The organism is Streptomyces sp. NPDC048659 (genome assembly GCF_040650575.1).
Taxonomy (GTDB): Bacteria; Actinomycetota; Actinomycetes; order Streptomycetales; family Streptomycetaceae; genus Streptomyces.
The window spans coordinates 1-57,671 of the sequence record NZ_JBEZHM010000043.1; the positions used below are offsets into that span (position 1 = coordinate 1).

Sequence of the window (57,671 nt, forward strand, 5' to 3'; positions counted from 1 at the left end):
CGCCTGCGCATCGCCCGCGTGATCAACGAGTACGGCGGCGAGACCGCCGTCACGTACAAGCCGATCACCGGCAAGTGCCTCACCGGCACCGGCCTTCCCACGAAGACCGACACCGCCGGGCTGAAGGCGAACAACGAGTTCTGCTACCCGTCGTTCTGGAACCCGGACCCCGAGTTCGAGGACATCGACTGGTTCCACAAGTACGTCGTGGAATCCATCGAGGAGCTCCCGAACGTCCCCGGCGCCTACGCGACGAAGACGGCGTACCAGTACAAGAACCCGGCCTGGAAGCTGGCCGAGTCCGAGTTCACGAAGAAGTCGACGCGCACGTACTCGCAGTTCGCGGGCGCGGAGCAGACGACCGTCATCACGGGCGCCGAAGACCCCGCCATCGGCAGCAAGCAGTCCAAGGCCGTCACCCGCTACTTCCGCGGCATGGGCGACACCGTCCCGGTCAAGGACATCCACGGCAACGCCATCAAGGCGTCGGACGGCACCGCCGTCTACGACCGCGAGGCGTTCGCGGGCCGCGTCTCCGAGGAACTCAGCTACACCAACCCGACCGACGCGGACACCGACTGGCTGTCCCGCAGCGTCACCATCCCCGAGGCCACCGAGCTCGCCAAGCGCAACCGCGACGACGGCCTCGACCCGCTGAAGGCATGGCGCGTCACGGAGCCCGAGGAGGTCGCGTACACCAAGTCCTCCGGCACCAACGAGGACGACCCGCGCACCCTGCGCACGGTGAAGACCCTCACCACCTACGAGCCGACCTACGGTCTGCCCATCCAGGTGGAGTCGCTCGGCGACACCGGCCAGCCCGGCGACGAGTCCTGCACCAAGTCCGAGTACCTGCACCAGACCGGTCTGAACATCATCGGGCTGTCCAAGCAGGTCCTGGTCTCCCCGACCACCTGCGCCGCCGCCAACTTCGCGGACCTCTCCACGCTGAGCGGCGCCAACCGGACGGCGTACGACGCCACCGCCTACGGCGCGGCCCTCGCGGGCACGTCGCGTGGCCTGGCGACCGAGTCCTGGTCGCTGAAGGGCGACGGCTCCGGCTTCCAGAGCAACGGCACGACCGGTTTCGACGCGATCGGCCGTGTCGTCAGGCAGACCAACCCGGAGCAGAAGAGCGCCACGGTCACCTTCGAGCCGGCCACCGGCCAGGTCTTCAAGGTCACCCAGAAGAACTCGCTCGGTCACACGCAGGTCCAGGAGCTGGAGCCGGGTCGCGCGACCACGCTGAAGACCACGGACACCAACGGCAACACGAGCGAGTCGAAGTTCGACCCGCTGGGCCGGCTCGCCGAGGCATGGGCGCCCGGCCGGACGCCGTCGGCGTCGTCGGTGCCGGACTTCCGCGCCGAGTACACCATCCCGAAGCCGCAGCCCGACCCGGAGGACGCGACTCGCGAGATCCGCAAGCCTCCGTTCGTCACGACGTACGCGCGCGGCTACGAGGACCGGATCGAGACCTCGGTGACGCTGTACGACGGCCTCGGCCGCGAGCGGCAGTCGCTGGAGGAGGCCGACAACGACGCCGGCTACCTGGTCACCGACACGCTGTACAACAGCTCCGGTGAGGTCTGGCAGACCAACAACGCCTACCTGACCCGGGACGCCAAGCCCGGCGAGCTCTTCACCCCGCTCGCCGACACCGCCATCCCGAACATCACGCGCTACACGTACGACGGCCTGGGCCGAGTGCTCCAGGAGACCCCGTACATGAAGTACGTGGACCCGGTCACCAAGGAGACCTCCTCCAAGGCGTACCCGGAGCGGGCCGTCCGCTACGAGTACGGCCAGGACTGGTCGAAGGTCATCCAGCCGCAGGGCACCTCGGCCTACCAGGTCTTCACCGACGCCACCGGCCGTACCGTCCGTACGGACACGATCAACCCGGACGCGCCCGGTGGCCGCACCTCCACCCGCTACGAGTACAACCCGCGCGGCCAGCTGGTGAAGGCGACCTCGTCGACCGACGAGGCCCACCCGTGGTCGTGGACGTACGACAACCGCGGCCGGATGGCGACCGCGACCGACCCGGACACCGGCACCACGATCACGAAGTACGACGACCGTGACCGTCCGCTGACCGTCACGAACGCCCGCGGCATCACGATCTGGAACGGCTACGACGAGCTGTCCCGGCCCACCTCGCAGAAGCTGGGAAGCGCCTCCGGCACGCCGCTCGCGGAGTTCACGTACGACACCGTCCCCGGCGCCAAGGGCATGCCGGCCACGGCCGTCCGCTACACGGACGGTCTGGCGTACACCCAGAAGGTCAACGGCTACACGGCGGACTACCAGCCGACCTCGACCACGCTGAGCCTCCCGCAGGCGCTCGTGGACACCTGGGGGCTCAAGAAGGACTACACCTACAGCTACTCCTACTCCGACACCGGTGCCATCGACGAGGCGACGCTTCCCGCCGTCGGCAAGTTCGACGCCGAGAAGCTGGTCGTCCGGTACAACAAGGACGGCAAGCCGGTCACCATCTCCGGCAAGGACTGGTACGGGGCCGAGACGGTGTACTCGCCGTACGGCCAGGTCCTGCGCTCCACGCTGGGCGCGCAGCCGTACCGGGTGTGGGCGCAGAACACCTACGACGAGTCCACGGGAGAGCTGCAGAGCCAGCAGGTCTACCGGGAGAAGTCCGATCCGTCGGTCGTCACCGGCAACCTCGTGTCGAACCGCTCGTACTCCTACGACCCCTCCGGCAACGTCACGGACATCCGTGAGGAAGCCACCGGGATCGAGGAGCGCCAGTGCTTCTCCTACGACCCGCTGGGCCAGCTGAAGGAGGCGTGGACCTCCAAGGACCAGACCGCCTGCGGCGCCCCGAAGAAGACCGACGGTTCGCTGAACGTGACCGCCGGCACCGACAGCTCCGGCTACTGGCAGCAGTACGAGTACGACCTGCTGGGCAACCGGAAGAAGCTGGTCGAGAAGGACCTCACGGGCAACGCGGCCAAGGACGCGACGACCACGTACGCCTACGGCAAGGCCGACGGCTCCCAGCCGCACACCCTGACCAAGGTGTCGAAGACCTACACCACCCCGGCAGGGGCCCAGGTCAAGGCCGAGGCCGATCGTCTCTACGAACTCACCGGCGAGACGAAGTCGGTCACCTCGATCCAGAACGGTGACAAGCAGTCGCTGACCTGGACGCCGGAGGGCCAGGTCGACCGGATCACCGGCTCGGGCGCCGGAGGCAAGACCCCCTACGTGGGCCTCGCCGACAAGTGCCTCGACCTCAAGAGCGGCGTCGCCGCCGCCGGGCAGGCGATCCAGCTGTACGCCTGTAACACCTCGGCGGCGCAGAGCTGGAAGTTCACTCCGACTCCGGCTCCCGTGGGCGGGGCGCAGAGCGACCCCAACCGGGGAAGCATGTCGGTCTACGACGACTGGTGCCTCCAGCCGGCGGCGAACACGGCCGGCTCCGCGGTGCAGATCCAGAAGTGCAACGGCGGTGCCGCGCAGGAGCTGAAGCGCAACACGGCGGGGCAGCTCACGCATGTCGCGTCCGGTCTGTGCCTGGCGGTGCAGGGCGCGAACTCGGCGAACTCCACGCCGATCGTTCTGGCCACCTGCGACGGTGCCGCCACCGCGCAGCTGTGGGCGCCCCAGAACGACACCCGCCACATCTACGGGCCGGACGGCAGCCGTCTGCTCACGATCAAGGGCAAGTCGGCCACGCTGTACCTCGGAGAGGCGGAGGTGACCGTCCAGCAGGGCGGTGTCCTGGTCAACACCCAGCGCACCTACGCCAGCGCCGGCGGCTCCGTCCTGCGGTACGCCTACGGCACCGGGGCGGACAATCTCGTCGCCCTGACCACCGATCACCAGGGCTCCACGTACGCCGAGGTCTCGCTCAGCGGGACCATGGCCGTCCGTATCCGCAAGCAGGATCCCTTCGGCAACCAGCGGGGTGCCGGAACGGTGGGTGCCGGCGCGCAGGCCCACACCGGGTTCCTGGGTGCGGTCCGTGACGACTCCTCCGGATACCAGCCGCTCGGCGTTCGTCTCTACGACCCGGTGGTCGGACGCTTCCTGTCCGCCGACCCGATCGTCGACCTGAACGATCCGTTGCAGTCCAACGGTTACGTCTACGCCCAGAACAACCCGGTCACGTATTCGGACCCGACCGGTCTGGCGATCACCCTGACCGCCTCCGAGCGGGCCGCGGCCCTCGCGGGCGCGGGACTGTCGGCGGCCCAGGTCGCCCAGGCGCAGGCGATGCAGGGCAAGTCCCTCACGTCCGTCATCCTCTCGGTCGCGTGGGAGACGCTGAAGGACTTCATCGGCATCAACGACGCCATGGCCTGCTTCGGCGGTGACATGTGGTCCTGCGGCAGCCTGATCATCGGGGCCATCCCGTGGACCAAGCTCGGCAAGATCCCGTCCGTCCTCAAGGCCGTCAACCGCACCATCGACGCCATCCAGGCGTTCAAGGCCGCCAAGAAGGCAGCCGAGGCGGTGCTCAAGGCCGCCAAGGCCGCCGAGGCAGCGGCCTTGAAGGCGAAGAAGGCGGCGATCGAGAAGGCGAAGAAGGAAGCCGCTCAACGGGCGAAGAAGAAGGCAGCCGAAGAGGCCAAGAGAAAGGCCGACGCGGCAGCCGCCGCGAAGCGGAAGACCGGTAACGGGACGCAGAAGCAGGCGCAGGCCAAGGCCGCTCCGAAGTCCACCTCCCAGCCCAAGAGCTCGGGCGGCGGCAAGGGCTCCGGCGGCAAGGTCAGCACCTCCAAGCCCGGTGGCTCCTCCGGCGGGTCGTCCCGTCAGAACGGTGGCGCCAGCGGCAGCGGTGGTGCCGGCAAGGCCGGTGAGAGCAGCACCTGCAACAGCTTCGTGCCCGGCACCAGGGTGCTGATGGCCGACGGCTCCACCAAGCCGATCGAGAAGGTCAAGGCGGGTGACAAGGTCGTCGCGACCGACCCGGAGTCCGGGCAGACCCGCGCCGAGACGGTCACCGCGGAGATCAAGGGCCGGGGTCTCAAGAACCTGGTCAGGATCACGATCGACACCGACGGCACGGCAGGCCCGAAGACGGCTCAGGTCACCGCGACCGACGGCCACCCCTTCTGGGTCCCCGAGCTCGGCGAGTGGATCGACGCCACCGACCTTCAGCCCGGTCAGTGGCTCCACACCAGTGCGGGCACGCGCGTCCAGATCGCCGCGATCCAGCGCTGGACGGTCACGGACGCCACGGTCCACAACCTGACCGTGGGCGACGTCCACACGTACTACGTGGTGACGAGGGGTGTCTCGCTCCTCACGCACAACACGAACTGCCCGGTGTTCCGCGGCACGACCGAGGGATTCGACGGCAGCCCCGGCACCCAGCGTGTCGGCGTCACCCCGACGTCCTCGGACCCGGGTGTGGCCACCATCTTCGCCACGCACTCGCAGCAGTACGGCGACTCCGTGGTGCAGATCGCGACCCCGGACGACCTGGTCGGGGTGGCGACCCACGAGGGCTACATCGCGCGGGAGATGGAGGTCGGTGTGGAGATATCACCGGCGGACTTCTCGCGGCGGTCCAGTATCTCGATTCCCGCCTCGGCCGCACGGGAGATCCTCGGGCGGATGGGCGTCAACATTCCCATGAGGATCGGCATCGAGGATCTCAATCCGCTCCTGGAGATGACGCCTAAACTCACAGCACAACAGATCGGACAGTTCGTGAGAGAGGCGGCGGCACATGGCAGCTGACGGGCTCCTCGGCATCGACCACGTCGAGCAGGTCTCGGACACCGAGGTCACCTGCGTCGTCCGTTGCCTTCGGGGAACCGTCTCGGTCGGAGACGTCATTCGTACGGGAAGGACGGCGGCCAACGCGGTCGTCGCCCTGGAGGCCACGGTCCACGCGATGTGGAGATACGGCCGGCCCGTCGAATTCGTCGACACCGTGCACACGGCGAAGGTGATGTTCACCGGGGCCGGAGCACGGGCTCTCGCCGAATGCCGCGAGGTCGCCACCGGCGTCCTCTGACCCAGGCTGTCCTCGCATCTCCGGATCCCGCCTCCACGATCACGTCGTGGAGGCGGGATCCGCCGCGTTTCCGTCACCCCCGCCTCTCCGCCTCCAGCGCCAGCGCCTGTTCCATCACCGCCTTGGCGATCGGGGCCGCGTTGCCGCCGCCGCTGATGTCGGTGCGGCTGGCCTCCGCGTCCTCCACCACGACCGCGACCGCGACGGCCGGCTGGGCCGAGTCGGCGGCCTGGGCCCAGGCGATGAACCAGGCGTACGGGGTGCCCGTGTTGCCCAGGCCGTGCTGGGCCGTGCCGGTCTTGCCGCCGACGCGGGCGCCGGGGATCGCCGCGTTGGTGCCGGTACCCTCGTCGACCGCGCGGACCATCAGGTTCTGGAGCTGGTTCGCGGTGGAGGGGCGCATCGCCTGGCGGTAGCTGCGGCGGCCGGTGGTGTCGACCGTGGTGCCGCCCGCCGTGGTGGTGCGCTCGACCAGGTGCGGGGCGGCGATCTCGCCGTTGTTCGCGACCGCCGCCGCCACCATCGCCATCTGCAGCGGGGTCGCCGCCGTGTCGAACTGGCCGATCGAGGAGAGGGCGAGCTGGTCGTCGCCCATGGCGGTGTCGAAGTTCGACTTCGCCACCCAGGACGGGACCCGCAGGCCCGTGTCGTTGAAGCCGAACCTCCCGACCGCGGCCACCATGTCCGTGAGCCCCACCTTCACCCCCAGCCCCGCCATCACCGTGTTGCACGACCACTGGATCGCGTACGCCAGCGAGGCGTCCGCGCAGCCCGTCGCCTCGTTCGGCAGCACCTGGCGGGTGCCCGGCAGCACGAAGGGGTCCGGGATGCCGGTCGGCGCGTCCACGTCCGTCACCACGCCCGCGTCCAGCGCCGCCGCCGCGGTGACGATCTTGAACGTGGAGCCCGGCGGATAGGTCTGCCGCAGCGCCCGGTTCAGCATGGGCTGCTCCGGGGCCGCGTTCAGGCTCTTCCACGCGTCCGTCACCGCCGGGCCCGTCCCCGACAGCGCGCCCGGCTCGTACGAGGGGGAGGACACCAGCGCCAGGATCCGGCCGCTCGCCGGCTCGATCGCCGCCACCGCGCCCCGGCGGCCGTCCAGGCCCCGGTACGCCGCCTCCTGCATCCGGGCCCGGATGGTGGTGACCACGTCGCCGCCCGGCTGCCGGCCGCGGCTGATGTCGTTCCACAGCGGGAGCGGCGCCAGCATCGGGTCGGTGCCCGAGAGCAGGTCGTCCTCCGCGTTCTCCAGCAGCGAGGTGCCGTACGTCTGCGAGGCGTACCCCGTCACCGGCGCGTACAGCGGGCCCTGGGTGTACGTGCGCTCGTAGCGCAGCTGCTGGCCGCTGTCGCGCGAGCCGGTGACCGGGCGCCCGTCCACGACGATCTCGCCGCGCGGCTCGCCCCAGCGGGTGATCGCGATCCGGCGGTTGGCCGGGTTGTCGTCGTACGCGTCGGCCTCGAAGACCATCACCCGCGCCGCGTTGACGAGCAGCGCGACCAGCAGGACCAGGCAGAGCGCCGCCGCCCGGCGGATGTAGCGGATCACTTCGCGTCCTCCACGATCGGGGCGATGACGCCCCCGTCGGCCATCTCCGGGCGCGGTGCCCGCGCCGAGTCGGAGACCCGGACCAGCAGCGCCACGATGATCCAGTTGGTGACGACCGAGGAGCCGCCCTGGGCCAGGAAGGGCATCGCCATGCCGGTCAGCGGGATCAGGCCCATCACCCCGCCCGCGATGACGAAGACCTGGAGGGCGAGGATCGAGGCCAGGCCGATGGCCAGCAGCCGCCCGAAGGGGTCGCGCAGGGCGAGCCCCGCCCGGTAGCCGCGGGCGACCAGCAGCGCGTACAGGAGGAAGAGGGCGGTCAGGCCGACCAGGCCCAGCTCCTCGCCCGCCGTCGCCAGGATGAAGTCGGACTTGGCGGCGAAGCCGATCAGGACCGAGTGGCCGAGGCCGAGGCCCGCGCCGAGCATCCCGCCGGCCGCGAAGGCGAACAGCGACTGGGCGAGCTGCCCCGGCCCGTCCCCGGCCCGGATCGAGGCGAACGGGTCGAGCCAGTCCTGCACCCTGCTGTGCACGTGCGGTTCGAGCGAGCCGACCAGGAAGGCCCCGGCCGCCGCGAGCACGAGCCCGACCGCGATCCAGCCGGTCCGGCCGGTCGCCACGTACAGCATGATCACGAACAGGCCGAAGAAGAGCAGCGAGGTGCCCAGGTCGCGCTCCAGCACCAGGACGCCGACGCTGAGCAGCCAGATCGCCACGATCGGGCCCAGCACCCGCCCGGTGGGGAACTGGAACCTCCAGATCCGGCGGCCGGTGAACACGAGCGCGTTGCGGTTGGCGGCCAGGTACGCGGCGAAGAAGACCGCCAGCAGGATCTTGGCGAACTCCCCGGGCTGGAACGAGAGTCCGCCGAGCCGGATCCAGATCTTGGCCCCGTTCACCGCCGGGAAGAAGATCGGCAGGATCATCAGGACCAGCGCCGTGGCCACCGAGAGGTACGCGTACCGCTGGAGCGTCCGGTGGTCGCGCAGCAGCACCACCACGACCGTGAACAGCGCGACCCCGAGCGTCGACCACACCAGCTGGGTGGGCGCCGCGCGGTCGCCGGGGGTCTCCAGGTCCAGCCGGTAGATGAGGACCAGGCCGAGGCCGTTGAGCAGCACCGCGATCGGCAGCAGCAGCGGGTCGGCGTACGGGGCGCGCCAGCCGACCGCCAGGTGCGCGAGCAGCGCCAGCCCGCCGAGCCCGGCGCCGTAGCGGGCGGCGTCCGGCGGCACGGCGCCGCTGCGGGCGAGGCCGACCTCGGCGTAGCCGTAGACGCAGATGAGGACGGCGCAGACGAGGAGGGAGAGTTCCACGCCGCGGCGCTTGGGGATGCGCAGCCCCGGCGGGGGCGCGTCCCGCGCGTCCTTCTGCTTCGTCGGCGGCGCTGCGGTCATGGACCGCAACGTAGCAAGCGGTAAGCTTTATGTCCCTTTTGCGTGACGGTGCGCCGCGTCGGGGTCCGTGCCGGGGCCGGTGCCGGGCTCCGCGTCGGGGTCCGTCCCGCCGTCCGGCTCCCCGTCCTCCGGCTCGTGGTCCGGGTCCGCCTCCTCGTCCGGGTCCGCCAGGCGCACGTACTCCGGGAGCTCCAGGCGCGCCACCGCCCCGCCGTCCGGCGCGTTGGCGAAGACCAGGTCCGCGCCGATCACCTCCGCCTGGCCCACCGCGATCGTCAGGCCCAGCCCGTGGCCCTTGCCGCCGCTCTCGGTGCGGAACCGCTGCGGGCCCGCCGCCAGCAGGTACTCCGGGTAGCCGGGGCCGTGGTCCCGTACGGTCACGACCGGGCCGGACACGCTCAGCACCACCGGCGGCAGGCCGTGCCGGTGCGCGTTGGCGACCAGGTTGCCGAGGACCCGCTCCAGGCGCCGCCGGTCCGTCTCCACGGCCGCGTCCCGCTCGATCCGGACCTCGGTCGGCGTGCCGGAGGCCCGCACCACGCGCTCGGCGAGCGGGCCGAGGTCGTACACGGCGAGGTCCACGGTCTCGGTGCCCGCGTCGAGCCGGGAGATCTCCAGCAGGTCCTCGGTGAGCCCCCGCATCGCCTTGACCCGGTCCTTCACCAGCTCCGACGGGCGCCCCTCGGGCAGCAGTTCGGCCGCGGCGGACAGCCCGGTCAGCGGGGTGCGCAGCTCGTGCGCCACGTCGGCGGTGAAGCGCTGCTCGGTCTGGAGCTTGCGCTGGAGCGAGGACGCCATGGTGTCCAGGGCCCCCGACACCGTCGCCACCTCGTCCTGGGGCCGCGAAGGGTCCTCGGTACGGGGGTCGTTGACGCGCGCGTCGAGGTCGCCCGCGCTGATCCGCCGGGCCACCTGCGCGGTGAGGTGCAGCCGCCGGGTGATCCGGGTGACGGCGAAGGAGCCGACGAGCAGGGTGACGCCGATGGCGAGCACGGAGGAGCCGAGGATCGAGCGGTCGAGGCCCTCGATGGTGGCGACGCCGCTGGAGTAGTCGAGGCGGACGGCGAGGGCCCTGCCGTCCGCCGGGCCCGCGGCCCACATCGTCGGCCGGCCCTGGTACTCGGTGACCATGGTGCCCCGGTCGCCGCGCAGCGCCAGCGCCCGCAGCGAGCCCGGCAGGCCGTCCGGGTCCACCCCGGCGAACCGGGGCAGCGGCTCGCCCGCCTCGTACAGCCGGCTGACCTCGCCCAGCCGGGCGAGCGCCTTGTCCCGGGAGTCCTTCACCGTCTGGCTCGCCACCGACACGTGCACGAGCACGCCGAGCAGCGCCGCCAGCGCGCAGCACATGACGGTGATGAAGACCGCGGACTTCCAGGTGAGGGTCGCGGTCCAGGCGGGCAGTCGGGGGCGGCGGCGTCTCACCGGCTCGCCTCGGGCGGCGCGCCGGGTGCCGGTCCGGTCCTGCCGTCCCAGGGCGCCGATCCGGGCCGGCCGTCCCAGGGCTGCGCGGACGCCGTGGTGGGGGTGGCGGTGGGGCTGACGAACGCGGGCGCCGGGACCATCGTGGCCCCAGGGCCCGGCGGCTTGACCCGGACGATCTCGTCCCGCGCGGGCAGCATCGTGCGCTGCTGCGGGTCCCAGGTCCAGGCGGTCCGGTACTCGTAGCCCGGGATGCCCGCCGAGCTGACCCGCATGATCAGGTCCCGGCCGGCCAGCTCGACGCTGACCACCTGGTCGACGGTGGACATGATCCGGGTCAGGCCGCCGTTCTCGGCGAGGTAGACGCGGACGCCGAGCTGCTGGTCGGGCATCCGGATGCCGACGATCAGCTCGTCGCGCCCGTTGCCGGTGAGGTCGCGGTAGTACGGGGTGAGGACCGGGCAGTGCGGGCGGTCGGTGGCGCACGCGCCGATCGCCTTCACGGTCTGCTCGTAGAGCCCGTCCGCGCCGCTGCGGGCGTCGCCGTGGGCGCGCACCTCGGCCTGCACGACCGCCACCGGGTCCACCGAGCGCACGTCGTTGTCCGGGACGGCGACGCCGGGCACCCGCTGGGTGTCGGACTCGCCGTAGTCGATCGGCGGATTGGTCGCGGGGGGCAGGTCGGGCCAGAGGCGGACCGGTCCCACGGCGGTCGGGGTGGGGCCCGCGCTCCGGAGGTCGCCCTGGTTGCCGCAGCCGGCCAGGGCGAGCGCGCCGAACAGCGCCGCGGCCGATACGGCCGCGGCGCCGATGAGCTGCCTTCCGCGGGGTCCCACGTTCTTCCTTCGGGTCTCACTTCACCGGGGGTCGGCGAAGGCGAGGATGCTGCCGGTCCTCCCATAGACCTTATTCGTAAGGAAGTCCTTTTTGTCTATTTGTGGCGGCGGGAGCGCCCGGCCGCCGTCACATCCGGTGCCGCTCCATCCGCGCCAGCGCCGCCCGGCAGAGCGTGAGCAGCTTCTCGTCGTCGTGCACGTCGTGCGAGCCCGCCCCGTCCTCGCGCGCGTTGTGCCGGTGTCTCCTGGCCAGCTCGGTACGGATCGCGAACTCCGCCTCCGCCGCCGCCGGGCCCATCTCCGCCAGGCACTCGGCCACCGTCACCCGCGTGTGCCGGTTCTCCTCCCAGGCCGCGAGCAGCACCGGAAGCACCGACTCCGCCTCCCCCGACACCCGCCACAGCGCCGCTGCCGACCGCACCCGCACCCACAGGTCCCGCGACCCCAGCCCGGCCCGCAGCGCGGGCGCCGCCGAGGCCGCCGCCGGGCCGATCGCGCCCAGCGCCCGCGCCGCCGCGCACCACTCCGCGCCCGAGGACCCCGGCCGCAGCCAGCGGTCCAGCGCCTCCACCGCCTCCTCGGGGGAGCCGTCCAGCGCCCACACCGCCTGCGCCGCCATCGACGACACCGCCGCCGCCTCGGAGCCCAGCAGCGCCCGCGCGTCCTCCAGCGCCTCCCGGGCCGCCGGGCCGAACGCCGCCAGGGTCCGCAGACACGCCTCCCGCACCCAGTCCCGCCGGTTCGGCGGCGCCCCGCGCAGCACCCGCAGCACCTCCGGCAGCGCCTGCACGCCCCGGACCGCGCCCAGCGCGCACAGCAGCGGCGCCGCCCGGTCGTACAGCAGCTCGTCCAGCTCCACCTCCGCGAGCCCGCGCCGCAGCGCCGGGGCGAGCGGCAGCGCCGCCGGGCCCAGCGCCTTCACCGCGTACAGCAGCTCCCGGCGCACCTCGCCCTCCTCCAGGGCGCGCGCCAGCAGCGGGATCGCCCGCGCGTCCCCGCACCGGGCCAGCGCCAGCAGCGCCCCGCCCCGCCCGCCGGCCGGACCCGGCGGCCCCAGCGGGCCCGCCGGGGCCGCGGCGAGCCGCTCCGACAGCGCGTCCGCCGAGGGGCCCGCCAGCTCGAAGAGCCGCTCCAGGAAGGACGTGGCCGCCTCGCGCAGCCGCGGCTCCGGATCGCTCAGCTGCGCGCCGATCAGCCGGACCACCTCGTCGTACCGCCCCCGCCAGACCCGTATCAACGCCCCGCACAGCCAGATCGCGTCCGAGCGCTGCCCCCAGTCGGGGCTGCGGAGCTGGGCCAGGATCAGCGCGATGCGCTCGTCCACCCGGTCGTCGAGCGCGGTGTGCAGGGTGCGCAGCAGCTCCTCGGTCCACGGCGTCGGGCGGCCCGCCGAGTGCTCCTCCAGCAGCTCCCTGACCTGCCCGATCAGCGTCGGCGTGGCCGCCCTCGGGGTCTCCCCGGGCCCCTCGGCGGCGGGCACCGCGCGCACCTCGTCGAGCAGCACGGTCACCCGGTCCACCACGTCGTCCGGGATCTCGGCGGGCGCCACCCGGGCCAGCTGCGCCAGCGCCGCGAGCCGCAGCCCCGGGGCCTGCGCCGCCCGGGAGAGCCAGCCCAGCCAGTCGACCGTCTCCGCGCGCAGCGACTCGTGGCGCAGCGCCAGCCGGCCCACCGCGTGCACCAGGGCCAGGCGCACCTCGGTGTCCCGCTCCACGGTGAGCCGCTCCCGCAGCAGCCCGAGCACCCGGACCGGGTCGGGGTGCAGCGAGGCGAGCGCGCACGGGGCCGCGATCCGCACCTCGGGGTCGGCGTCGCGCAGCAGCCCGAGGAAGACGTCGGCACCGGCCGCGATGGCGGCGGCGGCCATCGCGAAGTTCGCCGCCGGTATGAACTCGGCGTCCTCCGCGTCGAGTTCGGCGACCTCCTCGTCGTCGCCGAGGTCGATGCCGCCGATGCTGGTCAGCAGCTCCACGATGCAGCCCCGGTCCTGGACCTCGGGGTCGGCGACGAGTTCGAGCAGGAAGGGGATGCAGGCGAGGGTCGAGTCGTACACGTCGCCCTGGTGGTGCACCGCGCCGTACATGCCGTCCAGCGCGTTCTCCCGCTCCAGGGAATCGGCGGAGGCGAGCCCGCGCAGGAGCTCCGGCACGTCGTCCGCCGGGCCGTACGCGTGGCCCAGCGAGGCCCAGTCGACCTCCTCGATCCCCGTCAACATGCCAGGCCGCCTTCCCCGTGAGCGCTGTACCAGGGAGCAAGTGTGCACCAACGCGCTGAGAACGAGGGCTCGCCTGCCGGACGCTCTCCGCGAACCCCCGCCGGGCCGCTCGCTTTGCGCCACCCGCCGTTCCGCCCGGCGCCGCGCCGGACCCCCGCGGGACCGCTCCCGGACCCCCTCAGGACCCCCGCGGAGCCCCCGCATCCGGTCCGTACCACTCCCCGGGGACGGCCGACCGGCCCGGTTCCCCGGCGGGCGGGCCGCCGGGCCGCCGCGGCGGCGTTGCGTGACTTTGTCCTGAACGGACCGCCACGGGAGGGGCGGGGGCAGGGTGGGCGATCCGGCCAGGGGGCTCGTTCACGGCGCGCGCCCCCCTCCGGGGCGGGGCTCGGTGTCGGGGTCCGGCGGCTCCGGCGGCTGGTCCGCCGCCCGGACCCGGACGAAGCGGGCCGTGTCCTGGCGGCCCGCCGGGACCCGCAGCTCGACCGGCAGGTGCTCGGTCAGCGGGCGGACGGTCCCGTGCTCCGGGTCCGCCATCGGCCCCGCGAGCAGCCCCGCCGTCAGCGCGGCGACCTCCCGGGCCTGTGGCGCGGTCAGCCGGGGGGCGGTGCGCAGGGTGCGCCCGTCCGGCAGCCGGACCAGCACCGCGTGCGGGCGCTCGGGCGGGCCGAAGACGCCGACGAGGACGGCGTCCCGGGTGTCCGCGTACCGCACCTTCCGCCAGGACCAGGTGCCGCCCGCCCGGTACGCCGAGCTCCACGCCTTCGCCACGATCCCCTCCACCCCGGCCCCGCGCAGCGCGCCGAACCACTCCCGCGCGGTGGCCGCGTCCTCCGTGGCCAGCACCCGCTGGAGCGGCGGCCCGGTGCCGTCGAGGGCCGCGCCGAGCAGCTCCCAGCGCTCCCGCAGCGGCCGGGCGCGCAGGTCGTGCCCGGGGAGGGCGAGGAGGTCGAAGGCGATGTACGAGACGGGGACGCCGGCCCGCTCCCGCTCCCGGTGCGGGCGCAGCAGGTCGGTGAAGCTGAGCCGCCCGTCGCGGTACGCGCAGAGCTCGCCGTCCAGCACGATCCCGGGCGGCAGCCGCTCGCCCAGGTACGCGGCGACCGCCGGGAAGTCGGGGGAGAGGTCGCGGCGGGCCCGGGACTGGAGGAAGACCCGGCCCCCTTCCAGGACGAAGGCGAGCGCGCGGAAGCCGTCGAGCTTGAGGGAGTACTGGTAGCCGCCGGGCACCCCGTCCGCCGCCGGGATTTCGTCGGCGGCCCGGGGCCGCATCACGTCGACGGGCGGCCGGAGCACGACGGCGTCACCGGGGCCGGGGCTCCCGGCCCCGGCCCCGACCCCCGCCCCCGCCCCGTTCACGGCAGCACCCCCGCCGCCGCCGGGTCGAGGAGCGGGGCGAGCAGGTCCCCGTACCGCTCCAGGCGGCCGGGCATGTCGGACAGGAGGACGACGAGCCGGTCCGGGGAGGCGCAGTCCGCCACCTCCGCCCAGGTGACCGGGGCCGAGACTGCGGGCAGCGGGCGGGCCCGCAGGGTGTAGGGGGTGGCGGTGGTCTTCGCGGCGGCGTTCTGGCTGTGGTCGACGAAGACCTTCCCCGGGCGCAGCGCCTTCGCCATCCGGTGCACGACCAGGCCCGGGTGCGCCGCCTCGGCCTCGACGGCGAGCGCGCGGGCGTACGCGGACACCTCCTCGGACGGGGTCGGCCGCAGCGGGACCAGCAGGTGCAGCCCCTTGGCGCCGGAGGTCTTCGGGTACGCGGTGAGTCCGTCGGCCGCGAGGCGGTCCCGCAGCCGGCGGGCGACCAGGCAGCACTCGACGACCGTCGCGGGCGGCCCCGGGTCGAGGTCGAGGACGAGCCGGTCGGCGAGCGCGGGGGCGTCCGCCCGCCACTGAGGGGTGTGGAACTCGACCACCAGGTTCGCGGCCCACATCAGCGAGGCCAGGTCCTGGACCATCACCTGCCGGGCCCGGGGGTCCTCGGAGCGGGGCACGGGCGTGGTCTTCACCCAGGCGGGGGTGCCGGGCGGCGGGTTCTTGGTGAAGAAGAGCTGCCCGTCCGGGCCGTCCGGGTAGCGCAGGAAGGAGACCGGGCGGTCGCGCAGATGCGGCAGGATCGCGGGCGCCACCGTGGCGTAGTAGTGCAGCAGCTCGCCCTTGGTGGTGCCGGTGGCGGGGTGGAGGACCTTGTCCAGGTTGCTGAGCGCCAGCCGCCGCCCCTCCACCTCTGTGATGGGCGTCATACGATGAGAATCCCACGATTACCCCCTATGCGGTGTGATCCGCCAGGAAACGGCGCGAAAGGTGACGAACGTGCGATCCATCTGGAACGGCGCCATATCCTTCGGCCTCGTCAGCATCCCGATCAAGCTGGTCAACGCCACCGAGAGCCGTTCGGTCTCCTTCCGCCAGATCCACCTGGAGGACGGCGGGCGCGTCCGCTACCGCAAGGTGTGCGAGCTGGACGGGGCGGAGGTCTCCCCGGCGGAGATCGGCAAGGCGTACGAGGACGCCGACGGCTCGATGATCCCGATCACCGACGAGGACCTGGCCGCCCTGCCGCTCCCGACGGCGAAGACGATCGAGATCGTGGCGTTCGTCCCGGCGGGCGAGATCGACCCGCTCCAGATGGACGCCGCCTACTACCTCTCCGCCAACGGGGTCCCCGCCGCCAAGCCGTACACCCTGCTGCGCGAGGCGCTGAAGCGCAGCGACAAGGTGGCCGTGGCCAAGTACGCGCTGCGCGGGCGGGAGCGGCTGGGGATGCTGCGGGTGGTGGACGACGTGATCGCCATGCACGGGCTGCTGTGGCCGGACGAGATCCGCGCCCCGGAGGGCGTCGCCCCGGAGACCCCGGTCACCGTGCGGGAGGCCGAACTCGACCTGGCGGACGCGCTGATGGCGACGCTGGGGGAGGTGGACATCAGCAGCCTGCGCGACGACTACCGCGAGGCGGTGGAGGAGATGATCGCCGCGAAGGCCGAGGGCGGCGCGGGCCTGGCGCCCGCCGAGCCCGCGGAGGGCGGAGGCGGCGGGCAGGTGATCGACCTGATGGCGGCCCTGGAGAGCAGCGTCCGCGCGGCCCGGGAGGCGCGCGGCGAGTCCGCCGGGCCGGACGAGGGCGCGGGCGGCGGCGCCGACGAGGGCGCGGCGGTCGCCGAGGTGACCGAGCTCAAGCCGCGCAAGCGGCCCGCGCGGGCGCCCGCCGCCCCCAAGGAGACGGGGGCGAAGAAGTCCACGGCCCGGACGGCTGCGAAGAAGACGGCCGCGTCGGCACCGGCGCGCAAGTCCACCGCCACCAAGAGCACGTCCGCCGCCAAGGGCACGTCCGCCGCCAAGAGCACCGCCGCCGCGAAGAGCACCGCCAAGAAGCAGCCCGCCAAGGCGGCGAAGAAGGCGGTGCCGCGCAAACGCTCCGCGTGACCCGAGGAGTACGGAGCGTTGGCCGGAAGTGTGCCCGGATGCATCGGACACTCCCGGATCGGCGTTCCGGGTAAAGAATTCGCCATGATGCCGAGCGGCCCTTCGGATAGGCCGTCACGCGCTCGCGCGTACACGTCTGTGGGTAGCGCACACGCGTGTTCCTGACTGTTTTCGGTCGCGAAGCGGCCCGCTCGGGGGTGCCCCGACCTGCTGCTGACCAGGCCGGGGCGCGGGGGGCGTGTCCGGATCGCTTCGGCCGCCGCGGGTCGTACATGGGGCCGGTGTATCCTCGGGGATCAAAAAAGGTCCGGAAAATTTAACCGGAATTCAATGTTCCCCTTTACTTCGCCGACACAGCCCGTTTACGCCGGAGATCTTTGACAAAGCGAAGCGATGGTTTTTAGACTCGCTGGACGACAGTCTAGGGGGAGACGATGAGTCAGCGTACGCAGGAAAAACCGAAACCTCTGATACCCGACGTTTATTTCGACCGTTCCGACCGTATGGGCCATGCCGACCGTGTCGAACGCGTCGACCGGGATTCCGTCGGCAGCGAGAGCTGGCGGATCCTCGTGGTGGAAAGCGAGCTCCGGTACGCGGAATCGCTCGTGACGGGCCTGCGGCGGCACGGCCACCAGGTGTCCACGGTCGAGACCGGCGGCGCCGCGCTCCAGGTGTACACCTCGGCCGACCTGGTCCTGATCGACCTCGAACTGCCCGATCTCGACGGACTTGAGGTCTGTCGGGCCATTCGCGCCGCCGGGGACACCCCGATCATCGCCGTCACCGCCCGCGGTTCCGAACTCGACCGGGTCCTCGGCCTCCAGGCCGGCGCCGACGACTACATGGTCAAACCGTACGGATTCCGCGAGCTCATGGCCCGTATGCAGGCCGTCATGCGCCGGGCCAGGCCCCGCCCGCGCGCCGTCGACGTCATCGACCAGGGGCCCCTCCGTATTGACGCCGGCGCCCGCCAGGTCAGCCTCGACGGAAAGCGGATCGACGTCACCCGAAAAGAGTTCGACGTCCTTTATCTGCTCGCCTCGAATCCCGGGAACGTCGTGCCCCGTAAAAGGCTCATGCAGCAGATATGGGGAGATTCCTGGTCGCGCAGAACCGTGGACACCCATGTGAGCAGCCTCCGTAACAAGCTCGGTTGCCGGGACTGGATCGTCACCATTCGCGGTGTCGGATTCAAACTCGGCAACGTGTAATTCGGCAGCGTCGGCGCACGGATTCGAAACACGGAGAACCGGAAAATGACTCACCCCCCGACGCAGCCGCCCCGGCGGGCCGTGTGCGTGGGCGAGGACTGCAGGCGCGGCGCCGTCGACGGCGGCGGCAGACGGCGGGCCCGGCCGGACCTCCGGCTCTGCCCCTCCTGTCTGGACCGGCTGGTCGCGGTCCTGGAAGAACTTCCCCGTCTCTACGCCGAGTGCGAGCGGGTGCTCGGCGGCGCCGGTGCCGCGCGCGGCACCGGCGAACGGCGCGGCACCGGCGGCAGACCCGCCGGCATCCCCCTCAACGGGGCGGCGGCGGAGGCGCGTTCGGCGATCGTCGCCACCCTCGGCTCCTGGAGCGGCCTCGTCGCCGACGAGCGCGGCTTCCCCGTTCCCCGGCGCACCCCCGACCACCTGGCCGCGTTCCTGCTGCGCAGCGCCGAGTGGCTGGCCGCCCACCCCGCCGTCGCGGACGCCACCCGCGAGCTGGAGCGGCTGGCCGCCGCCGCCCGGCGGGTGGCCCGCGAACCGGCCCGCCGGCACCCGGTCGGCCCCTGCGTCGAGCCCGGCTGCGGCGGGCTGCTCGCCGTCGTCGACGGCAGCCGGCAGATCCTGTGCGACGCGGACCCGGCGCACCGCTGGGCGGGCCACGAGTGGACCCGGCTGCGCCGCGCCATGCCCCCGGCCCGGGACGCGGCCCCCGAACCGGCCGAACGCTGGCTCACCGCCCGCGACATCGCCGACCTGTGGGGCGCGCCGACCGGGACCGTCTACCGGCTCGCCAGCGAACAGCACTGGCGGCGCCGGAACCGCTACGGCCGCACCTACTACGCGGAGAGCGACGTCCACGGCACCCTGAGCGCCCGAAGGCCCAGAGCGCCCCGAAAGCCCGCGGCGCCCAGAACACCAGCGATGAAGTGACCGCCACCCGACGCCCCGCCCCCGGCACCCACCCGGACGGCGGGGCGTCGCCGTTCCCGCGCCCCCGACCCCGTACGCCGGCCCCCGACCCCGTACGCCGGCCCCCGACCCCGTACGCCGGCCCTCGATCCCGTACGCCCGGCCCCCGCCTCGTACGACGCCCCCCGCCCCGCACACCGGCCCCGACCCCGTACACCGACCCCATCCCGTATCCGAGGAGACCCCCGCCCGATGCAGGCCGAAGCCTGGTTCCTGGAGGTGGGCCCCCCGGGGCCCGCCCCAGCCGTCCGCACCGCCCCCGCCGTCCCCGCCGTCTTCGACGCCCACGAGCGGCGCCGTCTCGCCGCCTTCGTGCGGGACGCCGACCGGGAGCTCTACACCGTCGCCCACCTCGCCCTGCGCACCCTCCTCGCGCGCGGGCTCGGCCGGGCGCCCGGGGAGCTCGTGTTCGCGCGCGAGCCCTGCCCCTGCTGCGGCGCCGCGCACGGGCGGCCGGTGCTCGCCGAGCCCGAGCCGCCGCTGCACTTCTCCCTCTCGCACACCGAGGGCCTCGTCCTCGTCGCCCTCGCCCCCGTGCCCGTCGGCGCCGACGCCCAGCTCCGCCCCGCGCCCGGCGACGTGCCCGCGCTGCTGCCCGCGCTCCACCCCGACGAGCGCGCCGCCGTCGCCGCCACACCCGGAACCGCCCGCCGGGCCGCCGCCTTCGGGCGCCTCTGGGCGCGGAAGGAGGCGTATCTGAAGGGCCTCGGCACCGGGCTCGGCCGCGCCACCACGCTGGACGACCTCGGCGCCGACCCGGCCGGCTGGACCGTGGACGACCTGCCCTGCGGACCCCGCCACCACGCCGCCCTCGCGCTGCGCGCGCCCCGGCCCGCGACCGTGCCGCCGAGGGTCCACCACGTGCCGTCCCTGACCGCGCTCTGAGAGAACCCGCACACCCCGGCCGGGATTTGAGAAACCCGACACAGCTCTGACACGGCGCTCATTGAACGCCGCCGCCGGTCCGAAGAAGCTGGACGTCAAGGTCGGTGCGCTGTCTCCACCGCGCGGCCCGCCCGGCCGGACCCACCGTCTCCCGGCCGCCCCCACGCCGTGTCCGCCATCCGCCGCCGTCGTGCTGCCCATCCCGCAGCCGGCGGCGCACGCGTTCCGGCACCCGCCGCGCCACCCCCCCCACAGGGCCTTCGCACCGCTCACCGCACACCGCACACCGCACACCAGAGAGAGGACACCGCCATGACCATGGCCATCCCATCGACCCGGACCGTCGCGGACCTGCTGCTCCAGGCCGCGGAGGCACACCCCGGCTCCGGCGTGCTCTACCACGAGGGCGACGCCGCCGCCCCGGCCGCCGCCCTCCAGCCGTACCCGGAGCTGGTGCGCGAGTCCCGCCGGGTCCTCGCCGGGCTGCGGGCCCGCGGGCTCGCCCCGCAGGACAAGGTCGTCCTGCTCCTGGAGCGCCCGAGGGAGTTCCTCACCGCCTTCTGGGCCTGCCTCCTCGGCGGCTACGTGCCGGTGCCGATGGCCCCGCTCGGCGGCGACCCCGAGCGCTGGGCCGCCCAGCTCGGGCACGTCCACACCCTGCTCGACGGGCCGCTCGTCGTCACCAGCGACAGCCTGGCCGCCGAGCTGCCCCGGGTCGACGGCCTCTCCGTCACCGCCCTCGACACGCTGTACGGCGACGAGCCGGCCGAGGCGCTCCACGAGGCGGACCCCGAGGACACCGCGCTGCTCGTCCTCACCTCCGGCTCCACCGGCAACTCCAAGGCCGTGCGGCTCACCCACACGAACCTGATCGCCTCCATGGCGGGCAAGAACACCGCCCACCGCATCGGCGCCGACGACACCTCCCTCAACTGGGTCTCCTTCGACCACGTCGCCGCGCTCCTGGAGTGCCACCTGCTGCCGCTGTCCGTCGGCGCCACCCAGCTGCACGTCGAGGCCAAGGTCGTCCTCGGCGAACCGCTCGACTTCCTGCGGCTGATCTCGCGCTACGGCGTCACCATGACCTTCACCCCGAACTTCCTGCTCGGGCTGCTCAACGCCGCCGCCGACCGGCTCGACGAGCACGGGCCCGTCGACCTGTCCACGCTGCGGCACATCATCAGCGGCGGCGAGGCCGTCGTCCGCACCACCGGCGAGGCGTTCCTCGCGCACTTCGCCCCGTACGGCCTCAAGGGCGACAGCCTCTGGCCCGCGTTCGGCATGACCGAGACCTGCGCCGGGTCCATCTACTCGCGCGAGTTCCCCGCCACCGACCAGGGCCAGGAGTTCGCCAACCTCGGCCGCCCCGTCGAGGGCCTGCGGATCCGCGTCGCCGACGAGCACGACCGGCCGCTGGCGGCGGGGGAGACCGGCGAGCTCCAGCTCAGCGGCCCCATGATCACGCCCGGCTACCACAACAACGAGCAGGCCACGAAGGACGCCTTCACCTCCGACGGCTGGTTCCGCAGCGGCGACCTGGGCCGGATCGACGACGGGCGCCTCACCCTCGTCGGCCGCAGCAAGGACAGCATCATCGTCAACGGCGTCAACTACTTCAGCCACGACATCGAGACCCTGCTCCAGGAGCTCGACGACGTCGCCCGCTCCTACGTCGCCGCCTTCCCGACCCGCGCCCCCGGCTCCGACACCGAGCAGCTCGTCGTCGCCTTCCACCCCGAGGTCGAGGACGGCGACGAACTCGGCCTCTACCGGGTCCTGTCGGCGGTCCGCGCCAGCGTCGTCATGCACTGGGGCTTCCGCCCCTCGCTGATCCTCCCGCTGCCGAAGGACGCCTTCCCGAAGACCAGCCTCGGCAAGATCCAGCGCCCGCTCATGCGCAAGCGGCTCGAAGCCGGGGCGTACGCGGAGACCGCCGACGCCGTCGCCGACCTGGTCCTGCGCCGCCTCGGCGGCTACACCGCGCCCGAGGGCGAGACCGAGACGGTCCTCGCCGGGATCTACGCGGAGATGTTCGACACCGACCCGGCGAAGCTGAGCGCCACCGCCAACTTCTTCGACCTCGGCGGCACCTCGCTCGACATCCTGCGGCTGCGCAGCCTGGTCGCCCGCCGGCTCGGCGCGCACGACCTCCAGATCATCACCGTCCTGATGGCCCCGACCGTGCGCGCGCTGGCCGCCCGGCTCGCCGAGGACGCGGCCGGCGGGGCGGCGGAACGCCCGTACGACCCGATCGTGCCGATGCAGGTGGTCGGCGACAAGACGCCGCTGTTCTGCGTCCACCCCGGCGTCGGCGAGGTCCTCGTCTTCGTCAACCTCGCCAAGTACTTCGTCGGCGACCGCCCCTTCTACGCGCTGCGCGCCCGGGGCTTCAACCCCGGCGAGAAGCCCTTCGGGAGCTTCGAGGAGATGGTGGGCACCTACGTGGCCGCCGTCCGCGAGAAGCAGCCGCACGGCCCGTACGCCCTGGCCGGCTACTCCTACGGCGGCGCCGTCGCCTTCGAGATGGCCAAGGTCCTGGAGGCGGCGGGGGAGAAGGTCGACTTCGTCGGCTCCTTCAACCTGCCCCCGCACATCAAGTACCGCATGGACGAGCTCGACTTCGTCGAGACCGCCGCCAACCTCGCCTTCTTCCTCGCCCTCATCGACAAGAAGCAGTCGCTCGACCTGCCGAAGGAGCTGCGCCACCTGTCGAAGGAGGAGCAGCTGGCGTACTTCGTCGAGCACGCCCCGCAGGACCGGCTCGCCGAACTCGACCTGGACCTGGCCAAGTTCACCGCCTGGGCGGAGCTCGCGGACGGCCTCACCGACCTCGGGCGCGGCTACAGCCCGGCCGGGCACGTCCGGGGCATGTCCGTCTTCTACGCGATACCGCTGCGCGGCACCAAGGAGGACTGGCTGAACAACGAGCTCAGCCGCTGGAAGGAGCACGCCGACGACGTCCGCTTCGTCGACGTGCCCGGCGAGCACTACACGCTGATGGGCCCGCAGCACGTGGCGAGCTTTCAGTCGATCCTCCGCAAGGAGCTCGACCGGGCGCTCGGCGACGGCAAGTAAGCACCACACGAAGGGGATCGCACACATGAACGGCAAGAAGATCCTGGTCACCGGCGGCACCGGCCACGTGGCCGGGCCGGTCGCCAAGGCGCTGGCCCAGGACAACGAGGTCTGGGCGCTGGGCCGCTTCGGCACCCCCGGCTCGGAGGACGCCCTGCGCGCGCACGGCATCACCACCTTCCGCTGGGACATGGACGACACGGGGGACGACGCCCTCAAGGGCCTGCCCGAGGACTTCACCCACGTCATCCACTCCGCCGTCAACCGCGGCGAGGACGGCGACTTCAACCGGGCGATCGAGGTCAACACCGTCGCCGCCGGGCGCCTGATGACCCACTGCCGCACCGCCGAGGCGTTCCTGTACGTCTCCACCGGCGCCCTCTACAAGCGCCAGACCCTCGACCACGCCTACCGCGAGGACGACCCGGTCGACGGCGTCGCCGACTGGCTGCCCGCCTACCCGGTCGTCAAGATCGCCACGGAGGGCGCGGTCCGCGCGTACGCGGCCACGCTCGGCCTGCCGACGATCATCGCCCGCCTGAACATCGCGTACGGCCCCGGCGGCTACGGCGGCGTCCCGATGCTCTACTTCAAGCGGATGCTCGCCGGCGAGCCCATCCCGGTCCCCGTCGAGGGCCAGAACTGGTGCTCCCTGCTCTACACCGACGACCTCGTCGAGCAGGTCCCGCACCTGTGGAACGCGGCGACTGTGCCCGCCACCCTCACCAACTGGGGCGGCGACGAGTCCGTCGGCATCACCGACTGCGTGCGGCACCTGGAGGAGCTCACCGGCGTCGAGGCGAAGCTGGTGCCGAGCGAGGTCACCCGCGAGACCTACCAGTTCGACCCGACCCTGCGGAAGCAGCTCACCGGCCCCTGCAAGGTCGGCTGGCGCGAGGGCATCCGCCGCACGGTCGAGTCCATGTATCCCGAGTACGCGAAGCAGCGCTGAGGAGCGGCGAGCGATGACCACGACCACGACCACGACGACACCTGCGACCACGAGCAACCTGGACCTGATCCACGCCGCCTACGCGGCCTTCCGCGACCGGGACGTCGACGCCCTCGTCGCCACGATGGCCGAGGACATGGAGTGGATCCACCCCGAGGGCATGGACACCTACGGGCTCGGCGGCACCAAGCACGGCCACGCCGGCGTCCGCGCCTTCCTGGCGCACGTCCCCACCGTCCTGGGCGGGATGCGGCTCCAGCCGCTGGAGTTCCTCGACCACGGCGACCGGGTCGTCGTCTTCGGCGTCCGCGACGTCACCTCCCGCTCCGGCCACACGGAGACCCTGCAGTTCGTCCACTCCTGGACGTTCCGCGACGGCAAGGCGGTCCGCATGGAGGACGTCTTCGACACGGTCGCCTTCCACCGGGTGATCGAGAGCTGACGGGCGCCCGGTGCCATGAAGACCGCCATCGCGTACGCCTACCTGGGCCCCGAGGGCACCTTCACCGAGGCGGCGCTGCGCAGGCTCCCCGCGTACGCCGCCCACGCCGTCCTCGGCGGCCCCGGCGCGGAGCCGACCCGGCGCCCGTACCCCAGCGTCCCCGCGGCCCTGGACGCGGTCCGCCGCGGCGAGTGCGTGACGGCAGTGGTCCCGCTGGAGAACTCGGTGAAGGGCCCCGTGCCCGCCACCATGGACCAGCTGGCCGAGTCCGGGCTGCACATCACCGGGGAGGTCGAACTCCCGGTGACCTTCGCCCTGATGGCGCCGGACGGCACGGACCTCGACGCCGTACGGGAGGTGTTCAGCCACCCGCACGCCCTCGCGCAGTGCGCCGCCTGGCTCGACGCGCACCTGCCGGGCGCGCGGGCCGTGCCGGCCGACTCGACGGCCGCCGCCGCGCGCGAGGTGGCGCGGCGGCCCGGCGGCGGGGCGGCGGCCGTCGCCGCCCCGCCGGCCGCCGAGCGGTACGGCCTGCGGGTGCTGGCCACCGGGCTCGGGCGCCGCGGCGGGGCGGTCACCCGCTTCGTCGCGGTCTCCCCGGCCCGCTTCCCGCCCGCCCGCACCTCCCGGGACCGCACCTCGCTGGTCGTCACCACCGAGGACGGCGGCCCGGCCCGGCTGGCCGCGGTCCTCGGCCTGTTCACCGACCGGGACGTGGCGGTGAGCCGGGTGCACGCCTGGCCCACCGGCGAACGCCTGGGCAGCTACCGCTACTTCGTCGACGTGGACGGCCACGTGACGCACCCGGCGGTCAGCGGCGCCCTGTCGGGCCTCCCCGGGGCCGGGGCCTCCGCCCGCTTCCTCGGCAGCTATCCGAGGTGGCCGGCCGCCCCGGCCCGCCCCGTCGCCGGACGCCGCTGATGCCCCACGCCGCCCCCGTCCCCGCCCGTCCGGCCTCGCTCCCGAGCACCCTCCTCACCTCCCTCCTCACCTTCCTCCGCGAGAGGTTCCGCCATGGAGACCCTGAAGCCCGAGACCCCTGAATTCGAACTGATGAACACATGGGACGGTCTCCCCGCCGCCCAGCAGCCCGAATACCCCGACCCCGCCGCGCTCCGCCGGGTCACCCGCGAGCTCGCCGCCGCGCCCCCGCTGGTCTTCGCCGGGGAGTGCGAGCGGCTCAAGGACCGGCTCGCCGCCGTCGCCCGAGGCGAGGCCCTGCTGCTCCAGGGCGGCGACTGCGCCGAGACCTTCGACCGGGTCTCCGCCGAGACCGTGCACAGCAAGCTCAACACCCTGATGCAGATGTCCGCCGTCCTCACCTACGCCGCCGCGCTGCCGGTCGTGAAGGTCGGCCGGATCGCCGGCCAGTACGCCAAACCGCGCTCCCGGCCCACCGAGACCCGCGACGGCCTCACCCTCCCCACGTACCGGGGCGACGCCGTCAACGGCCCCGCCTTCACCGCCGGGGCCCGCGTCCCGGACCCGGAGCGGCTGCTGCGGATGTACCAGGCGTCCGCCAACACCCTCAACCTCGTACGGGCGTTCACCGCCGGCGGCTACGCGGCGCTCGGCCAGGTGCACGAGTGGAACCGCGACTTCATCGCCGGCTCCCCGCTGCGCGGGCAGTACGAGGCCATCGCCCACGGCATCGACCGCGCGCTGAAGTTCATGGCCGCGACCGGCGCCAGCCCGCGCGCCTTCGACGACTCCGAGTTCTACGTCTCCCACGAGGGCCTGCTGCTCGACTACGAGGCCCCGCTGACCCGGCGCGACCCCGACTCCGGCCGGGTCTACGCCACCTCCGGGCACATGCTCTGGATCGGCGAGCGCACCCGCGGCCTGGACGGCGCCCACGTCGAGTACTTCTCCCGCGTCGCCAACCCGATCGGCGTCAAACTGGGCCCCAGCACCACCGCCGACACGGCGCTGCGGCTCATCGACCGGCTCGACCCCGACCGGGAGCCCGGCCGCCTCACCTTCGTCGTCCGGCTCGGCGTCGACCGGGTGCGCGAGGTGCTGCCCGAGCTCGTCGAGAAGGTCACCGCCTCCGGCGCCCGGGTCGCCTGGGTCAGCGACCCGATGCACGGCAACACCATCGGCGCGCCCTCCGGCCACAAGACCCGGCACTTCGACGACATCCTCGGCGAGGTCCGCGCCTTCTTCGAGGTGCACGGCGCCCTCGGCACCCACGCGGGCGGCATCCACGTGGAGCTCACCGGGGACGACGTCACCGAATGCGTCGGCGGCGGCCACGACCTGGGCTTCCCCGACCTCTTCGACCGCTACGAGTCGGCCTGCGACCCCCGGCTCAACCGCAGCCAGTCGCTGGACCTGGCCTTCCTGGTCGCGGAGTTCCTGCACGCCGGGGAGGCGGTGTGACGGGGGAGACGGCAGGGGCGGATTCCCCGCCGGCCGGTGCCGCCGGTGCCGCCGGTGCCGCCGGTGCGGCCGGTGCGGAGCTCGGGCGGCTCCGGGCCGGCATCGACGGGGTCGACGCCGCCGTCGTCCGCCTGCTCGCGGAGCGCTTCGCCCTCACCCGCCGGGTCGGCGAGCTCAAGGCCCGGCACGGCCTGCCGCCCGCCGACCCGGGGCGCGAGGCGCGGCAGATCGCCCGGCTGCGGGAGCTCGCCGGGGCGGCGCGGCTCGATCCGGAGTTCGCCGAGAAATTCCACCGCTTCGTCGTGGCGGAGGTGATCCGGCACCACGAGGCGATCGCGCGCGCCGTAATGGAACAGCGAATTCCGGCCGCGCGGGAGGAGACGGCTCCGCCGCCGGTCCTGGCGGAATATTGACATTCGCTTGGCGAAATCCGACAGAGCGTGCGCATGACCTGCGAAATCGCGCACACCCATGAATCCCCTTCCGTTGATCGAGGTTTCCGGACCACAGGAGAATCAAGGCCATGATCCGGCCCGATTCTCCGTGGCCGGCCTCTCTCGTTCACGACGGACCCCGGCGACGCGTTCGCCGTTCCGGGTCCGCCGATTCCGGTTCCACCCTGGGGGATTTCGTGATCAGTCGCAGAAACATGCTGAAGGCGGGGGTGGCCACCAGCGCGGCCGGCGCCGCGGGCCTGCTGATTCCGGCGACCGGGGGCACCGCGCGAGCGGCCGACCTCGACCCGGCGAGCATCCCCAAGTTCACCCAGCGGATGCCGCTCGCGCCGACGCTCGCCCCGTACTCCTCCACCGGCACCGCCGAGTACTACGCGATGACCATGAAGGAGGCGGACGTCGAGATCATCCCGGGCCGCCTCACCCGGGTCCACACCTTCAACGGCAGCTTCCCCGGCCCGGTCATCCGCGCCCGCTCGGGCGTCCGCGCGGTGGTCCAGCAGACCAACGAGCTGACCGTGCCGACCTCCGTGCACCTGCACGGCGCGCACGTCCCGCCGGACAGCGACGGCGGCCCGATGGACCTCATCGCCCCGGGCGGCGGCACCAAGACGTACACGTACCCGAACCAGCAGCCGCACGCGAACCTCTGGTTCCACGACCACGCGCACCACCAGGAGTCCGAGAACGTCTTCCGCGGCCTGAGCGGCACCTACCTGCTCACCGACGACGTCGAGCAGGGCAACATCCTGCCGAAGGGCGCGTACGACATCCCGATCCAGCTGCGCGACGCCCGCTTCGACGACCAGGGCCAACTCGTCTACGCCATGGACGACTTCCTCAACCGGAACGTCATCCTCGCCAACGGCAAGGCATGGCCGTACTTCGAGGTCGCCCGCAAGCTGTACCGCTTCCGGATCTTCAACACCGCCAACATGCGGTACTTCCACCTCAGCCTGACCGGCAACGCGCCCTTCACCCTGATCGGCACCGACGGCGGGCTGCTGCCCCGGCCGCAGGAGGTCACCAGCGTGGCGCTCTCGCCGGGCGAACGCGCCGACATCATGGTCGACTTCTACGAGTACCCGCTCGGCACCACCCTGGAGCTCAGGAACGCGCCCGACGCGATGCCGGGCGGGCCCGCGGACGCGATCACCAAGGTCATCCAGTTCCGCGTCACGGGCACGGGCAAGGAGTTCGGCACCATCCCGTACGACCTGCGGACCCTGCCGGCCCTCCCGCCGGCCACGGTGAACCGTTCCATCACCCTCAGCATGGACGAGACCGGCTCGGCGTCGGACCTGGGCTACATCAACGGCCTGATCTACGACATGGACCGGATCGACACCCAGATCACCCTCGGCACCACGGAGATCTGGACCGTCACCAACGCCAACACGATCATCCCGCACAACTTCCACATCCACCTGGTGCAGTTCAGGGTGCTGGAGCGGAACGGGAAGCCGGTGACCTCGGGCCCGGAGGTGGGGCTCAAGGACACCGTCAACCTGAACCCGGGGGAGACGGTCAAGCTCCAGGCCACCTTCACCGGCTACCGGGGCACGTACCTGTACCACTGCCACATATTCGACCACGCGGCGATGGGGATGATGGCGAACATGAAGATCGTCTGACCGGCCGGGCCCCGGGGGAGGGTGTCAGTCGGCGGGGAGGGTGTCAGTCGGCGTCGAAACTCTGCCGGGACATGCTGATGTACTCGCGGTGCCGCTCGGACCATCTGATCAGGGAGCCCACCTCCGTGGACAGGGTGTGTCCGACATCCGTCAGCTCGTAGTCCACCCGCGGCGGCGTACTGGGCGTGACGGTCCTGATCACCAGGCCGTCCCGCTCCAGGCTGCGCAGGGTGAGCGTCAGCATCCGCTGCGAGATTCCGTCGATGGAACGGCGGAGCTCCGAATAGCGCCGGGGCCCGTCGCCCAGGATCGCCATGATCAGAACGCTCCATTTGTCGCCGACCCGGTCGAGCACATCGCGCAGCTGACAGATGGCCAGACCCTCGCTGACCTGGTCAGGAACATTCATGTGCGTTGCGATCTTTGAAGTGCCGTCTTCTGCCACACCAGCAGGATCGCCCAGAATTCTCGTGGAAACAAGAAGTAACCAGCGCACTGTTTGTGCGCGGCTTTGCCACGCCCGTACCGGAGGAAACCATGGCCGTCGACCTGAGCGTTCTGCCCCCGCGAAAGGGGCCCCGTCCCGAGACGACCGGCCGGGAGATCCCGCACGACCAGCTGGAGGACTTCTCCCCGCCGGAGATCCGGGACGCCCTGGTGGCCCGCGCCAAGGAGCTGCCGGGTGTCTTCACCAGCCCGAGCCTGGTCTCCGAGCCCGGCTCGCTGGCCCTGCGGCTCAACCGGAGCAACCGGCCCTTCCTGGCCTTCCTGCACCCGTCGGTCGACGAGTTCGGGCACATCCACCGGTCCGGCTTCATGCACCTGACGGTGCCGGTCGAGGTGCTGCCCGCGCTCACCGAGCTCGGCTGGATCGAGCCGCACCCCATCACCCGGCGCGCGGAGTTCCCGGACAGCATCGTGATGCTCTACGCGCCGCGCGACGAGGACGAGCTGGAGGTCGCGGCCCTGGTGCTGCGGGCCTCGTACGAGCAGGCCGCGGCCTGACCGCCCCACCCCACGGAACCCGAAAGAGGAATAACCCCATGCGTGCAGTGACCATCGACGAATTCGGCGCGGCCCCGACCGTCACCGAGGTGACCAAGCCGGTGCCGGGCCCCGGCGAGATCCTGGTCAAGGTCAGCCACTCCTCCCTCAACGGCTTCGACGGCGCCGTGATCTATGGCTTCCTGAAGGACGCCCTGGAGCACAAGTTCCCGGTGACCCTGGGCAAGGACTTCGCGGGCACCGTCGAGGCCGTCGGCGAAGGTGTCGGCCGCACGGCGGGCGACCGGGTCTTCGGCGTCGTCATGAAGCCGGTCGTCCAGGACGGCGCGCTCGCCGAGTACGTGGTGGTCGGCGAGGGCTACGGCATCGCCGCCGCCCCCGAGGGCCTGGAGCCCGCCCACGCCGGCGCCCTCGGCCTGGCCGGCTCGGCAGCCGTCGGCGTGATCGACGCGCTGGCGCCGCAGCAGGGCGAGACGGTGCTGGTCATCGGCGCGACCGGCGGCGTCGGCGCGTACGCCGTGCAGCTCGCCGCGAAGACCGGCGCGACCGTGATCGCGACCGCCAAGCCGGGCGCGGAGACGGAGTTCGTGAAGGGCCTCGGCGCCACCCACGTCGTCGACCACACCGGCGACCTCGCCGCGCAGATCCGCGCGCTCTCCCCGGGCGGCGTGCACGCGGCGGCCCACCTGGCCGGCGACCCGGTGGCCGCCGCCGCGCTGGTGGCCGCGGGCGGCCGGCTCGCCTCCACGCTGGGCTTCGGCCCGGAGGCGGCGACCGAGCTGGACATCACCGTGACCTCGGTGATGGCCAACCCGGACCCGGCCACCCTGGAGCGCCTGGCGGACGCGGTCGTCTCCGGCGCCCTGACGGTGCCGATCGCCCAGACCTTCGGCCTGGACGCGGTGGGCCAGGGCTTCGCGGCCTTCGGCGCGGGCACGGTGGGCAAGATCGCGGTCACCGTCGCCTGACGGGAGGGCGGTCGGGCGGGCGGGCGCGCCACCGTGTCGGCGCGCCCGCCCACCCGCCGTACCGACCGCGTACCGCACCCGCAGTCCCCTTGTCCCACGCAGCCAGAGCCGGAGACCTCCCATGGACGCACGCACCAGCGCCGCCGCCACGGCGACCGAGCAGCAACAGCCCGACTTCGGCCGGATGTTCGAGATGGTCACCAGCTTCTGGGTGGCCCGCGCCGTGCACGCCGCGACCGCGCTCGGCCTGCCCGACCGGGTCGCCGAGGGCCCCCGGACGGCGGCCGAGCTCGCGACGGCGACGGGCACGGACCCCCGCTCCCTGCACCGCCTGCTGCGCGCGCTGGCGGGTGTCGGCGTGCTGGCGGTCGACGCGGCGGGCCGCTACACGACGACACCCCTCGGCGACACCCTGCGCACCGACGTACCCGGATCGCTCGCCTCCTTCGTCCAACTGGAACTGGGCGCCGCGCACCACGGCACCTGGGGCCTGCTGGCCGATTCGGTACGGTCCGGGCAGCCGGTCTTCGAGGCGGCGTCGGGCCACCCGATCTGGGAGTACTTCGAGCGCACGCCGGAGATGGCCGACCACCTCGGCAAGGCGATGACGGGCCTGACGGCGATGGTCGCCGACGCGGTCCTGGAGGTCTTCGACTTCTCCCCGTACGGGAAGGTCGTGGACGTCGGCGGCGGCGAGGGCGGCTTCCTGAGCGCGATCCTCGGCGCCCACCCCGGCACCGAGGGCGTCGTGTTCGACCTGCCCCACGTGGTGGCCAACGGACGCGCCCGGATCGCGGACGCGGGCCTCGCGGACCGCTGCGAACTGATCGGGGGCAGCTTCTTCGAGAAGGTCCCGGAGGGCGGCGACCTCTACACGATGAAGTGGGTGCTGCACGACTGGAACGACGAGTCGAGCGTCGAGATCCTGAAGTCGGTGCGGCGCGCGATGCCGGCGGACGGCCGGCTCCTGGTGGTGGACACGGTGGTGCCGGAGGACGGCGCGTTCTCGCCGAGCAAGATCATCGACCTGAACATGATGGTGCTCAGCGGCGGCCAGGAGCGGACGGCGGAGGAGTTCCGGACGCTGCTCGACGCGGCGGGCTTCACGCTGACGCGGATCCTGCCGACGGCGTCGCCGAGCAGCGTGGTGGAGGCGACCCCGACCCCCTGACGCAGGCACCGCCCACCCCTACCCCCCCCACCTCCCCCCTCTCTCACACACGGCTCAAGGAGCAACCCATGTTCATCGCATACGTAGTCCTGGCGGTCCTGGTCTCGCTGGTCCTCCTCGGATCGGCGCGCGGGAAGCTGGTGCGCGACGAGAAGATCGTCGCCGGAATGCAGAAGGTCAACGTCCCGGACGGCTGGCTGCCGAGGCTCGCGGCGCTGGAGATCCTGGGGGCGATCGGCCTGATCGCGGGCATCTGGTTCCGCCCGCTGGGCATCGCGGCCGGCGTGGGCGTGGTGCTCTACTTCGTCGGCGCGGTGATCACGCACCTGCGCGCCAAGGACGGCAAGGGCGCCCCGGTCCCGGCGGTGCTGGCGCTGCTGGCGGCGGCGCCGGTGGTGCTGGGCCTGGCGGCGAACTGACGCGAGGGAAACAGGGGAACCAAGTAACGGCGTAACGGCGTAACGGCGTAGTGACGGAACGACGGAATCAAGGATCCGGAGAGAGCCCCATGACCACCACCACGGCGATTCAGCCGCCCCCCACCCCCACCCCCACCCCCGTCACCTTCTACTTCGACCCGCTGTGCCCGTGGACCTGGATCACCTCGCGCTGGCTGGTGGAGGTGGAGGCGCGGGGCCTGGTCGCGATCGACTGGAATGTCATGAGCCTGGCAATCCTCAACGAGGACCGGCTGGACCAGATCCCGGAGCAGTACCGGGAGTTGCTCGGCCCGAAGGGCTGGCGGCCGGTGCGCGCGCTGGTGGCGGTGAAGGACAAGTTCGGGAACGAGGCGGCGGGCCGGCTCTACACGGAGCTGGGCGAGCGCTTCCACCCGGGCGGCGAGGCGCCGGAACTCGACGTGATCCGGCGGGCGTTGGAGGCGGCGGGCCTGCCGGAGGGGGCGGCGGCCGAGCTCTTCGCGTACGTGGAGGGCGACACGTACGACGGCGAGGTGCGGGCGTCGCACGAGGCGGGCCAGGCGGCGGTGGGGGAGGAGGCCGGCAGCCCGGTCCTCGCGCTGCCGGGCCCGGACGGCGAACCGCTGGGCTTCTTCGGCCCGATCCTCTCGCGGGTGCCCCGGGGCGAGGCGGCGGAGCGGCTGTGGGAGGCGGCGCGGCTGGCGGCGACGGTGCCGGGCTTCGCGGAGTTCAAGCGGGCGCGGTCGGAGGGCCCGCTGTTCGACTGATCTGAAGACGGCGGCCGAACGGTAAAGAGAACCCCAGAGAATCCCTAAGAACCCCCCGGTGTCAGGGCGGTCAGCTCCCCGCATAACGGACGGAGCTGGCCGCCCTTCGGACAACTGATGGTCAAATTCTTGTTGCGCACCTGTCATTAACGGTCGTTCGCTGACACGCTCGCTGCTCGCACCACCCCCACGAAGTGCCATTCCCCCCATGTTGCACAGCGAAGGAGCCCGCGTGACCCGCCAGCAGACCTCGCACCGCCGCACCACCGTCCGCGCCGCCGCACTGATCGCCTCGGCCGCCATGGTCGTCGTCGGCGTCCAGTCCGGCTCGGCCAGCGCCGAAGCCCAGCGAGAGGCGGGCGCGACCGCGCTCGTCCTCACCCAGACGCAGCGCGCCGCCGCGATCCAGGAGGCGCAGGCCGGCGCCGTCGGCACGGCCGCGTCCCTCGGCCTGCCCGCCCAGGAGAAGCTGGTCGCCCGCGACGTCGTCAAGGACGCGGACGGCACCGTCCACACCCGCTACGAGCGCACGTACGCCGGCATCCCGGTGCTCGGCGGCGACCTGGTCGTGCACGAGAAGAAGAACGGCGCCCGCTCCACCACCAAGGCGACCGAGGCGTCCATAGCCGTGGCCGACACGGCCCCGGCGCTCTCGGCGGCGACGGTGGGCAAGTCGGCCGTGGCGTCCTCGGGCGCGAAGTCGGCGAAGGCGTCCTCGGCCCGCAAGGTGATCTGGGCGGCCGGCGGCAAGGCGGTCCTCGCCTGGGAGACCGTCGTCACCGGCACGCAGGCGGACGGCACGCCGAGCCGCCGTCACGTGATCACGGACGCGACCAGCGGCAAGGAGCTGTCCTCCTACGAGTCCATCGAGACGGGCGTCGGCAACACCGAGTACAGCGGCAAGGTCACGCTGGGCACCTCGGGCTCGGGCACGTACACGCTGACCGACGCGGCGCGCGGCGGCCACAAGACGTACGACCTGAAGGGCGGCACGTCGGGGACGGGCACGCTCTTCACCAACTCGACGGACACGTGGGGCAACGGCCTGTCCAGCAACCGCGAGACGGCGGCGGCGGACGCGCACTACGGCGCGGCGGTCACCTGGGACTTCTACAAGAACGAGCTGGGCCGCAACGGCATCCGGGGCGACGGAGTCGCGGCGTACTCGCGCGTCCACTACGGCAACGCGTACGTGAACGCGTTCTGGGACGACAGCTGCTTCTGCATGACGTACGGCGACGGCATCGGCAACACCAGCCCGCTGACCTCGCTCGACGTGGCGGGCCACGAGATGTCGCACGGCCTGACCTCCTCGACGGCGAACCTGCGCTACAGCGGCGAGTCCGGCGGCCTGAACGAGGCGACGTCCGACATCCTCGGCACCTCGGTGGAGTTCTACGCGGCGAACGCGACGGACGTCGGCGACTACCTCATCGGCGAGAAGATCGACATCAACGGCGACGGCACCCCGCTCCGCTACATGGACAAGCCGAGCAAGGACGGCGGCTCGGCGGACTACTGGTCGAAGACGGTCGGCCGGCTGGACGTCCACTACTCGTCGGGCCCGGCGAACCACTTCTTCTACCTGCTGTCCGAGGGCAGCGGCACGAAGACGATCAACGGGGTCACGTACAACTCCCCGACCTACGACGGCTCGACCCTGACGGGCATCGGCCGCCAGAAGGCGTACAAGATCTGGTACAAGGCCCTCTCCACCTACATGACCTCGACCACCAACTACTCCGCCGCCCGCACCGCCACCCTCTCGGCGGCCAAGGACCTCTACGGCACGAGCAGCACGGAGTACAACGCGGTCGCGAAGGCGTGGACGGCGATCAACGTGAAGTAACCCGGGCCCCACGAGCACGGACAGCCGCCTCCGCCCCCGCACCCGCCACCCGGCGAGTGCGGGGGCGGAGGCGTCCTAGTGACGACGGCCCGGCCTCGCCCCCCGACTAGCCTGCTGGCCATGACGACCGACGGGATACGGACACGGCCAGGGCCAGGGTCAGGGCCACGGACCGGCCGAGAAGAGAGCGCGGCCCAGCCGACGCTGGAGCGCGTGGCCCTGCTGCACGCCTTCGGCACCCTCCGGACGCACCAGCGGCGGGGCGTTCCCTCCCCGCACAAGCCCCTGTCCCTGCTCTGGTCGATCGCCCGCCTGGAGGCCGGCGAGGACAGGCTCGTGCCGTGGGAGGTGTTCGAGCACGAGGTGGGCGGGCTGCTGGTCGAGTTCGGCGGGCCCGGTTCCCAGGTGACCCCGCACTACCCGTTCGCGCGCCTCCGCGGCGGCATCTGGGAGGTCGAGGGCATCCCGGACGGCGTTCAGGACCCGAGCCCGACCGTCCTGCGCGCGGCCGGCGCGCGGGCCGGGTTCGTGCCCGAGGCAGCGAAGCTGCTGCGCACGGCCCACACCCGGGCCGCGGCCGTGAGGCTGCTGACCTGGACGTACTTCTCCGAGGCGGACCGCGCGCGGATCCTCGACCGGGTCGGCCTCGTCGGCTACCTGAGCGCGAGCGGGCACACGGCGGAGGCGCTGGACGAGGAGGCAACGCCCTCCGGCGGGGCCCCCGGCCCGGTGGGCCGGAGGCGGACGACGGTCACGCGCCCCGAGCGGAACCCGGAGTGGCCGAGGCAGGTCAAGAAGTGGCACGAGAGCACCTGCCAGGTGTGCGGGACCCCGCTGGAGACCCTGCTCGGCCGCTACAGCGAGGCGGCCCACATCCAGGGCATCGGCAGCCCGCACGAGGGGCCGGACACCACGAGCAACATGCTGTGCCTCTGCCCCAACCACCACAAGCAGTTCGACCTGCTGGGCATCTACATCGACGCCGACTGGCAGGTGCGCCGCACCGCGGACGACACGTTCGTCGCCTCGCTCAGAAGGCACCCCCGGCACCGCATCGAGACCGCGCACGTCGCGTACCACCGACTGCTGTGCGGAAAGGCCGACTGACCCCGCCCCACGCCTCCGCGGGCGCGCGGCCGGGCAGCGTAGCGCTCCCGGCGGCGCCCCCGCGGACACCCTCACTCCCCGTGGTGCACCTCTCCGGTCATGGCGTCCATGGAGGGGTGCATCTTCATCGGCCCGTAGTCGTCGAAGTCCGAAGGGCGCGGCTTCTCGGGGCCGTCGGGACCGAAGCGGACAATGCGCTCGACCCGGCAGATGCGCAGGACGCGGTCGTCGAAGGCGAGCTCGTCGGCCCGGTCGGCCGCCCGGTAGCGCTCGGCGATCCCGGCGTACCGCTCCCGCTTCGCGTCGTCGAACTCGTGGATGAGCGGCCAGAGCCGGTTGAGCAGCCCGTAGAGGAAGCGCCGGGCGTCGTGCGGCGTGGCCATGAGGGAGCCCTCCGGCCGCCAGGCGTCCCCGTTCTTCTCGACGACCCCGAAGGTGACGGGCATCAGCGCGATCTCGGGATACCGCTGCACGGCCCGCCGGGAGTCCTCGCGCACGGCGGCGGGGTAGCGCTTGCCGGAGTACTCGAAGCCGCGCAGCCCGAGCCGCAGCGCCTCGGACATCAGCCCGCGTTCCCGGAACGGATCGAGTACGAAGCCGAGGTCGGGCGACTCGGAGCCGCTCCGCTCGTCCCAGGACCGCTCGATGGGCTCCACGTCGGTGGGCCGGGGCGGTTCGAGCCCGGTGGGCCCGCTGCGCGCGAGCTCGTCGCCGCGCACGATCCGGTACCGCTCGTCGAGCACCTCCACCTCGTCGACGGGCTCCCGCTCCAGCACGGCCACCGCGGCGAGCAACTCCCGCCGCACACCCGGATCGTCGGTGTCGTCCTTGGCCCGGAACCACAGCTTCGAGTTCAGACTGTCGCGCGAGACCTGCGGCATCCCGTCCTGCAAGGGCGTCACCATCCGCCAGATCCCGTCCTCCTTCCGCTGGACGGCGACCCCGAAGAGGGCACCCCGCACGGCCAGCGACGGAAACAGCAACGACGCCTGCACGGCATCGGCCTCACTCACCCACGCGACGGGGTCCCCGCTGACCACGAGGTCCCGCTTCATCCGCTCCAGTCGTAGCTTCCAGTCATCGCTCATGCGCGCATTGTCGCGCCGAGGTGGGCCCCCCTGGCCAGGGTTCCAACAGAACGAACGGCGCAGTTGGGTTGCCAGGGGGGCGCCCACCCCCACCCCCCGAACCCCCGTCACGACAACGCGCCGCCCTGTCAGGGGCATATTCCGCCCGCGCCGGCTTCAGTCGGCTCCGCGCGGGGTCAACTGCCGCGTCCCTTCCTCGGCGAACCGGTCCACCAGCAGGAAGGCCCGCCCCAGATCGTTCAGCGTCAGCTCCAGCCGGTAGAAGTCCACCTCGCCGGAGGGGTTCGCGTACGGATGCAGGGATCCCCAACCGTCCCGCTCGTACGGATAGGTGTCGTACTCGGCGTCCTCGTAGGTCTCGGCGTGCAGGCCGACATCCGCCCAGGCGAACAGCTTCGGCACGACCTCGACGTAGTCCGACCGCCCCAGATAGACGGTCCAGCTGACGAGCGGCTCGGGATCGCCGCCGTCTTCCCTGTCCACGCCCAGGGCGATCCTGCCGCGGCCCGATGTCTTGTTGACCCACTCCTCGATGTCGATCACCAGGCGCGCGCCGTCGTCCAGCATCCTCATCCACAGCCGGGCGAGCCGCAGGTCGCGGACGCGGAGCGTGTAGGGATCCCCCTCGGCCGCCCGGCTCAACGGCGCCCTGGCCCCCTCGTCGAGCACCTGCCCCTCGGGAACCAGCAGCTTCCAGCCCCCGCGGGACGTCTCGACGAGCGTCTCCCGGTCGACCAACTGCCAGTAGCAGCGCTCCCTTTCCGGGTGATAGAGCACCACCACCACGGGCAACGAGTGATGGGTCCAGTACCTGACGTGCCCGGCATCCGGCCGAAACCACCACCCGCCCGGCCCCGGCTCCTTGAACCAACTGGAGCCGCTCTTGATCTGCAGGGCGAGCAGCCGGCCCCTCACCCGCTCCTCGTCGACGACCTCGACGTGCGCGTCGATGCCGTAGTCCTCCTTGGGCTGCTCCCGAAAGACCCAGCCCAGCTCGGACATGACGGCGAGCTCCGTCCGCGTCACGCCGATACCGGCCAACCGGGCGGACTGCTTACGGTGCATCATTTCCCCGTTCCTCCTGGGGCCGCGCGGCCACGAGCATCGGGCCGGACCACGGCCCCTCGGGTCCACCGCCCCGGCGGCTCCGCACCCGCCCGCACAAACAACAAGACCCCGCGTTCAGTGTTTCCACTGATCACGGGGTCTGTCCGGCACTTCCTGCGAAGTGCCCCCGGCAGGATTCGAACCTGCGCACACGGCTCCGGAGGCCGTTGCTCTATCCCCTGAGCTACGGGGGCGTCCGCCGCGTTCGGCGGCGACGGGTAGAACCCTACCAGCTCGTGGGGCGTGCCCGTGAACAGGTATTTCCGTCGCGTCACCAGGGGGTGTTCCCCCGCGCGGGTCGGAAGTGGGGAAAAGCCGGACGCGGCCCTTCCCGTAGACCTACTCTCGACGTGTGTCAGGGGTGTCCGGGCGAGTGCTCGTTGTCGATGACAACCGGGTGATCCGCCAGCTGATCAGGGTCAATCTCGAACTCGAGGGGTTCGAGGTGGTGACCGCGGCCGATGGTGCCGAGTGTCTGGATGTCGTGCATCAGGTCTGTCCCGATGTCGTCACCCTCGATGTCGTCATGCCCCGGCTGGACGGGCTCAGGACCGCCGCGCGGCTGCGGTCCGATCCGCGGACCAGTCATCTCCCCGTCGCGATCATCAGTGCCGGCACCGAGTACGACAGGGAAGGGTGCGGCATCTCCGGCGTGGACGCCTTCCTCGCCAAGCCCTTCGAGCCGTCCGAGCTCGTACGGGTCGTCCGGCAGCTCATGCACCGGGACCGGGACCGGCGCGGGCAGCACGGCGGAGGGGCCGGGCCGGAACAGCAGGAGGGCGGCGAGGAGCCGCCGGCGGGGACCGGGGCGCCTCGCGGGCGAGCCCTGTAGTTCCCGGACAGTGCCGGGACTAGTTCCCGGATAGTTCCCGGACGCGTCCCCGGACCGTTCCTGTACGAAGTCCCCGGATACTTCCCAGACGAGCCCCCGCATACTCCCCGGATTCCCCGCTTCCGCCCCGCCCCGCCTCTCCCGCTCCCCGCGTCCGCCGCCCACATGCCGAAACCGGTTCGCGTTCTGACCCCCCTCCTCCCCTAGGCTGGTCCCGTGACCCCCGCGGACCTCTCCCTCACCGTGCTGCACGCCGTGCGCCGCGCGGTCGACGAGGGTGCGCTGCGGGTCGACGTGCCCGCGCGCGTCAAGGTCGAGCGGCCTCGGCCGGGCGGTGTCGGCGACTACGCCAGCAGCATCGCGCTCAGCCTCGCGCGGCCGTCCGGGCGTCCGCCCCTCGACGTCGCCGGGATCCTCAAGGAGCGGCTGCGCGACAGCCCCGGGATCCGTGCCGTCGACATCACCGGGCCCGGGTTCCTCAACTTCACCCTCGCCACCGGACGCGGCGCCCGGCTCGTGCGGGAGATCGGCGCCGCCGGGCTTGGGTACGGGTACTCCGACGCCCTCGCCGGCACCCGCGTCCGGCTCCTCGGCACCGACGAGCCCCGCGCCCGGCTCGTCGGCGAGGTCGTGGTGCGGCTGCTGCGCAGTCAGGGCGCCGACGCGCGGGCCGGCGGTCCGGACGGGGGCGGCGGCGAGCGCCTTCACGTGCTGCCCGCGCCCCATGAACCCGGTCTCCTCGGGGCCGACGCCGCCCGCTGGGCCCTGCTCCGGCCCGCCGGTCACGACCACGCCCTGCCCGGCGGGCCCCTGCTCGTCCAGCACGAGCGCAATCCGCTCTTCCGCGTGCGGTACGCCCACTCCCGGGCCCGGGCCCTCGTCCGCAACGGTGCCCAGCTCGGCGTACCGGCCGTGTATGAGGGGGAGAGCGGTGAGGGGGACGGCGACGGGCTCCTGGCCCTGCTCGCCGATCACCCCGCACTCCTCCTCGCCGCCGCCCGGCACCGGGCGCCCGACCGGCTGGCCCGGCAGCTCGAAGGGGTCGCCGACGCGCTGCTCTCGTTCCAGCACACGGTGCTGCCGCTCGGTGACGAGAAACCCTCGGCCGCCCATCGTTCCCGGCTCGCGCTCGCCGAAGCCGCCGGGACGGTGCTCGCCGGTGGCCTCTCCCTGCTCGGCATCAGCGCACCCGACCAGATCTGAAAGAGCCAGTCGCCATGAGCCGTTCCGCACACCCCGCCGGGCCCCGTCACGCCGACGTCCTTCCCGAGGGGCACTACTCCGCCCCGCCCGCCGATCTCAACCAGCTCGATCCCAAGGTCTGGTCGCGGACCGTCGGGCGCGACGAGCGCGGGGTCGTGACCGTCGGCGGGATCGGGGTCGACGCGCTCCAGCGGGAGTTCGGCACGCCCGCCTACTTCCTCGACGAGGACGACTTCCGGGCCCGCTGCCGCGCCTGGGCCGAGGCGTTCGGCAAGGACGCCGACGTCTTCTACGCGGGCAAGGCGTTCCTCTCCCGGGCCGTCGTGCGGTGGCTCAAGGAGGAGGGGCTGAACCTCGACGTGTGCTCGGGCGGCGAGCTCAGCACCGCGCTGTCGGCGGGGATGCCGGCCGAGCGGATCGCCTTCCACGGGAACAACAAGACGGAGGACGAGATCCGGCGGGCCGTCGAGGCCGGGGTCGGGCGGATCGTCCTCGACTCCTTCCAGGAGATCGTCCGCGTCGCCCACATCGCGCAGGCGCTCGGCAAGCGCCAGCGGGTCCAGATCCGGGTGACCGTCGGTGTCGAGGCGCACACCCACGAGTTCATCGCCACCGCCCACGAGGACCAGAAGTTCGGGATCGCGCTGGCCGGCGGGCAGGCCGCGGAGGCCGTGCGGCGGGCGCTCTCGCTCGACGGTCTGGAACTCATCGGGATCCACTCGCACATCGGCTCGCAGATCTTCGACATGGCCGGCTTCGAGGTGTCCGCCCGGCGCGTGGTGGGACTGCTCGCCGAGGTGCGGGACGAGCACGGGGTCGAGCTGCCCGAGATCGACCTGGGCGGCGGGCTGGGGATCGCGTACACCTCCGACGACGACCCGCGCGAGCCGCACGACATCGCCAAGGCGCTCTCCGAGATCGTCACCCGCGAGTGCGAGGCCGCCGGGCTCGCGACCCCGCGGATCTCCGTCGAGCCGGGGCGCGCCATCGTCGGGCCGACCGCCTTCACCCTCTACGAGGTCGGCACGGTCAAGCCGCTGGAGGGGCTGCGCACGTACGTCTCCGTCGACGGCGGCATGTCGGACAACATCCGCACCGCGCTGTACGACGCCGAGTACAGCGTCGCGCTGGTCTCCCGTACGAGTGACGCCGAGCCCCTGCTCGTACGCGTCGTCGGCAAGCACTGCGAGAGCGGCGACATCATCGTGCGCGACGCCTTCCTGCCCGCCGACGTGGCCCCCGGCGACCTGCTCGCCGTGCCGGCCACCGGCGCGTACTGCCGGTCCATGGCGAGCAACTACAACCACGCCCTGCGCCCGCCCGTCGTGGCGGTGCGCGACGGCGAGGCGAGGGTCATCGTGAGGCGCGAGACGGAGGAAGATCTCCTGCGGCTCGACGTCGGATGATGAAATAGTCGGGTGATGGAATCGATGTCTCACGATCCGGACCATGGGCGGAATCGTCCGACCGGTGAGTGAGACTGGTTCCCACCGTTGTAATCCGTAGCGATACGAAGATCGAGAAGTACCGGGAAAGAGGTCGGATGATGCGTACGCGTCCGCTGAAGGTGGCGCTGCTGGGCTGTGGAGTGGTCGGCTCAGAGGTGGCGCGCATCATGACGACGCACGCCGACGACCTCGCCGCGCGCATCGGCGCTCCGGTCGAGCTCGCCGGCGTGGCGGTCCGCCGACCTGACAAGGTACGCGGGGGAGTCCCCGCCGAGCTGATCACCACCGACGCCACCGCCCTGGTCAAACGGGGCGACATCGACGTCGTCATCGAGGTCATCGGCGGGATCGAGCCGGCCCGCACGCTCATCACCACCGCCTTCGAGCACGGCGCCTCCGTCGTCTCCGCGAACAAGGCGCTGCTCGCCCAGGACGGCGCGGCCCTCTACGCCGCCGCCCAGGAGCACGGCGAGGACCTCTACTACGAGGCGGCCGTCGCCGGCGCCATCCCGCTGATCCGCCCGCTGCGCGAGTCGCTCGCCGGCGACAAGATCAACCGGGTGATGGGCATCGTCAACGGCACGACCAACTTCATCCTCGACAAGATGGACACCTCCGGCGCCGGATACAGCGAGGCGCTCGACGAGGCCACCGCGCTCGGGTACGCCGAGGCCGACCCGACCGCCGACGTCGAGGGCTTCGACGCCGCCGCCAAGGCCGCCATCCTCGCCGGGATCGCCTTCCACACCCGGGTGCGCCTCGACGACGTGTACCGCGAGGGCATGACCGAGGTCACCGCCGCGGACTTCGCCTCCGCCAAGCAGATGGGCTGCACCATCAAGCTGCTCGCGATCTGCGAGCGGGCCGCCGACGGCGAGTCCGTCACCGCGCGCGTGCACCCGGCGATGATCCCGCTCAGCCACCCGCTCGCCTCCGTCCGCGAGGCGTACAACGCCGTCTTCGTCGAGGCGGACGCCGCCGGGCAGCTCATGTTCTACGGCCCCGGCGCCGGCGGCTCGCCGACCGCGTCGGCCGTCCTCGGCGACCTGGTCGCCGTCTGCCGCAACAAGCTCAACGGGGCCAACGGCCCCGGCGAGTCCGCGTACACCCAGCTGCCCGTGAGCCCCATGGGCGACGTGGTGACGCGGTACCACATCAGTCTCGACGTGGCCGACAAGCCGGGCGTCCTCGCCCAGGTCGCGACGGTCTTCGCCGAGCACGGCGTGTCGATCGACACCGTCCGCCAGACGGGCAAGGACGGCGAGGCATCCCTCGTCGTCGTCACCCACCGCGCGCCCGACGCCGCCCTCTCCGGGACCGTCGAGGCGCTGCGCAAGCTCGACACCGTGCGCGGTGTCGCCAGCATCATGCGTGTTGAAGGGGAGTAAGGACCCATGACCACCAAGGGCACCCACCAGTGGCGCGGCATCATCGAGGAGTACCGGGACCGTCTTCCGGTCACGGACACGACGCCGGTCGTCACGCTCCGTGAGGGCGGCACGCCGCTCGTCCCCGCTCAGGTGCTCTCCGAGCGCACGGGCTGCGAGGTGCACCTCAAGGTCGAGGGCGCCAACCCCACCGGCTCCTTCAAGGACCGGGGCATGACGATGGCCATCACCCGGGCCAAGGAGGAGGGCGCGCAGGCCGTCATCTGCGCCTCCACCGGCAACACCTCCGCCTCCGCCGCCGCGTACGCGGTGCGCGCGGGCATGGTCTCGGCCGTGCTCGTGCCGCAGGGCAAGATCGCGCTCGGCAAGATGGGCCAGGCGCTGGTGCACGGCGCCAAGATCCTCCAGGTCGACGGCAACTTCGACGACTGCCTCACGCTGGCCCGCTCGCTCTCCGAGAACTACCCGGTGGCGCTGGTCAATTCGGTGAACCCGGTCCGCATCGAGGGCCAGAAGACCGCGGCCTTCGAGATCGTCGACATGCTCGGCGACGCCCCCGACATCCACGTGCTGCCCGTCGGCAACGCCGGCAACATCACGGCGTACTGGAAGGGGTACCGCGAGTACGCCGCCGACGGGCTCGCGACGCACCGCCCGCGCATGTGGGGCTTCCAGGCGTCCGGCTCCGCGCCGCTCGTGCGCGGCGAGGTCGTCAAGGACCCGTCGACCATCGCCACCGCGATCCGCATCGGCAACCCGGCCTCCTGGGACTACGCGATCGCCGCCCGCGATGAGTCGGGCGGCTTCATCGACGAGGTGACGGACCGTGAGATCCTGCAGGCGTACCGCCTGTTGGCCGCTCAGGAAGGCGTCTTCGTCGAGCCGGCCTCGGCCGCCTCGGTGGCCGGTCTGCTGAAGGCCGCCGCGCAGGGCAAGGTCGACCCGGGCCAGAAGATCGTCTGCACGGTCACCGGCAACGGCCTCAAGGACCCCGACTGGGCCGTCGCGGGCGCTCCGCAGCCCGTCACCGTCCCGGTGGACGCCGCGGCCGCCGCCGAGCGGCTCGGGCTCGCCTGACCTCGGACGCCGTACGGTTCCTGATCATGGGTCAAACCCGATCAGGAACCTACATAGGCGCACAGGTTGGCGCGCGACACGCATCGTGCGCCTCCTGTGCGCCCTATGTCGCCACAGAACCTTCCTTCGATAGGCTGTACCGAACCCGCCCCGTTGCATATGCGCGGTGTCGTTGCCGTTGTCGCCCGTGAGGCGCGCGCGGCCCCCGGGTTCCCCGCACCTCCGCAGCCATCCCCGCAGTACGCCGTAGCACCGCCGCAGTACGTCCCCCCGCACGATCACCGCAAGTCAAGGAGAGTCAACGAGCGATGGCCGGTCCCGCGTTCCGCGCCGCCGCCGTACGGGTGCGCGTCCCCGCCACCAGCGCCAATCTGGGTCCGGGCTTCGACGCCTTCGGCCTGTCGCTGGGGCTCTACGACGACGTGGTCGTCCGGGTCGCCGACTCCGGGCTGCACGTCGACATCGCCGGCGAAGGTGCCGACACCCTTCCCCGCGACGAGAGCCACCTGCTCGTACGCTCGCTGCGCACCGCCTTCGACCTGCTGGGCGGCCAGCCGCGCGGTCTTGAGGTCGTCTGCGCCAACCGCATCCCGCACGGCCGCGGCCTCGGCTCCTCCTCCGCCGCCATCTGCGCCGGCATCGTCGCCGCCCGCGCCGTCACCATAGGCGGCGACACCCGCCTCGACGAGGCCGCGCTGCTCGAACTGGCCACCGAGATCGAGGGCCACCCCGACAACGTCGCGGCCTGCCTGCTCGGCGGCTTCACGCTCGCCTGGACCGAGGGCGGTGCCGCCCGGGCGATCAGGATGGAGCCCTCCGATTCCATCGTTCCGGTGGTTTTCGTCCCCGGAAAGCCCGTGCTCACCGAGACCGCCCGCGGACTGCTCCCGCGCACCGTCCCGCACGTGGACGCCGCCGCCAACGCCGGCCGCGCCGCCCTCCTCGTCGAGGCCCTGACCCGCCGCCCGGAGCTGCTGCTCGCGGCCACCGAGGACCGGCTGCACCAGGAGTACCGGGCGCCCGCGATGCCGGAGAGCATCGCCCTTGTGAACCGGCTGCGGGCGGACGGTGTGCCCGCGGTCATCTCCGGCGCGGGCCCCACGGTCCTCGCGCTGGCGGACCACGGAACGGCCGACAAGGTCGCCCTGCTCGCGGGCGAGGGATGGGCCGCGAACCGGCTCGACCTCGACGCGCCCGGAGCGAGCGTCCTGCCGCTCGCGCCCTGACGGGCAGCCCGCGCGGCTCCCCTGAGCCGGGGCCGCGCGGACACGAGATCGCCGGTGACGGAGAGGGGGAATGTTTGTTGGAGCCGGTAGTGTTAACCTCAAGTCTGCACCCGACGTCTTTGTGGCGCGGTGCTGAGTGTCCCCATCAGGGACCGCCAATTCTTCCGGGAGCCTCCTCCACTGCCTGAGCAGCCTGCCTGAGCAGATTCGAGCACGCTCCGGAACCGGCACGACACCCCTCGCTTCTCTTGTTCGAGGGCCGAGCAGGGGGCGCTCGGGCCGGACCCACAGCATGTTTTCTCTCTTCCGCCGTACCCGGCGGGACCACCGCCCCGACACGGTCCGCCAAGCAGGACCGCTGCCGGACAGCACAACCGGTCGCCGAGCCAGATGGCCGACGTCCGCTCCAGGGAAGGACCCTTCGTGAGCGACACCACCGATCTGATGGGCGTGACTGCCGACAGCAGTGTCGACACCTCCGCGCCCGCCGAAGGTGCTGCCTCCGGCACCACCGCACGGCGCCGCCGCTCCGGCACCGGCCTTGAGGGCATGGTCCTGGCCGAGCTGCAGCAGGTCGCGTCCGGCCTCGGCATCAGGGGCACCGCGCGGATGCGCAAGAGCCAGCTGATCGAGGTCATCAAGGAGGCCCAGGCCGGCGGCGGCTCCGCCGCCCCCGCCAAGTCGGCCGACACCGCCGAGACCAAGCCGAAGCGCCGCACCGCGGCCAAGGCCCGTACGGCCGACGCCGAGGCCGCGCCGAAGGCCGAGAAGGCCGAGCCGGTCGCCCAGCAGCAGATCGAGATCCCCGGCCAGCCGGCGTCCGAGGACGCCCCGGCCGGCGAGCGCCGCCGCCGTCGCGCCACCGCCCCGGCCGGTTCGCCGGAGGGCGAGGCCAAGGCCGAGACCGCGCAGGCCGTCAAGACCGAGACCCGCGCCGAGGCCCGTACCGAGACGCAGGGCGAGGCCAAGGCCGAGACCGCCGTCGACACCGCCGAGGGCCGCGGCCGTCGCGACCGCGGCGAGCGGGGCGAGCGCGGTGACCGCCGCGACCGCCAGCGCGACCGTCGCGACCGCGGCAAGGGCGAGGAGCAGCAGGGCGGCCAGGGCCAGGGCGGCCAGAGCCGGCGCCAGGGCGGCCAGGGCCAGGGTCAGGGCCAGGGCGGCCAGGGCCAGGGTCAGGGTCAGCCCCAGGGCCAGCAGGGCGGCCAGTCGGCCGGCCCGCTGGACGACGACGACTTCGAGGGCGGCCGGCGCGGCCGTCGCGGGCGCTACCGCGACCGCCGCGGGCGCCGTGGGCGCGACGAGTTCGCGGCCGGCGAGCCGCAGGTCGCCGACGACGACGTCCTGATCCCCGTCGCGGGCATCCTCGACATCCTCGACAACTACGCGTTCATCCGGACCTCCGGCTACCTGCCCGGCCCGAACGACGTGTACGTCTCCCTCGCCCAGGTCCGCAAGAGCGGCCTGCGCAAGGGCGACCACGTCACCGGTGCCGTGCGCCAGCCGAAGGAGGGCGAGCGCCGCGAGAAGTTCAACGCGCTGGTGCGCCTCGACTCGGTCAACGGCATGGCGCCGGAGTCCGGCCGCGGCCGCCCCGAGTTCAACAAGCTCACCCCGCTGTACCCGCAGGACCGGCTCCGTCTGGAGACCGACCCGGGCGTGCTGACCACGCGGATCATCGACCTCGTGTCGCCGATCGGCAAGGGCCAGCGCGGTCTGATCGTGGCCCCGCCGAAGACCGGCAAGACCATGATCATGCAGGCGATCGCCAACGCGATCACCCACAACAACCCCGAGTGCCACCTGATGGTCGTCCTGGTCGACGAGCGTCCGGAAGAGGTCACCGACATGCAGCGGTCGGTCAAGGGCGAGGTCATCTCCTCGACCTTCGACCGTCCCGCCGAGGACCACACCACCGTCGCCGAGCTGGCCATCGAGCGCGCCAAGCGCCTCGTGGAGCTGGGTCACGACGTGGTCGTCCTGCTGGACTCCATCACCCGTCTGGGCCGCGCGTACAACCTCGCGGCGCCCGCCTCCGGCCGCATCCTGTCCGGTGGTGTCGACTCGACCGCGCTGTACCCGCCGAAGCGCTTCTTCGGTGCCGCGCGGAACATCGAGGACGGCGGCTCGCTGACCATCCTGGCCACCGCGCTGGTCGACACCGGCTCGCGCATGGACGAGGTGATCTTCGAGGAGTTCAAGGGCACCGGCAACATGGAGCTCAAGCTCGACCGGAAGCTCGCCGACAAGCGCATCTTCCCGGCCGTCGACGTCGACGCCTCGGGCACGCGCAAGGAGGAGATCCTGCTCGGCAGCGACGAGCTCTCCATCACCTGGAAGCTGCGCCGCGTGCTGCACGCGCTCGACCAGCAGCAGGCGATCGAGCTGCTGCTGGACAAGATGAAGCAGACGAAGTCGAACGCCGAGTTCCTGCTCCAGATCCAGAAGACGACGCCCGGAGCGGCGAACAACGACTGACGCGAGACGTCGGTCACACGGCGAGGGGCCGGCCCGGCCCGTTACCCCGCCGTGACCTGCGAGAACGAGCGCGCCCACCGTGTCACACGGTGGGCGCGCTCGCGTTACGGGCCGTCGCTCAGCGAAACCTCACAGCCTCCTATGCAACCCTTTCGGGTGTTTCGTCATCACAGAAGGTGAAACCGAGGGCTGAGGAAAGACGATGACCGAGCACCATCAGGGAACCCGAATACGGGCCACCGGCCGCCGCCGGAAACGGCCCGCGAAGGGCCGCCGCGTGCTGAGGGCGGTCGCCTGGAGCACCGCCGCGCTCGTCGTCCTCGGCGGCGCGGGACTGGGCTACGCGTACGTCAGGCTGGACGGCAACATCAAGGGCGTCGACATCAACGCCCAGCTCGGCAAGGACCGCCCCGAGAACGTCGACAACGGCTCGATGGACATCCTGGTCCTCGGCTCCGACTCCCGATCCGGCGCCAACGCCGAGTACGGCAAGGACGAGGGCGGCGCCCGCTCCGACACCGCGATGGTGGTGCACGTCTACGAGGGCCACAAGAAGGCCGCCGTGGTCTCCATCCCGCGCGACACCCTGGTCGACCGCCCCCAGTGCACCGACGGCAGGGGCGGCACGGTCCCGGGACAGCACCGGGCGATGTTCAACACCGCGTACGAGGTCGGCGGCCCGGCCTGCGCCGTGAAGACCGTCGAGGCGATGTCCGGGATCCGCATGGACCACTACGTCGAGGTCGACTTCACCGGCTTCAAGAAGCTCATCGACCAGCTCGGCGGCGTCGAGATCACCACCACCAAGGCCATCAAGGACACCAAGAGCCACCTCGACCTCGCCCCGGGCACCCACACCCTCGACGGCGAGCAGTCCCTCGGCCTGGTCCGCACCCGCAAGAGCGTCGGCGACGGCAGCGACCTCGGCCGCATCCAGCTCCAGCAGGCGTTCATGAAGGCGTTCATCGACCAGGTGAAGAGCGTCGGCGTCTTCTCCAACCCCAAGAAGCTCTTCGACCTCGCCGACACCGCCACCAAGGCCATCACTCCCGACTCCGAGCTCGATTCGGTCAACGCGCTCATGGGCTTCGCCAAGGGCCTTTCCGGCCTCGGTGCCGACGACGTCCACATGATCACGCTGCCCGTCGAGTACGACCCCGTGGACCCCAACCGGGTCGTCCCGCTGGAGGCCCAGTCCCGCCAGGTCTGGCAGGCGCTCAAGGCGGACAAGGCCATCCCGGCCTCGGCCACCAAGGAGGGGGCCACCGGCAAGGCCGAGGGCCTCGTGAAGTAGGCCCCGGGACCCTCAGGAATAGTTCCGGCCACCCCCCGGTTTTGGGAGATGCGGCCGGTCCTGGCAGACTGGTACGTCGGCCCCGGTTCACGCAGGTGCATCCCGCACGGCGACCCGGAGCCCTCCCGAAACTAGGAGACACCTTGAAGCGCGAGATCCACCCCGAGTACGTCGAGACCCAGGTCAGCTGCACCTGCGGTGCGTCGTTCACCACTCGTAGCACCCTGACCGAGGGCACCATCCGTGCCGAGGTCTGCTCCGAGTGCCACCCGTTCTACACGGGCAAGCAGAAGATCCTCGACACCGGCGGCCGCGTCGCCCGCTTCGAGGCCCGCTTCGGCAAGGCTGCGGCCAAGAAGTAGCACGTCACTGCGCCGGTCCTTGGTCGCTCCCGCTCGGGGGCACCGGACCGGCGCTTTGCCGTCCCCGCAGTCGTTCCCCCGCAGCAGCCCTTCCCGAAAACACCCCAGGAGCATCCGATGTTCGAAGCGGTCGAGGACCTGGTCGGCGAGCACGCCGACCTCGAGAAGAAGCTCGCCGACCCTTCGGTCCACTCCGACCAGGCGAACGCGCGCAAGCTCAACAAGCGCTACGCGGAGCTGACCCCGATCATCGGCACGTACGGGGCCTGGAAGCGGACGGCGGACGACATCGCGACGGCCAAGGAGCTGGCCGCCGACGACCCCGACTTCGCCGCCGAGGTCAAGGAGCTGGAGAAGCAGCGCGAGGAGCTGACGGACAAGCTCCGGCTGCTGCTCGTCCCGCGCGACCCCAGCGACGACAAGGACGTCATCCTGGAGATCAAGGCCGGCGCCGGCGGCGACGAGTCCGCGCTCTTCGCGGGCGACCTGCTGCGGATGTACCTGCGGTACGCCGAGCGGATCGGCTGGAAGACCGAGATCATCGACGCCACCGAGTCCGAGCTGGGCGGCTACAAGGACGTCCAGGTCGCCGTGAAGACCAAGGGCGGCAACGGGGCCACCGAGCCCGGCCAGGGCGTCTGGGCGCGGCTGAAGTACGAGGGCGGGGTGCACCGCGTGCAGCGCGTGCCCGCCACCGAGTCGCAGGGCCGCATCCACACCTCCGCCGCCGGCGTGCTCGTCACCCCGGAGGCCGAGGAGGTCGAGGTCGAGGTCCACGCGAACGACCTGCGCATCGACGTCTACCGCTCGTCCGGTCCCGGCGGCCAGTCCGTCAACACCACCGACTCGGCGGTCCGCATCACCCACCTGCCGACCGGCATCGTCGCCTCCTGCCAGAACGAGAAGAGCCAGCTCCAGAACAAGGAGCAGGCCATGCGCATCCTGCGCTCCCGGCTGCTCGCCGCCGCGCAGGAGAAGGCCGAGGCCGAGGCCGCGGACGCCCGCCGCAGCCAGGTCCGCACGGTCGACCGCTCCGAGAAGATCCGTACGTACAACTTCCCGGAGAACCGCATCTCGGACCACCGCGTCGGCTTCAAGGCGTACAACCTGGACCAGGTGCTCGACGGCGAGCTCGACCCGGTCATCCAGGCGTGCGTCGACGCCGACTCGGCCGCCAAGCTCGCCGCCGCGTAAGACGCGTACCTCGTCAGCTCGTCAGCCCCACCCGCACCACGGAGGACCAGCGTGAACCTGCTGCTTGCCGAGGTGGCCCAGGCCACCCAGCGGCTGGCCGACGCCGGCGTGCCCTCACCGCGTTTCGACGCGGAGGAGCTCGCCGCGTTCGTGCACGGCGTCAAGCGGGGGGAGCTGCACAACGTCAAGGACGCGGACTTCGACGCCCGCTACTGGGAGACCATCGCCCGCCGCGAGGCGCGCGAGCCGCTCCAGCACATCACCGGGCGGGCGTTCTTCCGCTACCTGGAGCTCCAGGTGGGCCCCGGCGTGTTCGTGCCCCGGCCGGAGACCGAGTCGGTCGTCGGCTGGGCCATAGACGCCGTGCGCGCCATGGACGTCGTCGAGCCGCTCATCGTCGACCTGTGCACCGGCTCGGGCGCCATCGCGCTCGCCATGGCGCAGGAGGTGCCGCGCTCGCGCGTGCACGCGGTCGAGCTCTCCGACGACGCGCTCGTGTGGACCCGCAAGAACGCCGAGGGCTCGCGCGTCACCGTCCACCAGGGCGACGCGCTGACCGCGCTGCCGGAGCTCAACGGCCAGGTCGACCTGGTCATCTCCAACCCGCCGTACATCCCGCTGACCGAGTGGGAGTACGTGGCCCCCGAGGCCCGCGACCACGACCCGGAGATGGCGCTGTTCTCCGGCGAGGACGGCCTGGACACCATCCGCGGCATCGAGCGCACCGCGCACCGGCTGCTGCGGCCCGGCGGGCTCGTCGTCATCGAGCACGCGGACACCCAGGGCGGCCAGGTGCCGTGGATCTTCAACGAGGAAGCCGGCTGGGCCGACGCCGCCGACCACCCCGACCTGAACAACCGGCCGCGGTTCGCGACCGCCCGCAAGGCCACCCCATGAGCAACCAGTCCAGGCACGACGCGTACGAGAAGGCAGGCGACTAATGGCCCGGCGATACGACTGCAACGAAGCGACGGACCGTGCGACGGGTCTGCGCGAGGCCGCGTCCGCCGTACGCCGCGGCGAGCTCGTCGTGCTGCCCACCGACACCGTCTACGGGATCGGCGCGGACGCCTTCAGCTCCGAGGCCGTCGCGGACCTGCTCGCCGCCAAGGGCCGCGGCCGGAACATGCCGACGCCCGTCCTGATCGGCTCCCCGAACACGCTGCACGGCCTCGTCACGGACTTCTCCGAGCACGCCTGGGAGCTCGTCGACGCCTTCTGGCCCGGCGCGCTCACCCTGGTCGCCAAGCACCAGCCCTCGCTCCAGTGGGACCTGGGCGACACCCGCGGCACCGTCGCGATCCGGATGCCGCTGCACCCGGTCGCCATCGAGCTGCTCACCGAGGTCGGCCCGATGGCCGTCTCCTCGGCCAACCTCACCGGCCACCCGTCGCCGGAGGACTGCGACGCGGCCCAGGGGATGCTCGGCGACTCCGTCTCCGTCTACCTGGACGGCGGCCCCACCCCCGGCATCGTGCCCTCCTCCATCGTCGACGTCACGGGCAAGGTCCCGGTGCTGCTGCGCGCCGGCGCGCTCAGCGCGGAGGAGCTCCGGAAGGTGGTACCCGACCTCGAGGTGGCGAATTGACCGCCCCTGAGGGGCGTGGCATAGCGGGGCACCCGAACGACGGCACCACCTTCCGCATCCTCCACGTCAGCACCGGCAACGTCTGCCGCTCGCCGATCACCGAGCGGCTGACCCGCCATGCCCTGAGCGACCGCCTGGGCGACCCCCTGGGCGGCGGCCTCATCGTGGAGAGCGCGGGCACCTGGGGCCACGAGGGCGCCCCCATGGAGGCCAACGCGGAGCTGGTCCTGGCGGACTTCGGCGCCGACCACACCGGCTTCGTGGGGCGCGAGCTCCTCGACGAGCACGTGATCCGCGCCGACCTGGTCCTCACCGCGACCCGCGACCACCGCGCGCAGGTCATCTCGATGGGGCACTCGGCGGGCCTGCGCACCTTCACCCTGAAGGAGTTCACCCGCCTCGTCCGGGCCATAGACCCGACGACCCTCCCCGACCCCCGCGACGGCCACGACACCATCGACCGCGCCCGCGCCCTGGTCCGCGCCGCCGCCGCTCTACGCGGGTGGCTCCTGGCCCCGTCGGCGGAGGCGGACGAGGTGAACGACCCGTACGGGGCGCCCATCACGTTCTTCCGCTCGATCGGCGACGAGATCAACCAGGCGCTGGACCCCGTGGTCACGGCCCTGACGGGCGTGCCGGCGAAGCGCTGAGGGGGCTTCCGGGGCGCTCGTGGGGGAGGGGCGGACCCGGGTGGCCGTGTGGGGCGGCGGAGGGGCGCAGGCGTGCCTACAGTGGATTTCCAGACCGCTCACGCCCGGAGCCCCCCATGCCGGTCACCGCGCCCCCAGAGGCAGAACACCAGAGCCCGCTCGACGTGCTGCGCCGACAGGACCCCGAGATCGCCGACGTACTGCTCGGGGAGGAGCGGCGGCAGGATGACGGGCTGCAGCTGATCGCCGCCGAGAACTTCACCTCGCCGGCCGTGCTCGCCGCGCTCGGCTCCCGGCTGGCCAACAAGTACGCCGAGGGCTACCCGGGCGCCCGGCACCACGGCGGCTGCGAGTACGCCGACGCGGCCGAGCGGATCGCGGTGGACCGGGCCCGCGCCCTCTTCGGGGCCGAACACGCCAACGTACAGGCCCACTCGGGCTCCTCCGCCGTGCTCGCCGCCTACGCGGCGCTGCTGCGGCCGGGGGACACCGTGCTCGCCATGGGGCTCGCGTACGGCGGGCACCTCACGCACGGCTCGCCCGCGAACTTCTCGGGCCGCTGGTTCGACTTCGTCCCCTACGGGGTGGACGCGGAGACCGGGCTCGTCGACTACGAGCAGGTCGCCGCGCTCGCCCGGCACCACCGGCCGAAGGCGATCGTCTGCGGGTCGATCTCCTACCCGCGCCACCTCGACTACGCGATCTTCCGGGCCATCGCCGACGAGGTCGGCGCCTATCTGATCGCCGACGCCGCCCACCCGCTGGGCCTGATCGCCGGCGGCGCGGCCCCGAACCCCGTCCCGTACGCGGACGTCGTCTGCGGCACCACGCACAAGGTGCTGCGCGGTCCGCGCGGCGGGCTGCTGCTGTGCGGGGCGGAGCTGGCCGAGCGGATCGACCGGGCGGTGTTCCCGTTCTCGCAGGGCGGGGCGCAGATGCACACCATCGCCGCCAAGGCCGTCGCCTTCGGCGAGGCGTCCACCCCCGCCTTCACCGCGTACGCCCATCAGGTGGTCGAGCACGCCCAGGTGCTGGCCGCGGCGCTCGCCGCCGAGGGCTTCGCGCTGACCACCGGCGGGACCGACACGCATCTCATCACTGCGGACCCGGCGCCGCTCGGCGTCGACGGGCGCACCGCGCGGGCCCGGCTGGCCGCCGCCGGCGTGGTGCTGGACACCTGCGCGCTGCCGTACGGGGACGGCCGCGGCATCCGGCTGGGCACCGCCGCGGTGACCACGCAGGGGATGGGGGCGCCGGAGATGGCGAGGATCGCCGCGCTGTTCACCGCGGCGCTGCGCGAGGACCCGCGCGAGACGGCCCGGGTACGCGCCGAGGTGCGGGAGCTGGCGGGGCGATTTCCCCCGTATGGCCGGTAAAAGCCGGGGCCGCGCAACCGTACGGGGGGTACGCGTGTCCTCGACCATGGGGACGGCCCGGCTAGGGTGTGGGGCTGAGATGGCCAGCGATTCCTGTGGGGCAGCCCGTGCGTGATTACCTGCTGACGCTCTGTGTCACGGCCGCGGTGACCTATCTGCTGACCGGTCCGGTGCGGAAGTTCGCCATCGCGACCGGGGCGATGCCGGAGATCCGCGCCCGCGACGTACACCGAGAACCGACACCGCGGCTCGGTGGCATCGCCATGTTCTTCGGGCTGTGCGCTGGCCTGCTGGTCGCGGACCACCTGCAGAACCTGAACAGCGTCTTCGAGCTCTCCAACGAGCCACGCGCGCTGCTCTCCGGCGCCGCCCTGATCTGGCTGATCGGCGTGCTGGACGACAAGTTCGAGCTGGACGCGCTGATCAAGCTGGGCGCCCAGATGATCTCGGCGGGCGTCATGGTCATGCAGGGTCTGACGATCCTGTGGCTGCCCATCCCGGGTGTCGGCACGGTCGCGCTCACCCAGTGGCAGGGCACCCTGCTGACCGTCGCCCTGGTGGTGCTGACCATCAACGCGGTCAACTTCGTCGACGGTCTCGACGGGCTCGCCGCCGGCATGGTGTGCATCGCCGCCGCGGCCTTCTTCCTCTACGCGTACCGGATCTGGTTCGGCTACACGATCGAGGCCGCCGCGCCCGCGACTCTGTTCGCCGCGATCCTGATGGGCATGTGCCTGGGCTTCCTGCCGCACAACATGCATCCCGCGCGGATCTTCATGGGCGACTCGGGCTCGATGCTGATCGGCCTGATCCTGGCCGCCTCGGCCATCTCCATCACCGGCCAGGTCGACCCGGACGCGCTGAAGATCTTCGAGGGTTCGACCAAGGCGGCCACGCACGCGGCGCTGCCGGTCTTCATCCCGCTGGTGCTGCCGCTGACCATCATCGCGATCCCGATGGCCGACCTGGTGCTGGCGATCGTGCGCCGCACCTGGAAGGGCCAGTCGCCGTTCGCGGCGGACCGCGGGCACCTGCACCACCGGCTCCTGGAGATCGGGCACTCGCACAGCCGGGCGGTCCTGATCATGTACTTCTGGTCGGCGCTGATCGCCTTCGGGACGCTCGCCTACTCCGTGCACTCGACGTCGATGTGGATCGTCCTCGCCGTGGTGTTCCTGAGCGCCGTCGGCCTCGTGCTGCTCCTGCTGCCGCGCTTCACGCCGCGGGCCCCGCGCTGGGCGGAGGCGGTCGTGCCGCCGCGCTACCGGCGCCGTAGGACCGCCTTGGTGCCCGAGACTCCAGAGGGGCTCGACGAGCCCGCGGAGGAGCGGGTTCCGGTGCCCGCGGGGGTCAACGGATCGACCGCGATCGGCAACCGCGCGCGCTTCTCCGACAGAAGTAAGGCCGGGGCGCGGGGTTGACGCACTCGTTTGCGAATGCCGCATCCGACCCCAATACCAGACAACTCACCCTGCGGTCCTGCACACACGCGCAGAGTCACTCTCAGGTGTGACGGTAGGCACACTCTTCGAGTAAAGACCTATTCAAATAGTTTGTGATACGGTTCACGAGACCCGGCGACAGTGCCGAAAGACCGTAGTGCGACGGTCTCTTGGCCCCGAGACCTACCTCGGACCGGGCTTACGCTCGTCCTTGACGACACCATCGCCCCCTCCAGCAAGCGGAGACACCGCCATGCCGTCCAACGACGCACGCCTACTGCTGCACACCGCCGTACCCACCGCTGCCGCCGGCGCCATCGCGACCGTCGTCAGTGGTGTCGTGGCGGGCGGCAAGGGCGCACTCGGCGCCGTCGTCGGCACCCTGGTGGTCATCCTCTTCATGGGTCTCGGGCTGCTGGTGCTCCAGCGGACGGCGAAGAAACTCCCGCAGCTGTTCCAGGCCATGGGACTCATGCTCTACACGGCCCAACTGCTGGTGCTCTTCATCTTCCTGGCCTTGCTGAAGGACACTTCGGCGTTCGACTTCAAGGCTTTCGCATTCACGCTTCTCGCCACGACCGTGGTGTGGGTCGCCGCCCAGGCCCGGGCCTACATGAAGGCCAAGATCATGTACGTCGAGCCCGAGAAGTCGGGTCCGAAGTCGTGAAGGGTAGGGCCGGGATAAAGACGAGTTCGGCTTCCTGCTATCGTCCGGTGCCAACTGCGGCACTGCGGGCGCGGGCATCCGAAACGGCGCCTGTCCCAGCGCGAGGCTCGATGCCGAACCGCCGCCCCCTTATCCGTAAGACCAGTCCAGTGCCGACCCGCGGCTGCGTGCCGCGCCGACACAACGAGGTTGCCGTACCTATGCGCCACGCTGAAGGAGCCCGCGGTGAGTGCTGACCAGACGCTTGCCTTCGACCCGGATTGCCACATCTTCACCGGATGCGGCTTCCCGGCGCCGGGCCTGCACACGTTCATGTACGAGCCGATCGCGACGTGGGGGAGCTTCGAGTTCACGAAGCCGATGCTCCTCGCGATCCTGGGCTCGATCGTGGTCGTCGGCTTCTTCTGGGCCGCCTTCAACAAGCCGAAGCTGATCCCCGGCAAGATGCAGATGGTCGGCGAGGCCGGTTACGACTTCGTGCGCCGCGGCATCGTCTACGAGATCATCGGCAAGAAGGACGGCGAGAAGTACGTCCCGCTGATGGTGTCTTTGTTCTTCTTCGTGTGGATGCTCAACCTCTGGTCGATCATCCCGCTCGCCCAGTTCCCGGTCACGTCGCTGATCGCCTTCCCGGCGGCCCTCGCGCTGATCGTGTACGTCCTCTGGGTCTCGCTGACCTTCAAGAAGCACGGCTTCGTCGGCGGCTGGAAGAACATCGTCGGCTACGACAAGTCGCTCGGCCCGATCCTTCCCCTGGTCGTCGTCCTCGAGTTCTTCTCGAACCTGCTCATCCGGCCCTTCACGCACGCGGTCCGACTGTTCGCGAACATGTTCGCCGGTCACCTGCTCATCGTGATGTTCTCGCTGGCGACCTACTACCTCCTGAACGGGCTCGGCTTCGTCTACGCCGGCGCCTCGTTCGTGATGGTCCTGGTGATGACCGCCTTCGAGCTCTTCATCCAGGCCGTCCAGGCGTACGTCTTCGTCCTCCTGGCCTGCAGCTACGTCCAGGGCGCGCTCTCCGAGCACCACTGAGCCGGCCCGGCCAGCAGCACTCCCCCCCCAAACCAACAGTCGTCCGGTGGCCAACCCCCACCGGGTCCTTGAAAGAGAAGGAAGAACCGGCATG

48 protein-coding genes and 1 tRNA gene (1 of these 49 running past the window's edge) are annotated in these 57,671 nt (G+C 72.0%); 38 read left to right on the top strand and 11 right to left on the bottom strand.

Annotated elements, in window-relative coordinates; all coding sequences use genetic code 11:
- On the top strand, positions 1 to 5,715 hold a 5,715-nt coding region (locus AB0C99_RS27705), incomplete at its 5' end, for a ricin-type beta-trefoil lectin domain protein (protein WP_362480437.1).
- Positions 5,705 to 5,995 (top strand): hypothetical protein, encoded by a 291-nt coding sequence (locus tag AB0C99_RS27710; RefSeq protein ID WP_362480440.1) that lies wholly within the window; start codon positions 5,705 to 5,707, stop codon positions 5,993 to 5,995. The genes AB0C99_RS27705 and AB0C99_RS27710, both read left to right, overlap by 11 nt.
- Positions 5,996 to 6,068: 73 nt before the next feature.
- Here the strand turns inward: AB0C99_RS27710 and AB0C99_RS27715 are convergent, their stop codons facing one another.
- The 7 genes from AB0C99_RS27715 to ligD form a co-directional block, all read right to left on the bottom strand.
- Complete coding sequence (locus tag AB0C99_RS27715) at positions 6,069 to 7,544, bottom strand: penicillin-binding transpeptidase domain-containing protein (protein WP_362480443.1); 1,476 nt, start codon at positions 7,542 to 7,544, stop codon at positions 6,069 to 6,071.
- Complete coding sequence (locus tag AB0C99_RS27720) at positions 7,541 to 8,941, bottom strand: FtsW/RodA/SpoVE family cell cycle protein (RefSeq protein ID WP_362480445.1); 1,401 nt, start codon at positions 8,939 to 8,941, stop codon at positions 7,541 to 7,543. The genes AB0C99_RS27715 and AB0C99_RS27720 overlap by 4 nt, the downstream gene beginning before the upstream one ends.
- Before the next feature lie 27 nt (positions 8,942 to 8,968).
- The gene (locus tag AB0C99_RS27725; RefSeq protein WP_362480448.1) at positions 8,969 to 10,363 is read right to left on the bottom strand and encodes a HAMP domain-containing sensor histidine kinase; all 1,395 of its coding nucleotides are present in this window, start codon (positions 10,361 to 10,363) and stop codon (positions 8,969 to 8,971) included.
- On the bottom strand, positions 10,360 to 11,196 hold the full coding sequence (locus AB0C99_RS27730) for a hypothetical protein (protein WP_362480451.1): 837 nt from the start codon (positions 11,194 to 11,196) through the stop codon (positions 10,360 to 10,362). Before AB0C99_RS27730 ends, AB0C99_RS27725 begins: the two co-directional genes overlap by 4 nt.
- 127 nt (positions 11,197 to 11,323) lie before the next feature.
- Positions 11,324 to 13,411, bottom strand: coding sequence for a PBS lyase (locus AB0C99_RS27735; RefSeq protein ID WP_362480454.1), 2,088 nt, complete (start codon positions 13,409 to 13,411; stop codon positions 11,324 to 11,326).
- 357 nt (positions 13,412 to 13,768) lie between these two features.
- Entirely contained in the window at positions 13,769 to 14,770 is a 1,002-nt protein-coding gene (locus tag AB0C99_RS27740; protein WP_362480457.1) for a DNA ligase, read from the bottom strand.
- Positions 14,767 to 15,651, bottom strand: coding sequence for a non-homologous end-joining DNA ligase (ligD, locus tag AB0C99_RS27745; RefSeq protein ID WP_362480459.1), 885 nt, complete (start codon positions 15,649 to 15,651; stop codon positions 14,767 to 14,769). The genes AB0C99_RS27740 and ligD overlap by 4 nt, the downstream gene beginning before the upstream one ends.
- 70 nt (positions 15,652 to 15,721) lie before the next feature.
- Here ligD and AB0C99_RS27750 point away from each other — a divergent pair, with 70 nt between their 5' ends.
- From AB0C99_RS27750 to AB0C99_RS27800, 11 genes are all read left to right on the top strand, one after another.
- Positions 15,722 to 16,831 carry a Ku protein gene (locus AB0C99_RS27750; RefSeq protein WP_362480461.1) on the top strand — a complete coding sequence of 370 codons (1,110 nt, stop codon included), beginning with the start codon at positions 15,722 to 15,724 and terminating at the stop codon, positions 16,829 to 16,831.
- Between the two features lie 503 nt (positions 16,832 to 17,334).
- Positions 17,335 to 18,045 (top strand): response regulator transcription factor, encoded by a 711-nt coding sequence (locus AB0C99_RS27755; protein ID WP_362480464.1) that lies wholly within the window; start codon positions 17,335 to 17,337, stop codon positions 18,043 to 18,045.
- 45 nt (positions 18,046 to 18,090) lie between these two features.
- Entirely contained in the window at positions 18,091 to 18,972 is an 882-nt protein-coding gene (locus AB0C99_RS27760) for a hypothetical protein (RefSeq protein ID WP_362480466.1), read from the top strand.
- 231 nt (positions 18,973 to 19,203) lie between these two features.
- A complete protein-coding gene (locus AB0C99_RS27765) occupies positions 19,204 to 19,896 on the top strand; it encodes a 4'-phosphopantetheinyl transferase superfamily protein (protein WP_362480469.1) in 693 nt (230 codons plus the stop codon).
- Between the two features lie 312 nt (positions 19,897 to 20,208).
- Positions 20,209 to 22,971, top strand: a complete 2,763-nt coding sequence (locus tag AB0C99_RS27770; protein ID WP_362480472.1) for a non-ribosomal peptide synthetase — start codon at positions 20,209 to 20,211, stop codon at positions 22,969 to 22,971.
- A gap of 25 nt (positions 22,972 to 22,996) precedes the next feature.
- The gene (locus AB0C99_RS27775) at positions 22,997 to 23,923 is read left to right on the top strand and encodes an NAD(P)-dependent oxidoreductase (RefSeq protein ID WP_362480475.1); all 927 of its coding nucleotides are present in this window, start codon (positions 22,997 to 22,999) and stop codon (positions 23,921 to 23,923) included.
- A 13-nt stretch (positions 23,924 to 23,936) separates the two neighbouring features.
- Positions 23,937 to 24,365, top strand: coding sequence for a nuclear transport factor 2 family protein (locus AB0C99_RS27780; RefSeq protein ID WP_362480478.1), 429 nt, complete (start codon positions 23,937 to 23,939; stop codon positions 24,363 to 24,365).
- Between the two features lie 15 nt (positions 24,366 to 24,380).
- Entirely contained in the window at positions 24,381 to 25,286 is a 906-nt protein-coding gene (pheA, locus tag AB0C99_RS27785) for a prephenate dehydratase (RefSeq protein WP_362480480.1), read from the top strand.
- A gap of 93 nt (positions 25,287 to 25,379) precedes the next feature.
- On the top strand, positions 25,380 to 26,747 hold the full coding sequence (locus tag AB0C99_RS27790; RefSeq protein ID WP_362480483.1) for a class II 3-deoxy-7-phosphoheptulonate synthase: 1,368 nt from the start codon (positions 25,380 to 25,382) through the stop codon (positions 26,745 to 26,747).
- A complete protein-coding gene (locus tag AB0C99_RS27795) occupies positions 26,744 to 27,160 on the top strand; it encodes a chorismate mutase (RefSeq protein WP_362480486.1) in 417 nt (138 codons plus the stop codon). The genes AB0C99_RS27790 and AB0C99_RS27795 overlap by 4 nt, the downstream gene beginning before the upstream one ends.
- Positions 27,161 to 27,378: 218 nt before the next feature.
- Complete coding sequence (locus AB0C99_RS27800; protein WP_362480489.1) at positions 27,379 to 28,836, top strand: multicopper oxidase domain-containing protein; 1,458 nt, start codon at positions 27,379 to 27,381, stop codon at positions 28,834 to 28,836.
- Positions 28,837 to 28,879: 43 nt separating this feature from the next.
- Here AB0C99_RS27800 and AB0C99_RS27805 read toward each other — a convergent pair whose 3' ends face one another.
- Complete coding sequence (locus AB0C99_RS27805; RefSeq protein WP_362480492.1) at positions 28,880 to 29,245, bottom strand: helix-turn-helix domain-containing protein; 366 nt, start codon at positions 29,243 to 29,245, stop codon at positions 28,880 to 28,882.
- Positions 29,246 to 29,373: 128 nt separating this feature from the next.
- Between AB0C99_RS27805 and AB0C99_RS27810 the strand changes: the two genes are divergently transcribed.
- From AB0C99_RS27810 to AB0C99_RS27840, 7 genes are all read left to right on the top strand, one after another.
- On the top strand, positions 29,374 to 29,841 hold the full coding sequence (locus tag AB0C99_RS27810; protein WP_362480495.1) for a luciferase family protein: 468 nt from the start codon (positions 29,374 to 29,376) through the stop codon (positions 29,839 to 29,841).
- A 38-nt stretch (positions 29,842 to 29,879) separates the two neighbouring features.
- The gene (locus AB0C99_RS27815; RefSeq protein ID WP_362480496.1) at positions 29,880 to 30,809 is read left to right on the top strand and encodes an NADP-dependent oxidoreductase; all 930 of its coding nucleotides are present in this window, start codon (positions 29,880 to 29,882) and stop codon (positions 30,807 to 30,809) included.
- A 121-nt stretch (positions 30,810 to 30,930) separates the two neighbouring features.
- Complete coding sequence (locus AB0C99_RS27820; protein ID WP_362480498.1) at positions 30,931 to 31,980, top strand: methyltransferase; 1,050 nt, start codon at positions 30,931 to 30,933, stop codon at positions 31,978 to 31,980.
- A gap of 68 nt (positions 31,981 to 32,048) precedes the next feature.
- The gene (locus tag AB0C99_RS27825) at positions 32,049 to 32,399 is read left to right on the top strand and encodes a DoxX family protein (protein WP_362480500.1); all 351 of its coding nucleotides are present in this window, start codon (positions 32,049 to 32,051) and stop codon (positions 32,397 to 32,399) included.
- An 89-nt stretch (positions 32,400 to 32,488) separates the two neighbouring features.
- Positions 32,489 to 33,166, top strand: coding sequence for a disulfide bond formation protein DsbA (locus tag AB0C99_RS27830; protein WP_362480502.1), 678 nt, complete (start codon positions 32,489 to 32,491; stop codon positions 33,164 to 33,166).
- 208 nt (positions 33,167 to 33,374) lie between these two features.
- A complete protein-coding gene (locus AB0C99_RS27835; protein ID WP_362480504.1) occupies positions 33,375 to 35,015 on the top strand; it encodes a M4 family metallopeptidase in 1,641 nt (546 codons plus the stop codon).
- A 213-nt stretch (positions 35,016 to 35,228) separates the two neighbouring features.
- Positions 35,229 to 36,122, top strand: a complete 894-nt coding sequence (locus AB0C99_RS27840) for an HNH endonuclease (RefSeq protein ID WP_362480507.1) — start codon at positions 35,229 to 35,231, stop codon at positions 36,120 to 36,122.
- 71 nt (positions 36,123 to 36,193) lie between these two features.
- Here AB0C99_RS27840 and AB0C99_RS27845 read toward each other — a convergent pair whose 3' ends face one another.
- The 3 genes from AB0C99_RS27845 to AB0C99_RS27855 form a co-directional block, all read right to left on the bottom strand.
- Complete coding sequence (locus AB0C99_RS27845; RefSeq protein ID WP_362480510.1) at positions 36,194 to 37,210, bottom strand: DUF5954 family protein; 1,017 nt, start codon at positions 37,208 to 37,210, stop codon at positions 36,194 to 36,196.
- Between the two features lie 156 nt (positions 37,211 to 37,366).
- The gene (locus AB0C99_RS27850) at positions 37,367 to 38,278 is read right to left on the bottom strand and encodes a DUF4365 domain-containing protein (RefSeq protein WP_362480512.1); all 912 of its coding nucleotides are present in this window, start codon (positions 38,276 to 38,278) and stop codon (positions 37,367 to 37,369) included.
- 161 nt (positions 38,279 to 38,439) lie between these two features.
- A tRNA-Arg gene (locus tag AB0C99_RS27855) sits at positions 38,440 to 38,511 on the bottom strand.
- Positions 38,512 to 38,669: 158 nt separating this feature from the next.
- Between AB0C99_RS27855 and AB0C99_RS27860 the strand changes: the two genes are divergently transcribed.
- The 18 genes from AB0C99_RS27860 to atpE form a co-directional block, all read left to right on the top strand.
- Positions 38,670 to 39,149 (top strand): response regulator, encoded by a 480-nt coding sequence (locus AB0C99_RS27860; protein WP_362480515.1) that lies wholly within the window; start codon positions 38,670 to 38,672, stop codon positions 39,147 to 39,149.
- A gap of 216 nt (positions 39,150 to 39,365) precedes the next feature.
- Positions 39,366 to 40,352, top strand: a complete 987-nt coding sequence (gene nrtL, locus AB0C99_RS27865; RefSeq protein ID WP_362480518.1) for an ArgS-related anticodon-binding protein NrtL — start codon at positions 39,366 to 39,368, stop codon at positions 40,350 to 40,352.
- Positions 40,353 to 40,366: 14 nt separating this feature from the next.
- On the top strand, positions 40,367 to 41,758 hold the full coding sequence (lysA, locus tag AB0C99_RS27870) for a diaminopimelate decarboxylase (protein WP_362480521.1): 1,392 nt from the start codon (positions 40,367 to 40,369) through the stop codon (positions 41,756 to 41,758).
- A gap of 137 nt (positions 41,759 to 41,895) precedes the next feature.
- Positions 41,896 to 43,188 carry a homoserine dehydrogenase gene (locus tag AB0C99_RS27875; protein WP_362480524.1) on the top strand — a complete coding sequence of 431 codons (1,293 nt, stop codon included), beginning with the start codon at positions 41,896 to 41,898 and terminating at the stop codon, positions 43,186 to 43,188.
- A 6-nt stretch (positions 43,189 to 43,194) separates the two neighbouring features.
- Positions 43,195 to 44,265: a threonine synthase gene (gene thrC / locus AB0C99_RS27880; protein ID WP_362480527.1), complete on the top strand. Its 1,071-nt coding sequence runs from the start codon at positions 43,195 to 43,197 to the stop codon at positions 44,263 to 44,265.
- A 308-nt stretch (positions 44,266 to 44,573) separates the two neighbouring features.
- Entirely contained in the window at positions 44,574 to 45,491 is a 918-nt protein-coding gene (gene thrB / locus AB0C99_RS27885; protein ID WP_362480530.1) for a homoserine kinase, read from the top strand.
- A 423-nt stretch (positions 45,492 to 45,914) separates the two neighbouring features.
- Entirely contained in the window at positions 45,915 to 47,969 is a 2,055-nt protein-coding gene (rho, locus tag AB0C99_RS27890) for a transcription termination factor Rho (RefSeq protein ID WP_362480533.1), read from the top strand.
- Between the two features lie 202 nt (positions 47,970 to 48,171).
- The gene (locus AB0C99_RS27895) at positions 48,172 to 49,263 is read left to right on the top strand and encodes an LCP family protein (RefSeq protein WP_362480535.1); all 1,092 of its coding nucleotides are present in this window, start codon (positions 48,172 to 48,174) and stop codon (positions 49,261 to 49,263) included.
- A 143-nt stretch (positions 49,264 to 49,406) separates the two neighbouring features.
- Positions 49,407 to 49,625, top strand: coding sequence for a 50S ribosomal protein L31 (rpmE, locus tag AB0C99_RS27900; RefSeq protein ID WP_046909139.1), 219 nt, complete (start codon positions 49,407 to 49,409; stop codon positions 49,623 to 49,625).
- 117 nt (positions 49,626 to 49,742) lie between these two features.
- Positions 49,743 to 50,819 carry a peptide chain release factor 1 gene (gene prfA, locus AB0C99_RS27905; protein ID WP_362480538.1) on the top strand — a complete coding sequence of 359 codons (1,077 nt, stop codon included), beginning with the start codon at positions 49,743 to 49,745 and terminating at the stop codon, positions 50,817 to 50,819.
- Between the two features lie 51 nt (positions 50,820 to 50,870).
- Positions 50,871 to 51,716, top strand: coding sequence for a peptide chain release factor N(5)-glutamine methyltransferase (prmC, locus tag AB0C99_RS27910; protein ID WP_362480540.1), 846 nt, complete (start codon positions 50,871 to 50,873; stop codon positions 51,714 to 51,716).
- 43 nt (positions 51,717 to 51,759) lie between these two features.
- Positions 51,760 to 52,407 carry an L-threonylcarbamoyladenylate synthase gene (locus AB0C99_RS27915; protein WP_362480543.1) on the top strand — a complete coding sequence of 216 codons (648 nt, stop codon included), beginning with the start codon at positions 51,760 to 51,762 and terminating at the stop codon, positions 52,405 to 52,407.
- A complete protein-coding gene (locus tag AB0C99_RS27920; RefSeq protein ID WP_362480547.1) occupies positions 52,404 to 53,057 on the top strand; it encodes a protein-tyrosine-phosphatase in 654 nt (217 codons plus the stop codon). Before AB0C99_RS27915 ends, AB0C99_RS27920 begins: the two co-directional genes overlap by 4 nt.
- Before the next feature lie 116 nt (positions 53,058 to 53,173).
- Positions 53,174 to 54,433: a serine hydroxymethyltransferase gene (gene glyA, locus AB0C99_RS27925; protein WP_362480550.1), complete on the top strand. Its 1,260-nt coding sequence runs from the start codon at positions 53,174 to 53,176 to the stop codon at positions 54,431 to 54,433.
- Positions 54,434 to 54,540: 107 nt separating this feature from the next.
- Positions 54,541 to 55,854, top strand: a complete 1,314-nt coding sequence (locus AB0C99_RS27930) for an MraY family glycosyltransferase (RefSeq protein ID WP_362480553.1) — start codon at positions 54,541 to 54,543, stop codon at positions 55,852 to 55,854.
- A 274-nt stretch (positions 55,855 to 56,128) separates the two neighbouring features.
- Positions 56,129 to 56,542, top strand: a complete 414-nt coding sequence (locus tag AB0C99_RS27935; protein ID WP_362480556.1) for a hypothetical protein — start codon at positions 56,129 to 56,131, stop codon at positions 56,540 to 56,542.
- A 225-nt stretch (positions 56,543 to 56,767) separates the two neighbouring features.
- Positions 56,768 to 57,577, top strand: a complete 810-nt coding sequence (gene atpB / locus AB0C99_RS27940; RefSeq protein WP_362480559.1) for a F0F1 ATP synthase subunit A — start codon at positions 56,768 to 56,770, stop codon at positions 57,575 to 57,577.
- A gap of 91 nt (positions 57,578 to 57,668) precedes the next feature.
- On the top strand, positions 57,669 to 57,671 hold the start of the coding sequence (atpE, locus tag AB0C99_RS27945) for an ATP synthase F0 subunit C (protein WP_010474382.1). Its footprint extends 231 nt past the window's final position; the window shows 3 of its 234 coding nt (coding positions 1-3); the start codon lies at positions 57,669 to 57,671; its stop codon lies beyond the right edge, outside the window.

What these genes read in the sequence shown, in the direction of transcription:
- AB0C99_RS27710 (WP_362480440.1), top strand. Translation starts at nt 5,705, where the DNA reads ATGGCAGCTGACGGGCTCCTCGGCATCGACCACGTCGAGCAGGTCTCG.
- AB0C99_RS27720 (WP_362480445.1), bottom strand. Translation starts at nt 8,941, where the DNA reads ATGACCGCAGCGCCGCCGACGAAGCAGAAGGACGCGCGGGACGCGCCC.
- AB0C99_RS27735 (WP_362480454.1), bottom strand. Translation starts at nt 13,411, where the DNA reads ATGTTGACGGGGATCGAGGAGGTCGACTGGGCCTCGCTGGGCCACGCG.
- ligD (WP_362480459.1), bottom strand. Translation starts at nt 15,651, where the DNA reads ATGACGCCCATCACAGAGGTGGAGGGGCGGCGGCTGGCGCTCAGCAAC.
- AB0C99_RS27755 (WP_362480464.1), top strand. Translation starts at nt 17,335, where the DNA reads ATGGGCCATGCCGACCGTGTCGAACGCGTCGACCGGGATTCCGTCGGC.
- AB0C99_RS27760 (WP_362480466.1), top strand. Translation starts at nt 18,091, where the DNA reads ATGACTCACCCCCCGACGCAGCCGCCCCGGCGGGCCGTGTGCGTGGGC.
- AB0C99_RS27765 (WP_362480469.1), top strand. Translation starts at nt 19,204, where the DNA reads ATGCAGGCCGAAGCCTGGTTCCTGGAGGTGGGCCCCCCGGGGCCCGCC.
- AB0C99_RS27770 (WP_362480472.1), top strand. Translation starts at nt 20,209, where the DNA reads ATGACCATGGCCATCCCATCGACCCGGACCGTCGCGGACCTGCTGCTC.
- AB0C99_RS27775 (WP_362480475.1), top strand. Translation starts at nt 22,997, where the DNA reads ATGAACGGCAAGAAGATCCTGGTCACCGGCGGCACCGGCCACGTGGCC.
- AB0C99_RS27780 (WP_362480478.1), top strand. Translation starts at nt 23,937, where the DNA reads ATGACCACGACCACGACCACGACGACACCTGCGACCACGAGCAACCTG.
- pheA (WP_362480480.1), top strand. Translation starts at nt 24,381, where the DNA reads ATGAAGACCGCCATCGCGTACGCCTACCTGGGCCCCGAGGGCACCTTC.
- AB0C99_RS27790 (WP_362480483.1), top strand. Translation starts at nt 25,380, where the DNA reads ATGGAGACCCTGAAGCCCGAGACCCCTGAATTCGAACTGATGAACACA.
- AB0C99_RS27805 (WP_362480492.1), bottom strand. Translation starts at nt 29,245, where the DNA reads ATGAATGTTCCTGACCAGGTCAGCGAGGGTCTGGCCATCTGTCAGCTG.
- AB0C99_RS27810 (WP_362480495.1), top strand. Translation starts at nt 29,374, where the DNA reads ATGGCCGTCGACCTGAGCGTTCTGCCCCCGCGAAAGGGGCCCCGTCCC.
- AB0C99_RS27815 (WP_362480496.1), top strand. Translation starts at nt 29,880, where the DNA reads ATGCGTGCAGTGACCATCGACGAATTCGGCGCGGCCCCGACCGTCACC.
- AB0C99_RS27820 (WP_362480498.1), top strand. Translation starts at nt 30,931, where the DNA reads ATGGACGCACGCACCAGCGCCGCCGCCACGGCGACCGAGCAGCAACAG.
- AB0C99_RS27825 (WP_362480500.1), top strand. Translation starts at nt 32,049, where the DNA reads ATGTTCATCGCATACGTAGTCCTGGCGGTCCTGGTCTCGCTGGTCCTC.
- AB0C99_RS27830 (WP_362480502.1), top strand. Translation starts at nt 32,489, where the DNA reads ATGACCACCACCACGGCGATTCAGCCGCCCCCCACCCCCACCCCCACC.
- AB0C99_RS27835 (WP_362480504.1), top strand. Translation starts at nt 33,375, where the DNA reads ATGTTGCACAGCGAAGGAGCCCGCGTGACCCGCCAGCAGACCTCGCAC.
- AB0C99_RS27845 (WP_362480510.1), bottom strand. Translation starts at nt 37,210, where the DNA reads ATGAGCGATGACTGGAAGCTACGACTGGAGCGGATGAAGCGGGACCTC.
- AB0C99_RS27850 (WP_362480512.1), bottom strand. Translation starts at nt 38,278, where the DNA reads ATGATGCACCGTAAGCAGTCCGCCCGGTTGGCCGGTATCGGCGTGACG.
- lysA (WP_362480521.1), top strand. Translation starts at nt 40,367, where the DNA reads ATGAGCCGTTCCGCACACCCCGCCGGGCCCCGTCACGCCGACGTCCTT.
- AB0C99_RS27875 (WP_362480524.1), top strand. Translation starts at nt 41,896, where the DNA reads ATGATGCGTACGCGTCCGCTGAAGGTGGCGCTGCTGGGCTGTGGAGTG.
- thrC (WP_362480527.1), top strand. Translation starts at nt 43,195, where the DNA reads ATGACCACCAAGGGCACCCACCAGTGGCGCGGCATCATCGAGGAGTAC.
- thrB (WP_362480530.1), top strand. Translation starts at nt 44,574, where the DNA reads ATGGCCGGTCCCGCGTTCCGCGCCGCCGCCGTACGGGTGCGCGTCCCC.
- AB0C99_RS27895 (WP_362480535.1), top strand. Translation starts at nt 48,172, where the DNA reads ATGACCGAGCACCATCAGGGAACCCGAATACGGGCCACCGGCCGCCGC.
- prfA (WP_362480538.1), top strand. Translation starts at nt 49,743, where the DNA reads ATGTTCGAAGCGGTCGAGGACCTGGTCGGCGAGCACGCCGACCTCGAG.
- AB0C99_RS27915 (WP_362480543.1), top strand. Translation starts at nt 51,760, where the DNA reads ATGGCCCGGCGATACGACTGCAACGAAGCGACGGACCGTGCGACGGGT.
- glyA (WP_362480550.1), top strand. Translation starts at nt 53,174, where the DNA reads ATGCCGGTCACCGCGCCCCCAGAGGCAGAACACCAGAGCCCGCTCGAC.
- AB0C99_RS27935 (WP_362480556.1), top strand. Translation starts at nt 56,129, where the DNA reads ATGCCGTCCAACGACGCACGCCTACTGCTGCACACCGCCGTACCCACC.